The 55,531-nt window shown below is 69.9% G+C and carries 48 protein-coding genes (1 of these 48 cut by a window edge); 16 read left to right on the top strand and 32 right to left on the bottom strand.

Annotation, left to right across the window (positions count from 1 at the left end):
- The 6 genes from mqnB to infC form a co-directional block, all read right to left on the bottom strand.
- Positions 1–426 carry the 5' portion of a futalosine hydrolase gene (mqnB, locus tag B128_RS0110245; protein ID WP_018112183.1) on the bottom strand. 240 nt of this gene lie to the left of the window's left edge, so the window shows 426 of its 666 coding nt (coding positions 1–426); its start codon is at positions 424–426; its stop codon lies off the left edge, out of view.
- Positions 426–2,087 carry a glycerol-3-phosphate acyltransferase gene (locus B128_RS0110240; RefSeq protein WP_018112182.1) on the bottom strand — a complete coding sequence of 554 codons (1,662 nt, stop codon included), beginning with the start codon at positions 2,085–2,087 and terminating at the stop codon, positions 426–428. The genes mqnB and B128_RS0110240 overlap by 1 nt, the downstream gene beginning before the upstream one ends.
- Complete coding sequence (locus B128_RS0110235) at positions 2,084–2,548, bottom strand: COG2426 family protein (protein ID WP_018112181.1); 465 nt, start codon at positions 2,546–2,548, stop codon at positions 2,084–2,086. Before B128_RS0110235 ends, B128_RS0110240 begins: the two co-directional genes overlap by 4 nt.
- A 59-nt stretch (positions 2,549–2,607) precedes the next feature.
- Positions 2,608–2,964: a 50S ribosomal protein L20 gene (gene rplT, locus B128_RS0110230; RefSeq protein ID WP_018112180.1), complete on the bottom strand. Its 357-nt coding sequence runs from the start codon at positions 2,962–2,964 to the stop codon at positions 2,608–2,610.
- An 11-nt stretch (positions 2,965–2,975) separates the two neighbouring features.
- Positions 2,976–3,173: a 50S ribosomal protein L35 gene (rpmI, locus tag B128_RS0110225; protein ID WP_026175187.1), complete on the bottom strand. Its 198-nt coding sequence runs from the start codon at positions 3,171–3,173 to the stop codon at positions 2,976–2,978.
- Positions 3,174–3,262: 89 nt separating this feature from the next.
- Complete coding sequence (gene infC, locus B128_RS0110220) at positions 3,263–3,778, bottom strand: translation initiation factor IF-3 (RefSeq protein ID WP_083922113.1); 516 nt, start codon at positions 3,776–3,778, stop codon at positions 3,263–3,265.
- Between the two features lie 91 nt (positions 3,779–3,869).
- On the opposite strand from infC, the gene B128_RS0110215 reads away from it, so the two are divergent.
- Positions 3,870–4,631 carry an enoyl-CoA hydratase/isomerase family protein gene (locus B128_RS0110215; RefSeq protein WP_018112177.1) on the top strand — a complete coding sequence of 254 codons (762 nt, stop codon included), beginning with the start codon at positions 3,870–3,872 and terminating at the stop codon, positions 4,629–4,631.
- A gap of 28 nt (positions 4,632–4,659) precedes the next feature.
- Positions 4,660–6,306 (top strand): glutamine--tRNA ligase/YqeY domain fusion protein, encoded by a 1,647-nt coding sequence (locus tag B128_RS0110210; protein WP_018112176.1) that lies wholly within the window; start codon positions 4,660–4,662, stop codon positions 6,304–6,306.
- On the opposite strand, the gene B128_RS0110205 is transcribed toward B128_RS0110210, so the two are convergent.
- Both B128_RS0110205 and B128_RS0110200 read right to left on the bottom strand, forming a co-directional pair.
- Positions 6,303–6,719 carry a hypothetical protein gene (locus tag B128_RS0110205; RefSeq protein WP_425425106.1) on the bottom strand — a complete coding sequence of 139 codons (417 nt, stop codon included), beginning with the start codon at positions 6,717–6,719 and terminating at the stop codon, positions 6,303–6,305. The genes B128_RS0110210 and B128_RS0110205 overlap by 4 nt on opposite strands.
- Before the next feature lie 4 nt (positions 6,720–6,723).
- On the bottom strand, positions 6,724–7,035 hold the full coding sequence (locus B128_RS0110200) for a DUF3234 domain-containing protein (RefSeq protein ID WP_026175186.1): 312 nt from the start codon (positions 7,033–7,035) through the stop codon (positions 6,724–6,726).
- An 18-nt stretch (positions 7,036–7,053) separates the two neighbouring features.
- On the opposite strand from B128_RS0110200, the gene B128_RS0110195 reads away from it, so the two are divergent.
- A complete protein-coding gene (locus tag B128_RS0110195) occupies positions 7,054–7,761 on the top strand; it encodes a TlyA family RNA methyltransferase (protein ID WP_018112173.1) in 708 nt (235 codons plus the stop codon).
- Here B128_RS0110195 and B128_RS0110190 read toward each other — a convergent pair.
- Both B128_RS0110190 and B128_RS0110185 read right to left on the bottom strand, forming a co-directional pair.
- Positions 7,748–8,743, bottom strand: coding sequence for an aspartate-semialdehyde dehydrogenase (locus B128_RS0110190; protein WP_018112172.1), 996 nt, complete (start codon positions 8,741–8,743; stop codon positions 7,748–7,750). The genes B128_RS0110195 and B128_RS0110190 overlap by 14 nt on opposite strands.
- A gap of 76 nt (positions 8,744–8,819) precedes the next feature.
- Positions 8,820–10,340, bottom strand: coding sequence for a glycine--tRNA ligase (locus tag B128_RS0110185; RefSeq protein ID WP_018112171.1), 1,521 nt, complete (start codon positions 10,338–10,340; stop codon positions 8,820–8,822).
- Between the two features lie 147 nt (positions 10,341–10,487).
- On the opposite strand from B128_RS0110185, the gene B128_RS0110180 reads away from it, so the two are divergent.
- From B128_RS0110180 to B128_RS0110170, 3 genes are read left to right on the top strand one after another with little or no spacing between them, the layout of a single operon-like run.
- On the top strand, positions 10,488–12,692 hold the full coding sequence (locus tag B128_RS0110180; RefSeq protein WP_018112170.1) for an ATP-dependent Clp protease ATP-binding subunit: 2,205 nt from the start codon (positions 10,488–10,490) through the stop codon (positions 12,690–12,692).
- Between the two features lie 10 nt (positions 12,693–12,702).
- Positions 12,703–13,971 carry a DNA repair protein RadA gene (gene radA, locus B128_RS0110175; RefSeq protein ID WP_018112169.1) on the top strand — a complete coding sequence of 423 codons (1,269 nt, stop codon included), beginning with the start codon at positions 12,703–12,705 and terminating at the stop codon, positions 13,969–13,971.
- Positions 13,968–14,975: a PIN/TRAM domain-containing protein gene (locus B128_RS0110170; RefSeq protein WP_018112168.1), complete on the top strand. Its 1,008-nt coding sequence runs from the start codon at positions 13,968–13,970 to the stop codon at positions 14,973–14,975. The genes radA and B128_RS0110170 overlap by 4 nt, the downstream gene beginning before the upstream one ends.
- Here the strand turns inward: B128_RS0110170 and B128_RS0110165 are convergent.
- Positions 14,972–15,580, bottom strand: coding sequence for a hypothetical protein (locus tag B128_RS0110165; RefSeq protein WP_018112167.1), 609 nt, complete (start codon positions 15,578–15,580; stop codon positions 14,972–14,974). The two genes, B128_RS0110170 and B128_RS0110165, sit on opposite strands and share 4 nt — an antisense overlap.
- 92 nt (positions 15,581–15,672) lie before the next feature.
- Here B128_RS0110165 and sucC point away from each other — a divergent pair, with 92 nt between their 5' ends.
- Together sucC and sucD are read left to right on the top strand one after the other, a co-directional pair.
- On the top strand, positions 15,673–16,809 hold the full coding sequence (gene sucC, locus B128_RS0110160) for an ADP-forming succinate--CoA ligase subunit beta (protein ID WP_026175185.1): 1,137 nt from the start codon (positions 15,673–15,675) through the stop codon (positions 16,807–16,809).
- Positions 16,806–17,672, top strand: coding sequence for a succinate--CoA ligase subunit alpha (gene sucD, locus B128_RS0110155; RefSeq protein ID WP_018112165.1), 867 nt, complete (start codon positions 16,806–16,808; stop codon positions 17,670–17,672). The genes sucC and sucD overlap by 4 nt, the downstream gene beginning before the upstream one ends.
- A 42-nt stretch (positions 17,673–17,714) precedes the next feature.
- Here sucD and malQ read toward each other — a convergent pair whose 3' ends face one another.
- From malQ to B128_RS0110130, 5 genes are all read right to left on the bottom strand, one after another.
- A complete protein-coding gene (gene malQ, locus B128_RS0110150) occupies positions 17,715–19,217 on the bottom strand; it encodes a 4-alpha-glucanotransferase (RefSeq protein WP_018112164.1) in 1,503 nt (500 codons plus the stop codon).
- 83 nt (positions 19,218–19,300) lie between these two features.
- A complete protein-coding gene (locus tag B128_RS0110145; RefSeq protein WP_018112163.1) occupies positions 19,301–20,173 on the bottom strand; it encodes a 3-hydroxybutyryl-CoA dehydrogenase in 873 nt (290 codons plus the stop codon).
- 14 nt (positions 20,174–20,187) lie between these two features.
- Complete coding sequence (locus B128_RS0110140; protein WP_018112162.1) at positions 20,188–21,048, bottom strand: DMT family transporter; 861 nt, start codon at positions 21,046–21,048, stop codon at positions 20,188–20,190.
- Complete coding sequence (locus tag B128_RS0110135; RefSeq protein ID WP_026175184.1) at positions 21,038–22,258, bottom strand: M16 family metallopeptidase; 1,221 nt, start codon at positions 22,256–22,258, stop codon at positions 21,038–21,040. The genes B128_RS0110140 and B128_RS0110135 overlap by 11 nt, the downstream gene beginning before the upstream one ends.
- Complete coding sequence (locus B128_RS0110130) at positions 22,248–23,462, bottom strand: M16 family metallopeptidase (RefSeq protein WP_026175183.1); 1,215 nt, start codon at positions 23,460–23,462, stop codon at positions 22,248–22,250. Before B128_RS0110130 ends, B128_RS0110135 begins: the two co-directional genes overlap by 11 nt.
- 15 nt (positions 23,463–23,477) lie before the next feature.
- Here B128_RS0110130 and recG point away from each other — a divergent pair, with 15 nt between their 5' ends.
- Together recG and B128_RS0110120 are read left to right on the top strand one after the other, a co-directional pair.
- The gene (gene recG / locus B128_RS0110125; RefSeq protein WP_018112159.1) at positions 23,478–25,790 is read left to right on the top strand and encodes an ATP-dependent DNA helicase RecG; all 2,313 of its coding nucleotides are present in this window, start codon (positions 23,478–23,480) and stop codon (positions 25,788–25,790) included.
- 7 nt (positions 25,791–25,797) lie between these two features.
- Entirely contained in the window at positions 25,798–26,580 is a 783-nt protein-coding gene (locus tag B128_RS0110120; RefSeq protein WP_018112158.1) for a hypothetical protein, read from the top strand.
- Here B128_RS0110120 and B128_RS0110115 read toward each other — a convergent pair.
- From B128_RS0110115 to B128_RS0110095, 5 genes are all read right to left on the bottom strand, one after another.
- Positions 26,534–27,523 carry a pectin acetylesterase-family hydrolase gene (locus B128_RS0110115; protein WP_026175182.1) on the bottom strand — a complete coding sequence of 330 codons (990 nt, stop codon included), beginning with the start codon at positions 27,521–27,523 and terminating at the stop codon, positions 26,534–26,536. The genes B128_RS0110120 and B128_RS0110115 overlap by 47 nt on opposite strands.
- An 89-nt stretch (positions 27,524–27,612) precedes the next feature.
- Entirely contained in the window at positions 27,613–27,990 is a 378-nt protein-coding gene (locus B128_RS12390) for a CBS domain-containing protein (RefSeq protein WP_018112156.1), read from the bottom strand.
- 99 nt (positions 27,991–28,089) lie between these two features.
- Positions 28,090–30,969: an AAA family ATPase gene (locus tag B128_RS13395; RefSeq protein WP_026175181.1), complete on the bottom strand. Its 2,880-nt coding sequence runs from the start codon at positions 30,967–30,969 to the stop codon at positions 28,090–28,092.
- On the bottom strand, positions 30,944–32,068 hold the full coding sequence (locus B128_RS0110100) for a metallophosphoesterase family protein (protein WP_026175180.1): 1,125 nt from the start codon (positions 32,066–32,068) through the stop codon (positions 30,944–30,946). The genes B128_RS13395 and B128_RS0110100 overlap by 26 nt, the downstream gene beginning before the upstream one ends.
- Positions 32,069–32,087: 19 nt before the next feature.
- The gene (locus tag B128_RS0110095) at positions 32,088–33,101 is read right to left on the bottom strand and encodes a YibE/F family protein (RefSeq protein WP_026175179.1); all 1,014 of its coding nucleotides are present in this window, start codon (positions 33,099–33,101) and stop codon (positions 32,088–32,090) included.
- 57 nt (positions 33,102–33,158) lie between these two features.
- Between B128_RS0110095 and B128_RS0110090 the strand changes: the two genes are divergently transcribed.
- Positions 33,159–33,545 carry a zinc uptake transcriptional regulator gene (locus tag B128_RS0110090; protein ID WP_018112152.1) on the top strand — a complete coding sequence of 129 codons (387 nt, stop codon included), beginning with the start codon at positions 33,159–33,161 and terminating at the stop codon, positions 33,543–33,545.
- Here the strand turns inward: B128_RS0110090 and B128_RS0110085 are convergent.
- The 6 genes from B128_RS0110085 to B128_RS0110060 form a co-directional block, all read right to left on the bottom strand.
- A complete protein-coding gene (locus B128_RS0110085; protein WP_018112151.1) occupies positions 33,527–33,925 on the bottom strand; it encodes a DUF4258 domain-containing protein in 399 nt (132 codons plus the stop codon). The two genes, B128_RS0110090 and B128_RS0110085, sit on opposite strands and share 19 nt — an antisense overlap.
- Before the next feature lie 56 nt (positions 33,926–33,981).
- Entirely contained in the window at positions 33,982–34,596 is a 615-nt protein-coding gene (locus tag B128_RS0110080; RefSeq protein WP_026175178.1) for a ComF family protein, read from the bottom strand.
- Positions 34,577–35,569, bottom strand: coding sequence for an S-methyl-5-thioribose-1-phosphate isomerase (gene mtnA, locus B128_RS0110075; RefSeq protein WP_018112149.1), 993 nt, complete (start codon positions 35,567–35,569; stop codon positions 34,577–34,579). Before mtnA ends, B128_RS0110080 begins: the two co-directional genes overlap by 20 nt.
- 9 nt (positions 35,570–35,578) lie before the next feature.
- Positions 35,579–36,640 carry a PQQ-dependent sugar dehydrogenase gene (locus tag B128_RS0110070; RefSeq protein ID WP_018112148.1) on the bottom strand — a complete coding sequence of 354 codons (1,062 nt, stop codon included), beginning with the start codon at positions 36,638–36,640 and terminating at the stop codon, positions 35,579–35,581.
- 73 nt (positions 36,641–36,713) lie between these two features.
- A complete protein-coding gene (gene tdh, locus B128_RS0110065; protein WP_018112147.1) occupies positions 36,714–37,745 on the bottom strand; it encodes an L-threonine 3-dehydrogenase in 1,032 nt (343 codons plus the stop codon).
- A gap of 12 nt (positions 37,746–37,757) precedes the next feature.
- The gene (locus tag B128_RS0110060; RefSeq protein WP_018112146.1) at positions 37,758–45,815 is read right to left on the bottom strand and encodes a translocation/assembly module TamB domain-containing protein; all 8,058 of its coding nucleotides are present in this window, start codon (positions 45,813–45,815) and stop codon (positions 37,758–37,760) included.
- A gap of 59 nt (positions 45,816–45,874) precedes the next feature.
- Here B128_RS0110060 and B128_RS0110055 point away from each other — a divergent pair, with 59 nt between their 5' ends.
- Positions 45,875–46,141 (top strand): acylphosphatase, encoded by a 267-nt coding sequence (locus B128_RS0110055; RefSeq protein ID WP_018112145.1) that lies wholly within the window; start codon positions 45,875–45,877, stop codon positions 46,139–46,141.
- Here B128_RS0110055 and hflX read toward each other — a convergent pair.
- On the bottom strand, positions 46,129–47,778 hold the full coding sequence (hflX, locus tag B128_RS0110050; protein WP_018112144.1) for a GTPase HflX: 1,650 nt from the start codon (positions 47,776–47,778) through the stop codon (positions 46,129–46,131). The two genes, B128_RS0110055 and hflX, sit on opposite strands and share 13 nt — an antisense overlap.
- A 49-nt stretch (positions 47,779–47,827) precedes the next feature.
- Between hflX and B128_RS0110045 the strand changes: the two genes are divergently transcribed.
- A complete protein-coding gene (locus B128_RS0110045; RefSeq protein ID WP_018112143.1) occupies positions 47,828–48,397 on the top strand; it encodes a YdcF family protein in 570 nt (189 codons plus the stop codon).
- Here B128_RS0110045 and B128_RS0110040 read toward each other — a convergent pair.
- The 3 genes from B128_RS0110040 to B128_RS0110030 are packed head-to-tail and all read right to left on the bottom strand — an operon-like array spanning position 48,339 to position 50,265.
- Entirely contained in the window at positions 48,339–48,791 is a 453-nt protein-coding gene (locus B128_RS0110040) for a DivIVA domain-containing protein (RefSeq protein WP_018112142.1), read from the bottom strand. The genes B128_RS0110045 and B128_RS0110040 overlap by 59 nt on opposite strands.
- A gap of 7 nt (positions 48,792–48,798) precedes the next feature.
- Positions 48,799–49,434: a YggS family pyridoxal phosphate-dependent enzyme gene (locus B128_RS0110035; protein WP_018112141.1), complete on the bottom strand. Its 636-nt coding sequence runs from the start codon at positions 49,432–49,434 to the stop codon at positions 48,799–48,801.
- A gap of 3 nt (positions 49,435–49,437) precedes the next feature.
- Positions 49,438–50,265 (bottom strand): purine-nucleoside phosphorylase, encoded by an 828-nt coding sequence (locus B128_RS0110030; protein WP_018112140.1) that lies wholly within the window; start codon positions 50,263–50,265, stop codon positions 49,438–49,440.
- Between the two features lie 45 nt (positions 50,266–50,310).
- Between B128_RS0110030 and B128_RS0110025 the strand changes: the two genes are divergently transcribed.
- Both B128_RS0110025 and B128_RS0110020 read left to right on the top strand, forming a co-directional pair.
- Positions 50,311–52,776 carry a BamA/OMP85 family outer membrane protein gene (locus B128_RS0110025; RefSeq protein ID WP_018112139.1) on the top strand — a complete coding sequence of 822 codons (2,466 nt, stop codon included), beginning with the start codon at positions 50,311–50,313 and terminating at the stop codon, positions 52,774–52,776.
- A 118-nt stretch (positions 52,777–52,894) separates the two neighbouring features.
- On the top strand, positions 52,895–53,203 hold the full coding sequence (locus B128_RS0110020; protein WP_018112138.1) for a DUF503 domain-containing protein: 309 nt from the start codon (positions 52,895–52,897) through the stop codon (positions 53,201–53,203).
- Here B128_RS0110020 and B128_RS0110015 read toward each other — a convergent pair.
- Positions 53,200–54,390 carry a thiolase family protein gene (locus B128_RS0110015; RefSeq protein ID WP_018112137.1) on the bottom strand — a complete coding sequence of 397 codons (1,191 nt, stop codon included), beginning with the start codon at positions 54,388–54,390 and terminating at the stop codon, positions 53,200–53,202. The two genes, B128_RS0110020 and B128_RS0110015, sit on opposite strands and share 4 nt — an antisense overlap.
- Positions 54,391–54,454: 64 nt before the next feature.
- Here B128_RS0110015 and B128_RS12730 point away from each other — a divergent pair, with 64 nt between their 5' ends.
- A complete protein-coding gene (locus tag B128_RS12730) occupies positions 54,455–55,465 on the top strand; it encodes a hypothetical protein (RefSeq protein WP_211207081.1) in 1,011 nt (336 codons plus the stop codon).
- The last annotated feature ends 66 nt before the right edge of the window (positions 55,466–55,531 follow it).

Raw genomic sequence — 55,531 nt, 5'->3', positions numbered from 1 at the left:
CAGGTCCCGGGTGAGGCCCACCACCTGGGGAAGGTCCAGGGCCCGGGAAAGGGCTCCGGTGAGCCCGGGGTCCAGGGGGAAGCGGTTGTAGTAGGCCACCCCCCCCAGGGTCAGGGCAGGAAACCCCAGGGGCTCCAGGCCCTCCCGAAGCCCCAGGTCGGCCTCCACCTCCTCGGCCACCAGGACCGCCCCCCCCAGGGGGACCTCCAGGCCCGGGTAGGCCCCGGCGATGCCGAAGAGGAGGGCCCGCTCCACGGGGTGCTGGGCCGCCCAAAGGGCCAGGGTGAGGGCGGCGTTCACCTTGCCCACCCCCGTCTCCAGGTAGACGAAGCCCCTGCCCCGAAGCCCCCTGCGGCCCAGGAAGGTGAAGGGCTCACCGCGGAGGAAGGGGGCCTCGAGGGCCGTGGGGGAAAGGAGGAGCCACACTACTCCACCACCCTAAACCCCAGGGCCTCCGCCCGCTCCACGAAGAACTGGATGTTCTCCCCCTTCACCTCTCCCCCCAGGCTCTTGCGGTCAAAGGCCTCCTCCGCGGCCAGGATCATGGTCTCCGCCAGGCAGGCGGGCACCTGGTTGGGGGCGCCGAAGTGCAGGTCCAGGGTGGCCCGGGCCTCCCCGGGAAGGCGCACCACCCCCCCGGGGATGACCCGCACCCCGGGCACCGCGCCCACCGAGGGGTGGACGTCCGGGGGCACCCCCTCATCGTAGATCCAGGCCCCGGGCTTCACGTGCTCGGGATAGATGACGGGATTGGGGTCGCTGGTGGCGGTGAAGACCAGGTCGGCCTCCCGGATGGCCCCCACCTCGGTGGTGACCACCACCTCGGGGGCCTGGCCCTTGCGCTCCAGGTTCTTCCGCAGGCTCTCCGCCGCCCGTTCCAGCCGGGCCAGGTCCCGCCCCACCAGGATGAGGCGGCCCACATAGGGGGCAATCTGCCGGGCAATCCCGAAGGCCACCACCCCGTTGGCCCCCACCACCGCCGCGGTGGTCTGGCGCAGGTCCTTGCCCCCTTGGGCGAAGTGGGCCAGGATGGCGGGAATGGCCGCCTTCACCGTGCCCGCGGTGTAGGCCCCCCCGTTGGTCACCTCTATGTCCGGCACCGCCTCCTGCACCGCCCGGCCCTTGTCCCCCACCACGCTCCAGAAGGCCCCCAGGCCCACCACCGTGGCCCCCAGCTCCCGGGCCAGCCTGGCCCCCTGGATGGCCCGCCGCACCGCCAGCTCGGGCTTTCCCTTGATCTGGTGGGGCAGAAGGGGAGCGGAGATGAGGTGGCAGAGGATTTCCCGCCCGTCCGCTGTCCTCACCCCCCGCACCTCCCCCACCTTCATGGGGCGGAAGAACTCTGCCAGGCGCTCTATCCAGGCCTCCTTCAGAAGGCCCAGGCGCACCAGGGGCCTGGCCCAGCGGAAACGGGGGCTCTGCCAGAAGTCCTCCACGGTGAGGGGGTGGATGAGGAAGGCGCAGACCACCTGCCTGGCCGAGGGAAGGGGCAGGGGGCTTCCCAGCCTGGGCTCCGTGCCCTCCAGGATGCGCCCCAGGTTCTCCTTGTACCGCCAAAGAGCCAGGGCGAAGAGGAGAAAGGCCCAAGGAAGCGCGGCCGGGGCCAGCCCCCCCCAAAGGGCCACCCCCAAAAGCCCCAGGGGAATCCCCAAGGCCCCCAAGGAGGCGTAGCCGGTAAGGGCGTAAAGGGCCAGGCCCAGGGCCAGGGGCACCATGCCCAGGGCCGGGGGCAGGGGAAGCCCCGCCAGAACCCCCAGCAAGACCCCAGCCCCCTTGGCCCTGAGGGGCCAGGGGTCGCGGAAGAAGAGGGGGTAGAGGTGGCCCAGGTAGACCGCCACCCCCAGGGCCCAAAGCTCGGGCAGGCCAAGCCCCAGGGCCCGGCCCAGGAGGAGGGGGAGGTAGCCCTTGAGGAAGTCCAGGAGGAAGGCCAGGAGGGTGAGGCCCAGGCCCAGACGCTTCAGGGCGCTTTCCAGCCCCAGGGTATAGGGGCTGGCCGTGCGCAGGTCCACCCCCTTGCGCCGTGCCAGCCAGTAGCCCAGGGGCAGGGCCCCCAAGAGGTAGGCCAGGGGAAGGAGCAAGGCCGTCATCGCAGGTAGTTTAGCCCGGCCACCGCCCCCCCGGTGAGGAGGAGGACGATGAACCCGGCGGCCAGAACCCCCAGGGAGATGGCCAAGAGGGCATAGCGCCGCCTAAGGCCCAGGACCACCGCCAGCACCGCCCCGCTCCAGGCCCCAGTGCCCGGCAGGGGGACGGCCACGAAGAGGAAAAGGCCCAGGGCGCCCAGGCGTTGCACCTGCTCCTCCCCCCTGAGGCGCACCCGGGCCTCGAGGGCCTCCCAGGCCCGGGCCAGGAGGGGAAAACGGGTGAGCGCCCTCACCGCCCAGGGCAGCAGGGCTAGGGCCAGGGGGGCCACCAGGAGGTTCCCCAGGAGGGAGAGGAGAAAGGCCTTCCACGGGGCCAGGCCCAGGGCAACCCCCAGGGGGATGGCCCCCCGGAGCTCCACCACGGGCAGGGCGGCCACCAGGACCACGTAGAGCTCGGCCAGCATGGGGTAGGCAAAACCAGGCGCCCCTCGGGTTCTTCCCGGGCCGGGCGCCTGGTCTTGGGTTAGGCTCGGGCCGCCTTGGCCTTCTCCACCAGCAGGGCAAAGGCCTGGGGCTCCCGCACCGCCAGGTCCGCCAGGACCTTGCGGTCCAGCGCCACCCCCGCCTTCTTCAGCCCGTCCATGAAGGAGGAGTAATTGATCCCGTGCTGGCGGCAGGCGGCGTTGATGCGCACGATCCAGAGCTTGCGGAAGTCCCGCTTCTTGCGCTTGCGGTGGGCGTAGGCGTAGTTGCCGGCGGCAAAGAGGGTCTCCCGGGCCTTGCGCACGCTCTTGGAGCGCAGGCCCCAGTACCCCTTGGCCAGCTTGAGGATCTTCTTGTGCTTCCTGCGGCGGACGACACCGGTCTTGGCGCGCGGCATCCTCTACCTCCTCAGGCGTAGGGCAGGAGGAGCTTGATGCGCTCCGCCTCAGGCTCGGCCAGGGTGAACTTCCGCCCCTTCTGGCGGATCTCCGCCCCCGACTTGTGCCAGTTCAGGTGCCGCTTGCCGGTCTTCATGGCCACCACCTTGCCCGAAGCGGTCACCTTCACCCGCTTCTTGGCGCCCTTGTGGGTCTTCATCTTCGGCATGGTCTTTCCTCCCTTTGGGAAGCGCCCCGCCAGGGGGTCTTGGGAGCTCCCCAAAGCCCTCCCACTATACCAAAGGGGGTACAAAAGGTCTAGGCGGAAACCTTGGCCGGGGCCAGGAGCATGTTCATGTCCCGGCCCAAAAGCTCGGGCTTCATCTCCACCACCGCCAGGCCCTTCAGGTCCTCGGCCACCCGCTCCAGGAGCTTTTCCCCCAGCTCAGGGTGGCTCATCTCCCGCCCCCGGAACATGATGGTGACCTTGACCTTGTGACCCTCCTCCAGGAAGCGTTTGATATGGTTCAGCTTGGTCTGATAGTCGTGGTGGTCAATCTTGACCCGGAACTTGATGGACTTTACCTCGGTGCGCTTGGCCTTCTTCCGGGCCTCCTTCTCCGCCACCTGCTGCTCGTAGCGCCACTTGGAGTAGTCCATGATGCGGGCCACAGGGGGGTCGGCGGTGGGGCCCACCAGCACCAGGTCCAGGTCCTGCTCCTGGGCCAGGCGCAAGGCCTCCCGGGTGTCCATGATGCCAAGCTGCTGCCCATCGGAACCGATAACCCTCACCTGCCGCGCACGGATCCGCTCGTTAACCAGGTACTCCTTTATCTACACCACCTCCTAGCCCGCAGGCCTTGAACCTCCGGTTTGCGGGCTAAGGGCAGTCTAGCAGGAAAAATCCCCCAGGTACAATGGGAGCATGGTCCAGGTGGAACGAGGCCGCATCTACAGGGTCTTCCTGAGCGACCCCGAGCGCCGTAACCCCCTCTCCCCGGAGATGGTGGCCGGGCTGCTTTCTGCCCTGGAGGAGGCGGAGAAGGACCCCGAGGCCCGGGCCGTGGTGCTCACCGGCCGGGGCAAGGCCTTCAGCGCCGGGGCAGACCTGGCCTTCTTGGAAAGGGTTACGGAACAGGGGGCGGAGGAAAACTACCGCCATTCCCTTTCCCTCATGGGCCTCTTCCACCGCCTCTACACCTTTCCCAAGCCCACGGTGGCGGCGGTGAACGGCCCCGCGGTGGCCGGAGGGGCCGGCCTGGCCACCGCCTGCGACCTGGTGGTGATGGACCCCGAGGCCAAACTGGGCTACACCGAGGTCAAGATCGGCTTCGTGGCCGCCTTGGTCTCGGTAATCCTGGTGCGGGCCGTGGGGGAGAAGGTGGCCAAGGACCTCCTCCTCACCGGGAGGCTCCTGGGGGCGGAGGAGGCCAAGGCTCTGGGCCTGGTCAACCGGGTTTCCGCACCGGGCAAGGCCCTGGAGGAGGCCCTGGCCCTGGCGGAGGAGGTGGCAAAGAATGCCCCCACCTCCTTGCGCCTCACCAAGGAACTCCTCCTGAGCCTGCCGGGGATGGGCCTGGAGGACGGCTTCCGCCTGGCTGCCTTGGCCAACGCCTGGGTGCGGGAGACGGGGGACCTGAAGGAGGGGATCCGGGCCTTCTTTGAGAAGCGCCCGCCCAGGTTCTAGACCCCTGCCCTTGCCCTAGACTCTTCTTATGGGCCTCGTCCCCGAGTGTTTCATCACCGAGATTGTGGAGAAGGACCTGCGGGAAGGGAAGTACCCCAAGCTCCTCACCCGCTTTCCCCCCGAGCCCAACGGCTACCTGCACATCGGCCACGCCCGGAGCATCGTGCTGAACTTCGGCCTGGCCCTGGACTACGGCGGGGAGTGCAACCTGCGCTACGACGACACCAACCCGGAAACAGAAAAGGAGGAGTACGCCCGGGCCATTGAGGAGGACGTGCGCTGGCTGGGCTTTACCCCGGACCGGGTCCTCTACAGCTCGGACTACTTTGAAAGGATGTACCAGTGCGCCCTGGTCCTCATCCAGGAGGGCAAGGCCTACGTGGACGACCTCTCCGAGGAGGAGATGAGCGCCTTGAGGGCCGAGGGCAAGCCAAGCCCCTACCGGGAGCGGAGCGTGGAGGAAAACCTGGAGCTCTTTGAGAGGATGCGCCGGGGGGAGTTCCCCACGGGAAGCCGGGTGCTCAGGGCCAAGATTGACCCGGCCCACCCCAACTTCAAGCTGCGGGACCCGGTGCTGTACCGCATCGTGCACGCTCCCCACTACCACGTGGGCGACCGGTGGGTCATCTACCCCATGTACGACTACGCCCACCCCCTGGAGGACTTCATCGAGGGGGTATCCCACAGCCTCTGCACCCTGGAGTTTGAGAACAACCGGGCCATCTACGACTGGGTAATTGAGAACCTGAAGGGGAAGTGCGGCTTCCCGGAGGGCCCCAGGCCCTACCAGTACGAGTTCGCCCGGCTGGACCTGAGCCACACCGTCCTCTCCAAGCGCAAGCTCATCCGCCTGGTGGAAGGGGGGTACGTGTGGGGTTGGGACGACCCCAGGCTGCCCACCCTAAGGGCCCTAAGGCGGCGGGGGGTGCGGCCCGAGGCCATCCGGGAGTTCGTGCGGCGCACGGGGATTTCCCGCAACGAGGCCCTCATAGAGATGGACCTCTTTGAGGAGGTGGTGCGGGACGACCTGAACCCCATCGCCCCCCGGGTCTTGGGGGTGCTGGACCCCCTGAAGGTGGTCCTCACCAACTACCAGGGGGAGGAGTGGCTTGAGGCCCCCTACTGGCCCCGGGACATCGGCAAGGAGGGGACCAGGTCCCTTCCCTTCTCCGGGGAGCTCTACATTGAGCGGGAGGACTTCCGCCTAGACCCCCCCAAGGGCTGGAAGCGCCTGGCCCCCGGGCAGAGGGTGCGGCTACGGCACGCCTACGTGATGGAGCTGGAGGACGTGGTGGTGGAGGGGGGGGAGGTGAAGCTCCTCAAGGCCCGCATCATCCCCGGGACCCTGGGGGCCAACCCGGAAGATGGCATCAAGCCCAAGGGGGTCATCCACTGGGTCTCCGCCCGGCACGCCCTGCCCGTGGAGTACCGGCTATACAACCGCCTCCTCCTCACCAAGGACCCCGAGGAGGGCGGGGACTTCCTGAAGAACCTGAACCCGAAGGCCCTCGAGGTCAAACGGGGCTTCGTTGAGCCCAGCGTGGCCCAGGACCCCAAGGAGACCCGCTACCAGCTGGAGAGGCTCGGCTACTTCTGGCAGGACCCCGTGGACTCCCGGCCCGGGGCCCTGGTGATGAACCGCATCGTCCCCCTCAAGGAGGGGTACCACCCCTAAAGCCCCAGGCTCACCCCCAGGGCCGCCCCCATCCCGAGGCTGGGGGTGGGGCGCAGGTAGTAGGTGGGGTAAACCTCCAGGTAGGCCCCGAGGAGGGGCAGGGGGAGGTTGAGCCAGGTGCCCAGGACCCCCCGCACGCCCCCCTGCCCCCGGGCGTCCTGGGGCAGGCTCAGGGCGGGGCCGGTGCCGTAGAAGGCCCCCAGGCCCAGGTAGAGGTCGGTGAGGGGGACCCTGAGGAGGAGGTCGGCCCCTGCTCCCAGGGCCTCGAGGCCCACCCCCCCGTAGACCCGGGCGTCCACCAGGAAGGGCACCAGGGCCAGGCGGACCCCGCCCTGCACCCCGAAGGGACTTCCCCCGCTCACCTCCAGCCGCTGGGCCAGACCAAGGGCCAAAACCACCGCCAAGAACGCCATGGCCTTACGCACGCCGCACCTCCTCTAGCAGATCCTCCACCTTGGCCATGGGGGCCTGGTGGACCCCCGGCTGGTAGTCCACCAGCACCGCCTCCACCCCAAGCAAGGAGAGGGCCCGCAAAAAGGCCTCCTTGAGGGCCCGGCTCTCCAGGCGGGCCACCCGCATCCCCAGGTCCGGGTGGCGGGCCAAAAAGGCCTGGGCCAGGGCCTCCTGGGTCCAGAGGCCGGAAAGCCGCCGCCCCAGGGCCTCCATCACCAGGTGTTCCCCCGGCTCCCCCTCCAGGATGTACCAGTCCCCCGAAAGGTCGGGCTCCACGAGAGGCATAATACCCTCGTGCGGCTGGACCGGTACCTGGTGGAAAGGGGCCTGGCGGAAAGCCGGGAAAAGGCCCAGCGCCTCATCCGCCAGGGCCTGGTGCGGGTGGAGGGCCAGGTGGTGCAGAAGCCCGCCTTCCCCGTACCCGAGGGGGCAACGGTGGAGCTTCTGGCCCAGGAGCGCTACGTGGGCCGCGGGGCCTACAAGCTCCTGGGGGCCCTCGAGGCCTTTCCCCTGGAGGTGGCGGGCAGGGTGTGCGCGGACATCGGGGCCAGCACCGGGGGCTTCACCCAGGTGCTCCTGGAGCGGGGCGCCCGGCGGGTCTACGCGGTGGACGTGGGCAAGGACCAGCTCCACCCCTCCTTGCGCCAGGACCCCCGGGTGGTCTCCTTAGAGGAGCAGGACGCCCGCACCCTGGTCCTGCCCGAGCCCGTGGACCTCTGGGTGATGGACGTCGCCTTCATCTCCTCCACCCTCCTCCTGCCCAAGGCCCGCGAGCTCCTGAGGCCGGGGGGAGAGGCCCTGGTGCTGGTCAAGCCGCAGTTTGAGCTCTGGCCTGGGGCCCACAAGGGGGTGGTGCGGGACGAGACCCTGAGGCAGGAAGCCCTGAGGCGGGTTAAGGAGAAGGCCCTGGCGCTTGGCTTCCAGGTGCTGGGCGAGAAGGAAAGCCCCCTCCCGGGCAAGGAGGGCAACCGGGAGTACTGGCTCTGGCTCAGGGTCCCTTAAGCCATTCCTCGGCGATCTGCACCGCGTTGAGGGCCGCCCCCTTGAGGAGCTGGTCCCCCACCACGAAGAAGTCCAGGCCGTTCTCAAAGGCCAGGCTCTGACGGATGCGGCCCACCTCCACCGCCCACTTGCCGCTGGCGGTGAGGGGCATGGGGTAGCGCCTGGCCTGGGGTTCGTCCACCACCTCCACCCCCGGGGCCTGGGCCAGGACCTCCCGGGCGGCCTCCGGGGTGACGGGACGCGCAAACTCCACGCTCACCGCCTCCGCGTGGGCCCTGAGGGTGGGCACCCGCACCGCGGTGGCGCTGATCTTGAGGGAGGAGTCCCCGAAGATCTTGTGGGTCTCCCACACCACCTTCATCTCCTCCCGGGTGTAGCCGTTTTCCTGGAAAGCATCTATGTGGGGTACCACGTTGAAGGGGAGGGGGTGGGCGAAGACCTCCGCCCTGGGGGTCTCCCCGTGGAGGAAGCGGTGGGTCTCGTGCAAAAGCTCCTCCATGCCCTTGGCCCCGGCTCCGGAGGCGGCCTGGTAGGTGGCCACGATCACCCGCTTGGCCCCGAAGGCCCGGTGCAGGGGCCAGAGGGCCATGGCCAGGATGGCGGTGGTGCAGTTGGGGTTGGCGATGAGGCCCTGGTGGCGGAAGATGGCCTCCCGGTTCACCTCGGGCACCACCAGGGGCACGTGGGGCTCGTAGCGCCAGGCGCTGGAGTTGTCCACCACCAGGGCCCCCCCGGCCACCCAGACCGGAGCCAGGGCCTTGGAGAGGCTCCCCCCGGCGCTGGCCAGGACCAGGTCCGCGGGCAGGGGCCCCTCGGGCAGGGGCTCCACCGGAAGCTCCTCCCCCCTAAAGGGAAGCCGGACCCCCGCGGAACGAGGGGAAGCGTAAAGCCTAAGCTGGGAAAGGGGAAAGTTCCGGGCCTCGAGGACCTTCAGGATTTCCCGCCCCACGGCCCCCGTGGCCCCAACCACCGCAACCCTCATCTCTCCTCCTTGGAAAAGCCTCACCCTTAGATGCCCTAGGACCTAGGGCCCCTTCAGGGCCTGGGTAGGCTTCATCCTACCACCTCAGCTTCTCCCGCAAAAACCCCTCCAGCTCGTCCACGTGGAGCCGGATCTGCTCCATGGTGTCCCGGTCCCGCACGGTGACCGTGTCCTTGAGCCGGGTGGTGCCGTCCTTGCTCTGGCCGATGGTGTCGTAGTCCACGGTGATGGCGAAGGGGGTGCCCACCTCGTCGTGGCGGCGGTAGGCCTTGCCAATGTTGCCCGTGTCCTCGTAGAGGATGCGCCCCAGGCCCAGGGCCTGCAGACGGGCCTTGAGGGCCTTGGCGTAGCCGGTGATCTCCGGGCGGTTCTTGGCCAGGGGGATTACCGCCACCTTGATGGGGGCCAGCTGGGGCTTGAGCTTTAGCACGATGCGCTCTTCCCCACTCGGGAGCTCCTCCCGGGTAAAGGCCTCCGCCAAAAGGGCCAAGACCCCCCGGTCCACCCCGGCCGAGGGCTCAATCACGTAGGGGACGAACCACTTGCCGGTGTCGGGGTCGCGGTAGGCCAGGCGCTGGGTGGAGTGCTCGTTGGGAAGCACCCGGGCGCTGATGCCCAGCTCGGCCTGGTCCTTGGTGTGGCTTCCCAGGTCAAAGTCCGTGCGGTTGGCGATGCCCTCCAGCTCCTCCAGGCCGTGGGGGAAGCGGTAGAGGATGTCCACGGTGGCCTTGGCGTAGTGGGCCAGCTCCTCAGGGGGTTGCTGGTAGGGCACCAGGTTCTCCCGGCTCAAGCCCATCTCCTGCCACCACCTAAGCCGTTCCTCCACCCAATAGCGGTGCCAGTACTCGTCCTCCCCCGGGCGGACAAAGTACTCAATCTCCATCTGCTCAAACTCCCGCACCCGGAAGATGAAGTTCCTGGGGGTGATCTCGTTGCGGAAAGCCTTGCCGATCTGGGCAATGCCGAAGGGAAGCTTACGGCTGGTGGCGTCCAGGACGTTCTTGAAGTTGATGAAGATGCCCTGGGCGGTCTCGGGGCGGAGGTAGGCCAGGGCGGCCTCCTCCTCCACGGGGCCCACGTAGGTCTTGAACATCATGTTGAAGTAGCGGGGCGGGGTCCAGTCCCCGGGCTCCCCCGTGGCCGGGTCCAGCACCCCGGCCGCGGTCATGGCCCCCCCGGCCCGCTCGGGGCTGTGCATCATGGCCTGGACCAGGGCGTGGAGGTTGCCCTCCTCCACCTCCAGGGCCCGGTAGACCCGCCTCAGGACCTCTTCCGGCTGGTCCTTGAGGAGGTGGTCCAGGCGGTAGCGCTTCTTGCTCAGGCGGTTATCCACCATGGGGTCAGCGAAGGTGGCCTCGTGGCCCGAGTAGTGGAGGACCAGGCGGTGGGTGAGGATGCTGGCGTCTAGGCCCTCCATATCGTCCCGCTCGTACACGTTTCTGCGCCACCAGGCCTGCTTGAGGTTGTTCTTGAGCTCTACCCCCAAGGGCCCGTAGTCGTAGGTACCCTGCAGGCCCCCATAAATCTCCGAGCCCTGAAAGATAAACCCACGCCGCTTGCAAAGCGCCACCAGTTCGTCAAGGGTGCTTGCCGGCATCGTTCCTCCCCAGGGGGGCCGAGGCCCCCGGTTAAAGGGCATATTACAGGACAGGGGAAGCGCCACGCCCAAAGCCCTTTAAGGTGAGCGGGGGCGCAAATCCCCCAAGGGGCGGGGCTTAGGCTAGAATGTGAGGTAGAGGGGAGCATGAACAGGTACGACGATCGCGCCAGGCTGGTCTTTCACTACGCAAGGGAGGAGGGGAGCCGCTTAGGCCACTCCATGATCGGCCCAGAGCACCTCCTCCTGGGCCTGATGCGCGAGGGGGGCACGGCGGCCCGCATCCTCCAGGAGTACGGGGCGAGCCTCGAGGCCATGCGCCGCATGGTGGAGGAGCTGGTGGGCCGGGGCGAGGGGAGCCGCACCGGCGAGCCCCCCGCCATCACCCCCAGGGCCCGGCGGGTCATGGAGCTGGCCAGCGCCGAGGCCCGCAACATGGGCGCGCCCGTCATCGGTACCGAACACATCCTCCTGGGCATCATCCGCGAGGGGGACGGCATCGCCTACCGCATCCTCACCCACTTCGCCAAGGATGTGGACGCCATCCGCTGGCGCATCCTGGCCATGGCCGAGGGGCGGGAGCGGGAGAAGCCGGTGAATACCCCCTTCCTGGACGAGTACGGCCGCGACCTCACCAAGGAGGCCCGGGAGGGCAAGCTGGACCCGGTAATCGGCCGCCAGGAGGAGATCAACCGGGTCATCCAGATTCTGGCCCGGCGCACCAAGAACAACCCCGTGCTCATCGGCGACCCCGGGGTGGGCAAGACCGCCATCGTGGAGGGGCTGGCCCAGGCCATCGTGGAGGGTCGGGTGCCCCCCATCCTGCGGGGGGCCCGGGTGGTGGCCATTGACCTGGCGGGGGTGGTGGCGGGCACCAAGTACCGGGGGGAGTTTGAGGAACGCCTGCGCCAGATCATTGAGGAGCTTAAAAACGCCAAGGTCATCGCCTTCATAGACGAGCTCCACACCCTGATTGGGGCCGGGGGGGCCGAGGGTACCCTGGACGCCGCCAACATCCTCAAGCCCGCCCTGGCCAGGGGGGAGATCCAGGTGATCGGGGCCACCACCACCGGGGAGTACCACCGCTACATTGAGAAGGACGCCGCCTTGGAGCGCCGCTTCCAGCCGGTGATCGTCCTGGAACCTTCCCCGGAGGAAACCCTGGAGATCCTCAAGGGCCTCCGTCCCCGCTACGAGGCCCACCACGGGGTCATCATCCCCGACGAAATCCTGGAGCTTTCGGTGAAGATCGGCATCCGCTCCCTCCCTGGGCGCAACTTCCCCGACAAGGCCATTGACCTCATTGACGAGGCGGCGAGCCGGGTGCGCCTCAACGCCTCCTTGGGCCTGCCCGTGGCCGAGGAGGAGGATGGCACCCCCATGGTGACCCGGGAAGACATTGAGGCGGTGGTGGACTCCTGGGGTGGGGTCTACGTGGACGACAAGGACGACGAGAAGCTCATGCACCTGGAGGAGGAGCTCAAAAAGCGGGTGGTGGGCCAGGAGGAGGCCATCCGCGCCCTGGCCAACGCCCTCCGGCGGGCCCGGGTGGGCCTGGGAGGCCGGACCCGGGTGGCGGCCAGCTTCCTCTTCGTGGGCCAAAGCGGGGTGGGCAAGACCCAGCTGGCCAAGGCCCTGGCCGAGGTCCTCTTCGGTTCGGAACGGGCCCTCATCCGCTTTGACATGTCGGAGTTCCAGGAGCCCCACTCCATCTCCAAGCTGATTGGGGCCCCTCCGGGTTACGTGGGCTACGAGCAAGGAGGCCGCCTCACGGAGGCCGTGCGGCGCCAGCCCTTCAGCGTGGTCCTCCTGGACGAGATTGAGAAGGCCCACCCCGACGTCTACAACACCTTCCTCCAGGTCCTGGACGAGGGCCGCCTCACCGACGGCATGGGGCGCACCGTGGACTTCCGCCGGGTGATCCTGATCATGACCTCCAACACCGGCTACAACGTGGGGCCGGCCATCGGCTTCACCAGCCGGGAGGTGGACACGGAAAGCCCCCTGAAGGCCCTCTTCACCCCGGAGTTCCTGGACCGGCTGGACGAGGTCATCCGCTTCCGGCCCCTCACGGAGGAGGAGCTGGTGCAGGTGGCCCGGCTCATGCTGGAGGAAATCCAGAAAGAGCTCAAGGGGCGGGACATCACGGTAACCTTCGCCCCGGAGGTGGCCCGCTTCGTGGTGGACCAGGCCCCCAAGACGGGGAGCGCCCGGGCCATCCGTGGGGTCATCCGGGAGCGCATCGAAGACCCCCTCTCCCTGGCCCTTCTGAAAAAGCCCACGGGGCAGCTTTACGTGAGCGTGGAGGACGGGCGCCTGGCCTTCCACGAGGTGGAGGAGTTCTTGGTGTAGGCCAGCGCCCATGCCCAAGGCCAGCTACCGCTGCGTGGAGTGCGGCTACCGCACCCCCAAGTTCCTAGGACGGTGCCCCGGGTGCGGAGCCTGGGGCAGCTTCCAGGAGGTAGCCCCCGACCCCCCCAAGCCTCAGGCCCAGCCTAGGCCGGCGGCCCTCCTCTCCCTGGCCCAAGTGGACGAAAGGGAGGAACGGCGCCTTTCCTCAGGGCTTGCCGAAGTAGACCGGGTGCTGGGGGGCGGGTTTGTGCCCGGGGAGGTGGTTCTCCTCGGGGGGGAGCCCGGAGTGGGCAAGAGCACCCTCCTCCTGGAAATGGCCAAGCGCATGCCCGGGGTTTACTACGTGGCCGGGGAGGAGTCCCCCGCCCAGATCAAGCTAAGGGCCCGGCGCCTGGGGGTGAAGGACCTCCTCCTGGTGCGGGAGACCCGCCTCGAGGCCCTCCTTTCCCTCCTGGAGGGATCCCCCCCCGAGGTGCTCTTCGTGGACTCCGTGCAGTCCCTGGAGGCCGGGGCCACCCCGGGGAGCCTGGTGGCGGTGCGGGAGGCCACCGCCGCCTTAGTGCGCTTGGCCAAGGAAACGGGCACCGCGGTGGTCCTGGTAGGGCACGTGACCAAGGAGGGGGTGGTGGCCGGCCCCAAGAGCGTGGAGCACGCGGTGGACGCCACCCTCTACCTGGAGACCGCCGGGGTCTACCGGGTCCTGAGGAGCGCCAAGAACCGCTTCGGCCCCGTGGGGGAGCTGGGGGTCTTCCGCATGGAGGAGGCGGGGCTTTTGGAGGTGAAAAACCCCTCGGAGGCCTTTCTCCTGGAAAGGCCCTTGGGGGTGCCGGGAAGCGCCATCGCCCTGGCCCTGGCCGGGGAGCGGGCCCTGGCCCTAGAGGTCCAGGCCCTGGCGGCCAAGACCCCCTTCCCCGCCCCCCGGCGGGTGGTGCAGGGGCTGGACGGGCGGCGGGTGGACATGGTGCTGGCGGTGCTGGAGAGGCGGCTTGGGCTTTCCCTGGCCACCTTGGACGTCTACGTGAACCTGGCGGGGGGGCTGAGGGTGCTGGACCCCGGGCTGGACCTGGCCGTGGCCCTGGCGGTGTATTCTGCGGTGGTGGGCCGCCCCCTTCCCCCCGACCTGGCCGTGGTGGGGGAGGTGGGCCTCCTGGGCGAGGTGCGGAGCGTGGCCGGGTTGGAGCGCAGGCTTAGGGAGGGGGAGCGGGCAGGGTTTGGCCGCTTCCTGCACCCCGGGAACACCCGGGGGCTTTCCGAGGCGGTGGAGCGGTACCTGGGATGAACGGGCGCTTCCTCCTCTACCTCCTCTTCGCCTTCCTGGGCTACCAGCTGGCGGTGGTCCTGGAGGGATGGGGCCTGCTTCCCCAGTCCGCCGGCCTCCTCTCCCTAAACCGCCTCTACCTGGTGCTGGCGGGCTTCCTCTCCGGGGTCCTCCTGGCCCCCAGGCTGGAGGCCCTCCTGGCCAAAGAGCTACGCCGCCTGCGGGAGCTTCCCCCCGAGGTGCCGGTGGCCCTCACCCTGGGCACCACCTTGGGCCTCCTCCTCACCGTGCTGCTCACCAGCCTGCTGGCCCAGATCCCGGGGTTTGCTCCCTACCACAGCCTCCTCCTGGCCCTCTTCCTGGTGGCCCTCTTCTCCTACCTGGCCCTGGGCTACAAGGAGTACCTGCGCCTGCCCCGGGAGAGCAGGCGGCCCGAGGGGGGCAAGGTGCTGGACACCAGCGTCCTGGTGGACGGCCGCCTGGCCGAGGTGGCGGCCACGGGCTTCCTGGAAGGCCCCCTCTACGTGCCCCACTTCGTGCTCAAGGAACTCCAGCACTTTGCCGACAGCCAAGACCCCCTGAAGCGGGCCAAGGGGAGGCGGGGCCTCGAGGCCCTGGAACGGCTGAAGGAGCTTCTGGACCTCCAGGTCCTGGAGGAGACCCCCAAGGGGGAGAGCGTGGACGAAAAGCTCCTCTTCCTGGCCCGGGAACTGGGGGCGGCCCTCGTCACCAACGACCTCGCCCTCCTGCAGATGGCCCGCATCTACGGGGTCAAGGCCCTTTCCGTCCAGGCCCTGGCCCAGGCCCTCCGCCCCCAGCTCCAGGTGGGGGACACCCTTAAGCTTTTGGTGATGAAGGAAGGCAAGGAGCCCCACCAGGGGGTGGGGTACCTGGAGGACGGCTCCATGGTGGTGGTGGACGGGGGCATCCGCTACCGTGGCCAGGAGATCGAAGTGGTCATCACCCAGGCCATCCAGACCCAGGTGGGCCGCCTCTTCTTCGCCCGGCCCGCGGTGGAAGCCTAGGTCCGGCCCTTACCCGGCACCAGCCCCCGCCAGAGCAGGTACCCTCCCACCAGGATCAAGGCCAGGGGAAAGCCGTAGGCCAGAACCCCCCGCAGGGGCTCGGCGGCCAAGGCCAGGAGCACCAGCACCCCCAGGACAGGCCAAAGGGCCCAGCGCTGCCCCAAAAGGTAGAGGAGGCCAAAGGTGAGGGCCAGGCCCAGGAAGAGAAGCCACCCGGCCTGTAGCCCAAAGACACCCTCCACCAGGGCCACCAGGGCCAGGGAGAGGAGAACCCCTCCGGGGATCAGGGCCCACCAGTGCTCCCGCCTGACCAGAAAGACCCCCAAAAAGCCTGCTCCCAGCCCCAGGAGGAAGAAGGCCCCACTCCCCGGTCCCTCCCCCACGAGGAGGGCTACCCCAAGCCCCGCGAGGCCCAGCCCAGGGATCAAGGCCCACCAGAGAGCCCGATCCTGCAGGAAGGCCGCCACAAAGCCCCCCCCGCCCCCCAGGAAGACTAGGCCCAGAAGGAGCCGCCCCACGGCCACCCCCAGGTTCTGCAAAAGGAGTAGCCCCCCCAGGAGGAGGAGGGCCAGCCCCAGGGCCCACCCGCTTTTCCCCTCGGCCATACGGGCCTCCTTTCCCCCCCAGCCTACTCCCCTGAGCCTCCGGGGAGAAGGGTATAATGCCCCTCGGCCTTGGCCGGCCAAGGAGGTGGAGCTTGAACCTGCACGAGTATCAAGCCAAGGAGATCCTGGCCCGCTACGGGGTGCCGGTGCCGCCCGGCAAGGTGGCCTACACCCCGGACGAGGCGAAGCGGATCGCCGAGGAGTTCGGTAAGCGGGTGGTCATCAAGGCCCAGGTGCACGTGGGCGGCAGAGGCAAGGCGGGCGGGGTGAAGCTGGCGGACAGCCCCCAGGAGGCCTACGAGAAGGCCCAGGCCATCCTGGGCATGAACATCAAGGGCCTCACGGTGAAGAAGGTCCTGGTGGCCGAGGCGGTGGACATCGCCAAGGAGTACTACGCTGGCCTGATCCTGGACCGGGCCCAGAAGCGGGTGGTCCTCATGCTCTCCAAGGAGGGGGGCGTGGACATTGAGGAGGTGGCCGCCGAGCGCCCCGAGGCCATCCACAAGTTCTGGATTGACCCCCACAAGGGCCTCCGGCCCTTTGAGGCCCGGGAGATGGTGAAGCGGGCAGGGCTGGAGGGCAACCTCAACAAGCTGGCCCAGGTGCTGGTGGCCCTCTACCGGGCCTACGAGGGGGTGGACGCCTCCATCGCCGAGATCAACCCCCTGGTGGTGACCGCGGAGGGGAACATCGTGGCCGCCGACGCCAAGATCGTCCTGGACGACAACGCCCTTTTCCGCCACCCTGACCTGGCCGAGCTCAGGGAGATTGAGGCCGAGCACCCCCTGGAGGTGGAGGCCAGCAACTACGGCTTCGCCTACGTGAAGCTCCAGGGCAACATCGGCATCATCGGCAACGGGGCGGGCCTCGTCATGTACACCCTGGACCTGGTGAACCGGGTGGGGGGTAAGCCCGCCAACTTCCTGGACATCGGGGGGGGCGCCAAGGCCGACGTGGTCTACAACGCCCTCAAGGTGGTCCTCAAGGACCCCGACGTCAAGGGGGTCTTCATCAACATCTTCGGCGGCATCACCCGGGCGGACGAGGTGGCCAAGGGGGTGATCCGGGCCCTGGAGGAGGGGCTCCTCACCAAGCCGGTGGTCATGCGGGTGGCGGGCACCGCCGAGGAGGAGGCCAAGAAGCTCCTGGAGGGGAAGCCCATCTACATGTACCCCACGTCCATTGAGGCGGCCAAGGCCATCGTGGCCATGGTGGGAGGTGCGGCGTGATCCTGGTGAACCGCGAGACCCGGGTCCTGGTCCAGGGCATCACCGGCCGGGAGGGACAGTTCCACACCAAGCAGATGCTGGACTACGGCACCAAGGTGGTGGCGGGGGTGACCCCGGGCAAGGGAGGCACGGAGGTCCTGGGCCTGCCCGTGTACGACACGGTGAAGGAGGCGGTGAAGCACCACCCCATTGACGCCTCCATCATCTTCGTGCCCGCCCCCATGGCGGCGGATGCCGCTTTGGAGGCCGCCCACGCCGGCATCCCCCTCATCGTCCTCATCACCGAGGGCATCCCCACCCTGGACATGGTGCGGGCGGTGGAGGAGATCAAGGCCCTGGGAAGCCGCCTCATCGGGGGGAACTGCCCCGGCATCATCAGCGCCGGCGAGGCCAAGATCGGCATCATGCCGGGCCACGTGTTCCAGCGGGGCCGGGTAGGCCTCGTGAGCCGCTCGGGCACCCTCACCTACGAGGCGGCGGCAGCCCTCTCCGCCGCGGGCCTGGGCATCACCACCACCGTGGGCATCGGCGGCGACCCGGTGATCGGCACCACCTTCAAGGACCTCCTCCCCCTCTTCAACGAGGACCCTGAGACCGAGGCTGTGGTCCTCATCGGCGAGATCGGGGGCTCGGACGAGGAGGAGGCCGCGGCCTGGGTGAAAGCCCACATGAAGAAGCCGGTGGTGGGCTTCATCGGCGGCCGCTCCGCTCCCAAGGGCAAACGCATGGGCCACGCGGGAGCCATCATCATGGGCAACGTGGGCACCCCGGAGTCCAAGCTGAAGGCCTTCGCCGAGGCGGGCATCCCCGTGGCCGACACCATTGACGAGATCGTGGACCTGGTGAAAAAGGCCCTGGGCTAACCGCCCAGGAGCCTGGAAGGCCCCGGAAAACCGGGGCTTTTTTTAAAGCCTTCCCGTGGCCTCGGCCATGGCCCGAAGCCTCTTTCCGTGCTCCTCCTGCAACTCCCCGGGCCGAAGCCGCCAGGTCCAGTTCCCGGAGGGCCTTCCAGGGTAGTTCATCCGGGCCTCGGAGCCCAGGGCCAGCACGTCCTGCACGGGGAAAACCGCAAGCCGGGCCACCGAGCGCATTCCCAGGGCCATGAGGGCCCAGGGAACCTCCTCCTCCCGGGCGAAGCCAATCCCCCACTCCGCCAGGTAGCGCCCCAGGAAGGCCCGCTCATGGGGGGTGGCGGTGCGGTACCAGCCCAGGGTGGTGTCGTTGTCGTGGGTGCCGGTGTAAACCACCACCCGGCCGTGGGCGGGGTAGTTGTGGGGCAGGAAGGGGTTTTCCATCCCGCCATCAAAGGCGAACTGGAGAACCTTCATCCCAGGTAGCGCAAAGCGGTCCCGCAGGGCCTCCACCTCCGGGGTGATGACCCCCAGATCCTCAGCCAGGATGGGTATCCGGCCGAAGACCTCCTGGATCCGCTGGAAAAGCCGCTCTCCCGGGGCCTTCACCCAGCGCCCCTCCACCGCGGTGGGACAGGTGGCGGGGATCTCCCAGTAGGCCTCAAACCCCCGGAAGTGGTCTATGCGCACCAGGTGGAAGAGCTCCAGGGCCTTCCCCAGGCGCTCCACCCAGAAGGAAAACCCCTCCCTCTCCAGGACCTCCCAGCGGTAGAGGGGGTTTCCCCAGCGCTGCCCCGTCTCCGAGAAGTAGTCCGGGGGTACCCCGGCCACCACCGTGGGCCGCCCTTCCCCGTCCAGGTGGAACCACTCCGGGTGGGCCCAGACCTCGGCGGAGTCCTCGGCCACGAAGATGGGCATGTCCCCGATCACCTGCAGGCCCAAGGCCTCGGCCTCGGCCTTCAGGGCCCCCCACTGCCGGAAGAAGAGCCACTGGGTCCAGGCGTGGAAGGCCACCTCCTCGGCCAAGGCGGCCTCGGCCTGCCTGAGGGCCTTTGCTTCCCGCAGGCGCAGGGGCAGGGGCCACTGGTTCCAGGGAAGCCCGCCGTGATGGGCCTTGAGGGCCATGAAGAGGGCATAGTCCCCAAGCCAGCGGGCCTCCTCCTCCTGGAAGCGGGCGAAGGCCTCCCGCTCCTCCTTGGGGGCCTTGGCCATAAAGCCCCGGAAGGCCTCCCGGAGGGCCGGCCACTTCCAGGCGTAGAGCCAGCCGTAATCCACCCGGCCCTCGGGGAAGCCGGGGTCCTGCAGGGCGAGGTAGCCGGCCTGGGCCAGGGGCCTCAGGTCCAGGAGGTAGGGGTTGCCGGCGAAGGCGCTGAAGGACTGGTACGGGGAGTCCCCGTAGCCCGTGGGGCCCAGGGGAAGCACCTGCCAGTACCGCCCCCCTGCCTCCTTCAGGAGGTGCAGGAAGGCCCGGGCCTCCTCCCCCAGGACCCCCACCCCGTAGGGGCCGGGAAGGCTGGTGGGGTGGAGCAGGAGGCCGTATGCGCGGGGAAGCTCCATGACCCCAGTATACCCCCGGGGTGGAAGGGCTTCCAGGGAGAAACGCCCCCGGCCCCTGGCCAGGCCCGCAGAGCGGGGTCTTTTCAGCCCACCTTGTTCCCCTTCTCGTCGTAGGTGTAGAACCCCCGTCCCGTCTTGCGGCCAAGAAGCCCCGCCTGGACCATGCGCCGCAGGAGGGGGGAGGGGCGGTACTTGTCGTCCCCAAACCCCCGGTGGAGGACCTCCATGATGGCCAGGCAGGTGTCCAGGCCGATGAAGTCCGCCAGCTCCAGGGGGCCCATGGGGTGGTTCATCCCCAGGCGCATGACCCCGTCAATGGCCTCCTTGGTGGCCACACCCTCCCGCAGGGCCTCAATGGCCTCGTTGATCATGGGCATGAGGAGCCGGTTGGAAACGAAGCCGGGATAGTCCTGGACCTCGAGGGGGGTCTTCCCCATCCGCTTGGCCACCGCCACCACCACCTCCCGGGTGGTCTCCGCGGTGAGCTCCCCCCGGATCACCTCCACCAGGGCCATGAGGGGGACGGGGTTGAAGAAGTGCATGCCGATGAAGCGCTCGGGCCGGCCTGAGTAGCGGGCCAGGGCGGTGATGGGGATGGAGGAGGTGTTGGAGGCCAGGATGGCCTCCGGCTTGACCAGGGCTCCCAGCCGCTCAAACAGGCGGCGCTTCTCCCCTTCGTCCTCCACGATGGCCTCCACCACCAGGTCGGTATCCTTGAGGGCCTCGAGGTCCAGGCTGGTGCGGATGCGGGCCAGGGCGGCATCGTGGTCCTCCTGGGATATCCGCCCCTTCTCCAGGAACTTCCCCAAAGAGCGGCGGATGGTACCGAGGCCCCTTTCTAAGAAGGCCTCGGCCACGTCCACCAAGACCACCTGGTACCCTGCCTGGGCCGCCACCTGGGCGATGCCCGAACCCATCTGCCCCGCGCCCACCACGCCGATGGTCTTCACTTCCATAAGGCACCCCGGGGCTATTTTACGCCCCGCAGGTTCACAAGCCCCACGCCCAAGAGGGCCAGGCCGCCCCCGGCCAGGGAGAGGGGCGAAGGCACCTCCCCCAGCCACAGGTAGGCCAGGAGGATGGCCAGGACCGGGGAAAGGTAGAGGAAGGAGGCCAGGCGGGCGGTGGGGGTGCGGGAAAGGGCGTAGGTCCAGGTGAGGTAGGCCAAGGCCCCGGGGAAGACCCCCAGGTAGAGGGTGGCCAAAAGTGCCGGCCTGGGCGCCTCCCGCACCGCCTCCCCCAGGCCCGGCAGGAAGAAGAGGAGGGGCAGGGTGCCCAGGACTAAGGTGTAGACCGTCATCTCCTCGCTGCGGTAGCGGGCGAAAAAGGGCTTCTGCAAGACGAAGTAAAAGGAGGTGGAAAGGGCGGAAAGCAGGACCAAAAAAGCCCCCGGGGTCAGGGCCACCCCGCCCCCCTCCCCAAAGGCGATGAGGAGGGAACCCCCAAGGGCCAGGGCAAAGCCCAAGACCCCCAGGGGCCGAAGCCGCTCCCCCAGAAGGAGGTAGGAGAGGAGGGCGGTGAACACCGGCCCCGTGGCGATGAGGAGGCTGGCCGCCCCCGCGCTCACCGTGAGCTCCCCATAGGCTAGGGCCAGGTGGTAGACGGTGATGCCCAAAAACCCCAGGAGGAAAAGCCCGGGCAAATCCCGAACCCTAGGCAGCCGCAGACCCTTGCGCCAAGCGTAGAGGAGGAGGATACCCCCCGCCACCAAAAAGCGCAGGAGGACCAGGTGGCCTGGGGAAAACCCCTGGAGGCCCGCGCGAATCCCCGCGAAGGCGCTGGCCCAGAAGAGGATGGTGAGGAGGGCAGCCCCTAAGGCCCTAGGCTCCATGGGGCAGCACCAGGTAGAAAAGCCCCTGCTCCAGAAGCCCCCGTTCCAAAAGGGCGTTCACCTCCCGGGCGGAAACCCGCTGCACCCGCTCCTTCACCTCGGCCAGGGAGCGGTAGGCCCCAGTGTAGAGGTACTCCATGCCCAGGTGGAAGAGCCGGCCCATGGGGGTTTCCCCCGCGAAGACCAGGCCGGTGGCCAAGGGGGTCTTGACCCGCTCCACCTCCTCCTCCCCCACCCCCTCCCGCACCAGGCGGGCCAGCTCCTCTTGGAGGGTGGAAAGCACCGCCTCCTGGTGCCTAGGGTCGGCTTGGGCGTAGGCGTGGAAGAAGCCGAGGCCGTCTGCCTCCTCGTGGCCGAAGGAGGCCACCTCGGCCAGGCCCTTGTCCACCAGGGCGAAGTGGAGCCTCCCGGACCCCTCCTCCCCCAGGAGGTGGGCCAGGACCTGGGCGGCGTAGCGCTCCTCCGCCTGGTAGGGAACCCCGGGGAAAAGGCCCACCAGGTAGAGGGCCCGGGCCTTCTCGTAGGGGTGCACCTCCACCCCCACCTGGGGGCGGAAAGGCGGATAGTCTCGGGAGGCCTCCCCCTGGGGCCAGGCCGCGGTGAGCCGCTCCGCCTCCGCCACCAGGCGGTCAAAGTCCACCTGGCCCGTGGCGGCCAGGACCATGTTCTTGGGCAGGTAGCGCCGCCCGTGGTAGGCGGCCATGTCCTCCCGCTTTAGGGCGCGGATGCTCTCCACCGTGCCCAGGACGCTGTTCCCCAAGGGGTGGTCCTGGAAGAAGCGCTCCCGGGCCCAATCGTAGGCCATGTAGGCGGGACGGTCCTGGTAGCGAGCAATCTCCTCCAGGATGACCAGCTTCTCGGTGTCAAAGTCCTCCGGGCGTAAGGCGGGCCGCATGAGCCGGGAAAAGAGCTCCAGCAGGGGCAGGGTGAACTCCGGGAGGACCGCCCCGTAGTAGACCGTGGCCTCCTCGGAGGTGAAGGCGTTGTACTGGGCCCCCATGCGGTCAAAGGCCAGGTTCACCGAGAGGGCGTCCATCCCCTCGGGGCCCTTGAAGACCATGTGCTCCAGGAAGTGGCTGACCCCGCTTTCCCCCGCCCCCTCGTCCCGGGCCCCGGTGCGCACGAAGTAGCCCAGGGCCACGCTCCGAGCCCCGGGCAGGACCTCGGCGATCACCCGCAGGCCATTTTGCAGTACTGCCTCACGAAACATGGTCCACCTCCCCCAAAAGCCCCACCCAGGGGTTCTGGTAAGGGTGGGTGCGCAAGAAGGCGTTCACCGCCTCCAGGCTGGTCTCCTCTATGGCCTTCTCAATCTCCCAAAGGGGGCGAACCCGGCCCAAAACGAAGAGGTCGCGGGCCATGGAGGCCGCCCGGCTCCTTATGGACTCATCGGCCATCACCAGGGCGGTCTTTAAGCCCACCTTGGCCCGGGCGAGCTCGTCCTCCGTGACCCCCTCGGAAAGCCTTTCCATCTCGGAGCGCATCACCTCCAGGGTCTCCTGGGCCCGCTCCTTGGTGGTGCCCGCGTAGGCCATGAGGAGGCCCTGGCCCCGCACCCCCGCGGGGAAGGCGGAGACGGCGTAGACCAGGCCCCGCTTCTCCCGCACCTCGGTGAAAAGCCGGCTGGACATGCCCCCGGAGAGGACCTCGAGGGCCAGCCGGGCGGCATAAAACCCAGGGTCCTCGGGGCCCACGTCAGGGTAGGCCAGGCCGATCTGCACCTGGGCGGTGGGCCTTTCCAGGTGGAAGCGGTGGGGCTCGGAAAGGAGAGGGGGTGGGTAGGTGGGCGCCTCCCCCTCCCAGGCCAGGAGGGGCTCTAGGGCCCGCTGCAGGGCCTCCCAGGAAACCCCCCCCGCCACCGCCAAAATGGCCCCCCTGGGGGTGTAGCGCCGGAAGAAGTCCGCCCGCACCGCCTCGGGGGTGGCCCGCCTCAGGTCCTCCTCCTCTCCCAGGGGGTCCCGCCCGTGGGGGGAGCGGAAGACCCGCCGCCTCAGCTCGGAAAAGAGCTTGCGCGCGGGCTGGTCCTCCAGGGAGAGGAGGCTTTGCAGGGCCACCGAGCGCACCGCCTCAAACCCCTCCTCGGGGAGGGCAGGCCGGGTGAGGAGGAGGGCGTAGAGGCGGAAAACCTCCTCCAGGACCTCGGGCAAAAAGGCCGCGGCAAAGAGGGAGTACTCCAGGCCGGCTCCGCTCTGCCGCCGGACCCCCAGGGCGTCCAGGGCCTCCGCCAGACCCCTGGCGTCCAGCTCCCCGGCCCCCTTCCAGAGCCAGCCTTCCTCCAGGGTGCTGGCCCCCAGAAGCCCTTCGGGCTCGTTCACCGCCCCAGCGGGCACCAGGAGGTGGAAGGCTACCCCGGGGTAGTCCCGCTCCTCCAGGGCCACCAGGAGGCCATTTGGCAATCGCTCCACGCGGCTCACAGGCCTAAGGGTATCATGGGGAGCGTGAGGGAAGGGGAACTCCGGGAAAGGCTCCTCAGGCCCCTTTTGCGGGAACTCCAGGACGGGGCCCAGGACCGGGTGGTGGTGGGGGGCCTCGAGGCCCTGGTGGCCAACCTGGCCCGCCCCTTCCCCCAGGTGCGGGCCCTCTTCCAGGGGTACCGGGAAAAGCCCCCCGAGGAGCGGAAGCGCCTTCTGGAGGAGGCCATCCGCTTCCTGCAGGACGGCGCCCCATCCCCTTCCCCCGCCCCCAGCCCCCCCAAGGGGCGGCTGGCCCTCCAGGACCCCGCCCACCTCCTGGCCCCCGCGCAAAGCCGCAAGCGGCTCACCGAACTCAGCCTGCACACGGTGCGGGACGTGCTCCACCACTACCCCCGCCGCTACGAGGACCGCCGGGCCCTTCCGGGGGTGCGCTTCCTGGAGGACGGCAAGAAGGCCACCCTGCTGGTCAAGGTCCTGGCCAAGGAGCTTCTGCGCACCCCCAAGAAGGGGATGCAGCTGGTCCAGGTCAAGGCCCAGGACACCTGGGGATGGCGGCTCACCCTGGTCTGGTTCAACCAGCCCTGGGTCCTCTCCCAGATCCAGGAGGGGGCCACCCTGATCGTCACGGGACGGGTGCAGCGGCGGAACGGGGTGCAGCTTTTCGTGGAGCACTTTGAGGACGAGGGCACGGAGTCCCTCTCCACCGGCCGCATCGTCCCCATCTACCCCGCCAAGGAGGGGGTGGGCCAGGCCTTCCTGCGGCGCACGGTGCACCGGGCCCTGGAGCTCACCCTCCCCCTCCCCGACCCCCTGGCCCCCTACCGGGAGGCGGAGGGGCTTTTGGAGTACGGGGAGGCCCTGCGGCAGATCCACTTCCCCGAGGACGAGGAAGCGCTGAAGCAGGCCCTTTTGCGCCTCAAGTTTGACGAGTACCTCCTCCTGGAGCTCAAGGCCCTCCTGGAGGCGGGGGGGCTGGTCCTGGGCCGAAGCTTCCGGGTGGAGGCGGCCTGGGTGGAGGCCTTCCGCAAGGCCCTCCCCTTCCCCCTCACCCGGGCCCAGGAGCGGGTGATGGCGGAGATCGCCAAGGACATGCAAAGCCCGCGGCAGATGGCCCGCCTCCTCCAGGGGGATGTGGGCTCGGGGAAGACGGTGGTGGCCGCCTTTGCCCTCTACCTAGCGGCCCAAAACGGGGCCCAGGGCGCCCTCATGGCCCCCACGGAGATCCTGGCCAAGCAGCACTTCCAAAACCTCACCCGCTACCTCTTCCCCCTGGGGGTGCGGGTGGAGCTCCTTTTGGGCTCCATGTCCGCCAAGGAGAAGGAAGAGGCCTTGGCCCGCCTCCGCCACGGCGAGGCCCAGGTGGCCGTGGGCACCCACGCCCTCATCCAGGAGGGGGTGGGCTTTAAGGACCTGGGCCTGGCGGTGGTGGACGAGGAGCACCGCTTCGGCGTCCTGCAGCGGCGGGCCCTCCTGAAGCTGGCCTCCTCACCTCCAGACGTGCTGGTGATGTCCGCCACCCCCATCCCCCGCTCCCTGGCCCTTACCCTCTACGGGGACCTGGAGGTGAGCGTCCTGGACGAGATGCCCCCGGGGCGCATCCCCGTGCAGACCAAGGTCCTCCCCCACCGCCTCCGCCTCCAGGCCTACGCCTTCGCCCGGGAGGAGGTGCGCAAAGGGCACCAGGTCTTCGTGGTGGCCCCGGCCATTGAGGAGGCGGAGGAGCTGGACCTCAAGGCGGCCACCGCCCTCTATGAGGAGCTTAAGGGCCTCCTCCCCGGGGTGCGCATGGCCCTCCTCCACGGCAGGATGCCTGCCCGGGAAAAGGACCAGGTGATGGAGGCCTTCCGCCAGGGGGCCTTTGACCTCCTGGTCTCCACCACGGTGATTGAGGTGGGAGTGGACATCCCCAAGGCCACCCTCATCATCGTGGAAAACGCGGAGCGCTTTGGCCTGGCCCAGCTCCACCAGCTAAGGGGCCGGGTGGGGCGGGGCGGGCTTCCGGGCTACGCCCTCTTTATCGCCGGGGAGGCCAGCCAGAAGACCCTGAGGCGGCTTAAGGTCCTCGAGGCCTCCACCGACGGCTTCTACATCGCCGAGATGGACCTTAAGCTTCGGGGCCCCGGGGAGCTGAGGGGGACCCGGCAGTCGGGCTACCCGGAGCTTAGGCTTGGAGACCTGGCGGAGGACACCCCCATCATTGAACGGGCCCGGGCCCTGGCCAAGCGGATTTTGGAGCTGGACCCCGACCTCTCCCTGCCCCAGCACCAGGCCCTCAGGGAGGAGCTCCGGGCCCGGGCGGAGCGCATCGGGTTCCGGGAGGTGATCTGAAGGCGGGATGCCCCTCAAGGCCCTCCCCCACCCTCACCTGCCCGCCTTCGCCTCCGAGGGGAGTGTGCGCCGGGCCCTGGCCCTGCAGGGCTACCTCCTGGCCCTGCGGGAGGCCTACACCGCCTACGCCCCCGTGCCCCCGGTCACCCTTTACGTCCTGTCGGAAAGGGACTGGCGGGCCCGCCTCCCCTACCCCTATGGCCTCCCCTTCCAGCGCACGGGACCCGAGGGGCTTTCCCTCTTTGCCCCCCTTACCTACCCGGAAAGGCTCCTCCACCGCCTGCGGGAGGCCCTCATTCCCCTGGGGCCTCCCCCGGGGGAGCTTCCCGCCTTCCTGGACCTCAACCTGGGCCACGAGTACGCCCACGCCCTGCAGGTGGCCTGGCGGCTCCGCACAGGGGCCAGGTGGCTGGACGAGTTTTTCGCCAACTACCTCTTCCTCCTGGGCCTGAAGCGGGCCCATCCTGACCTGGCAGAGGTCCTCCTGGCCTGGAGCCGGTACCTGGCCCGCCTAGACCCCGAGCGGAAGAGCCTCTCCGCTTACGAGAGGCGGCGGGGAGACCTGAAGGGGGCCCTTTGGTTCCAGGCCCAGTTCACCCTCAAGGGGGAAGAGATTCTGGAAGAAGGGGGGGACCGCCTCCTCCGGGCCTTCCTGGAGGCGGCCCCCCTGGACCGCCGGAAGGGGCACCGGCTCCTCTTGGAGCTCTACCCCGGGCTCAAGGAGTGGTTCGCCGCCTTCGGCCTCAGGGGCGCACCCTGGGGGGTGTCTTCCCCTCGGCCAGGGCCCTGAGCCAGTCCAGGAAGCTGGTCTCCCCCACCCTCAGGGTGTAGAGCTCGGGCCGGGGCAGGATGCAGTGCTGGCCCCCCGGGGCCAAGTAGAAGGTGTAGTTCTCCGCCTGGGCCGGGGCGGAAACAGCCCTAAAGGCCCCTTCCGCCCACTCCCGGGCCGTGGCCTCGGAAGGGGAGCGCTCCCCCTTCATGAGGGCGTAGAAGAAGACCTGGGTGCCGTCCAGGACCGTGGTGTACTGGGCAAAGCGCCCTGAGGGGAAGGCCCTGGCTAGGGCCAGGTAGATCTCGGCCACCTGGGGGTTGGAGGAGAGGCCCGGGAGTTCGGGGAGCCTGGGGTTCCAGCGGGCAAAGCCGGGGAAGCCCTCGGTGCGCACCCCCACCCCGGCGTCCCCGCACACGGCCACCTGGGCGTTCTTGTAGGTGGAGAGGACCTTGTCCGCCCAGAACACCGCCCCGTAGGCCCCGGCGCTACACCCGGTGACGAAGACCCGCTCGGGGTTCGTGTGGTTGCGGAACACGTACTCCAAGGCGGCCAGGGCGTTGCGGGCCCCCTGGTGGTGCACCCGGAAGCCCCCGTAGTCCACGGTGGCCCGGCCCACGTGCAGGTCCCCGGTGCAGTAGGGGATGAAGACGTGGGTCCAGCCGTAGAAGGGGTTGGCCACGCTCAGGCGGTTGTAGATGCCCTGGGCCAGCAACAGCTCCTGCACGTCCACCCGCTTGCGGTAGGTCTGGCTCTGGGGGGCGCAGGTGGCCGCGTCCCAGCAGGCCCCACCCCCCTGAAAGTCCAGGACCACCTTCCTGGGGTCCCCGGGGCTCACATAGAAGCGGTAGGGGGAACCATCGGCGCAGACCCCCCCCGGCACCTCCACCGCCTTCCAGAAGGCCTCGAGGCCCTGGGCCAGGGCCAAGCCCAAAAGCAAAAGCAACGCCAAAACCCGCGGCATTGTTCACCTCCGCCCCCAGTCTAGAAGGCTTCCTGTACCCAGTCAAGAAAGGGCGGCCCAAAGGCCGCCCTTAAGCCAGAGCCTGGACCCTAGAACACGGCTTTGTGGAGGATATCCGTCACGGAGACGATGCCCATCACCTCCCCCTGGATGACGGGGGCGCGGCGGATGCCGGTGTTGGCGAAGAGGCGGGCCACGTACTCCACCCCCAGGTCGGGGTTAACGGGGATGACGGGTTTGGTCATGATCTCGTGCACCTGGACGGTGGTGGGGTCCTTGCCGTAGGCAATGACCTTGTAGACGATGTCCGTCTCGGTAACGATGCCGTAGGCGTCGTCCTCATTGCGCCGGTCCACGATTAAGGCCCTCAGGCCCGTCTCCTTCATGAGGTTGATGGCCTCCTTCACCGTGGCCGAGCCCTGGATCATCACCACCTCGGTGGACATGATGTCCTTGGCCTTCTTCACGGCACACCTCCTTGCCCAAAGGCGCGAAGGATTCTCCTTCCGGGCCCCTTCAACATACCCCAAGGGGTATGGGGGGCTCCAGGGACAAACGCCCCCAGGCTAGGCCCACTCCACCCGGCTCCCCGTGGGGTGCTTGCGCACCACCAGGCGGGCGGGAAGCCTCTCCGCCAGGACCTCCACGTGGGTGACGATGCCCACCAGGCGGCCCCGGGTGGGGAGGGCTTCCAGGACCCCCGCCACCAGCTCCAGGGTCTCGGGGTCCAGGGTGCCGAAGCCCTCGTCCAGGAAAAGCGCCCCCAGCCGCCCCCGGGAGAGCTCCTCGGAAAGGGCCAGGGCCAGGGAGAGGCTGGCCAGGAAGCCCTCCCCTCCGGAGAGGGTTTTGACCGGGCGGGCCTCCCCCGCGTGCCACAGGTCGTGGACCTGGTACTCGTCCCCCAGGGCCCTCAGGCGGTACCGGCCCCCAGAGAGGGTGTTCAGAAGCTCGTTGGCCCGCTCCACCAGGTTCCGTTGCCTGAGGCCCAGCAAGTAGGCGGGGAAGTTGTGGGCCTGCAGGTCCTGGGCCAGCTTTTCCCAAAGGCCCACCTCCTTGGCCACCTCTGCCAGGCGGCCCTCCAGCTCCCGCCGCCGCTTTAGGCCCTCCCGAAGCCGCTCCCTTTCCGCCTCCAGGACCGCCCGGCGGCCCTCCAGGGCCCGAAGCGCCTCTTGGGCCTTCCCCAAGGCCTCCCGCTCCTTGCGCGCCCGGGCCTCCGCCTCCTCCAGGGAGAGGGGGGGGAGGGGAGGAAGGGCCTGGAGGCGGGCCTCCACCTCCGCCATCTCCTTCTCGTGGGCCTGTAGGCGTTCCTCCAGGGCCCGCTTTTCCTCGGGGGCCAGGTGGGAAGCTCGGGCCTCGGCCTCGGGAAGGAGGCCCCCCACCCGCTCCCTGGCCTCGGCCAGGGCCTTGGCCTGCTCCTCCTGGCGGGCGGCCAGGGCGGAAAGCGCCCGCTGGGCCTCCTCCAGCTCCCGGGAAAGGCGCTTCTCCTGGGCCTCCTTGTTCTCCATCTCCCGGAGGGCGGCCTGGAGGCGCCCTAGGTGCTCGGCCAAGCCCAGCCCCCCCGTGCGCTCCATGAGGTGGCGGAAAAGCCCCGCCCCCAGGGCCCCCTTCTCCTCCCGCAGGACTGCCAGCCGGGCCCTCACCCCCTGGAGGAGGGCCTCGGGCGCTCCCGAGCGCCCTGCGGCCAGCCTTTTCGCCTTGGCCTCCAGCTCCCCCACCTCCCGCTCCAGGGCCTTATGCCGGCCCGAGGCCTCGCGGTAGCGGCCACGAAGCTCCTCCAGCAGGGCTTTCTTCTCCTCCAAGATGGCCTTTAGGGCCTCCGGGTCCCCAGGGGAAGGCTCGGCCCCCAAGGCGGCCTCCTCCCTCAGGAGGGCCTCCCGCCGCTCGCGGAGTTTTCCCAGCCGCAGGAGAAGGTCCCGATCCTTCCCCTCCAGAGCCGCCACCCGCTCCCGCAGGTCCTCCCCCTTGGGCTTGGGGGGCAGGGCGTGGACCAGGCCCCCACACAAGGGGCAGGGCTTTCCGGGCTCCAGGAGGTCGTGGAAGGCCAGGAGGCCAAGCCGCCTTTCCTCCTGGCGCAAGGCCTTTAGCTCCCCCAGAAGCCGGGCCCGCTCCCCTTCCAGGGCCTCAGCCTCAGCCTCGAGGGCGCGAAGCTCCTCCCGGAGGCGGAAGGCGGTGGCCCCCTTGAGGGCCCGCTCCAGGGCCTCCGTCTCCTCCCGGACCCGCCTCCCCTCCTCCTGCAGCTGGGCGAGTTCCGCCTGGAGGGCGGCAAGCTCCCCTTGGCGTGCCCGCAGGTGGGCCAGGGCCTCCGCCCAGGCGGCCAGGCTGGCCTCCTCCTCCCTAAGGCGCCCCTCCTCCTCCAAAAGGGCCTCCAGGGCCTCCAGGTCCAGCCTGGGCGCCGGGTGGTCCTTCACCCCCACCCGCCGCCAAAGGGCCTCCAGGGCCTTAAGCCCCTGGGCCTCCAGGAGGGCCTGGCGCAGGGCCTCCAGGGCCTTGGGGTCAAAGGCCAGGGCGCGGCGCTTTTCCTCCAGCTCGCGCACCTTGGCCTCCAGGCGGGCCGCCTCTTCCCGGGTGGCGGCCAGGGCCTTCTCCTTGGTCCGCAGGTCCTCCCAAAGGGGCAGGGCGCGCTCCGCCTCCTGGGCCTTGGCCAGCCGCTCCCGCAGGGCCGCCATCCTCGAGGCCTCCCCCAGGAGGCGGGCCCTTTGGGCCTCCAGGAGGTGCCGCTCCTCCAGGCGCTTCAGGAGGTCCTCCGCCTCCTTTAGGCCCTTCTCCAGCCGCCTTACCTCTTCCTCCAAGCGGGCCACCCCCTGGGCCACCTCCTCCAGCGCCTTCTCCCGGGCCTCCAGGGCCTCGAGGGTCACCTCCTTAAGCCCAAGGAGCTCCCCTTCAAGCCGCCCCTTCTCCTCTAAAAGCCTAGCCCGCTCCCCCGCCGCCCGCTCCCGGGCCCGCTCCAGCCGGGAAAGCTCAAATAGGTCCAGGAGGATGCGCCGCCGCTCCTTGGCCTCCCCTTTGAGGAAGCGGTCAAACTCCCCCTGGGGCAGGAGGAGGGCCCGGGTGAAGGCCTCGTAGGAAAGGCCCAGAAGGTCCTCCAGAAAGCCGTTCAGGGCCTCCAGGGTCTCCGAGGGGACCAGGCGCTCCCCCGCGGGGGAAAGCTCAAAGAGCCGCCCTTCGCTCCGCCGGCCCCGCACCCGCTCCACCCGGTATACCTTCTGCCCCACCTGGAAGGTGAGGGCCACCCGGGCCTCGCTGGCGGCGGGGTGCTTCAGGGTGGCCACGCTCCGCCCTACCCGGGGCACCAGGCCATACAGGGCAAAGGCCACGGCGTCCAGGAGGGTGCTCTTGCCCGAGCCCGTGGGGCCGGTAATGGCAAAGAGCTCCACGTCGCTGAAGTCCACCGCCTGCCTCTCCCGGTAGGGGCCAAAGCCCTCAAGTTCCAGGCGCAAGGGTCTCAAGCTCCACCTCCCGCAACACCGCCTCAAGCCGCTCCAAAAGGGCCTCCTCCTCCCGTCCCCGCTCCTTCAGGTAGCGGCCGTAGGCCTCCAGGAGGGAAAGCTCCGGCCCCCTTTCCCCCGCTTCCACCACCGGCAGAGCCCCCGCGGCCTCCACGGCCAGGAGGTGGGGCAGGTGCCGGAAAAGCCGATCCTTTTGCTCTGGGCTCAGCCTCCCCTCCACCACCAGGCGCAAATAACCGGGAAAGCGCTCCAGCTCACCAAGCCGCCCGTCCAGCTCCTCCAGGGCCAGGCGGTAGGTCCTGAGGGGCTTTCCCCAGCGCTCCCGGATGGGATGGACCTGGGCAGGGCCCGAAGGGGGAAGCTCCACCAGAAGCGCCCCCCGCTCGGCCTCCTCCCCCTCGCCGAAGTCCAGCTGGACCAGGCTTCCCGGGTACCAGGCCACGGGAGCCTCGGAGACCTGCTGCTGCCGGTGGATGTGCCCCAGGGCCAGGTAGCGGGCGGCAAGGGGCAGGGCCGAGGCGGGCACCGCGTAGCTCCCCGTGAGGTGGAAGGCGAACTCCCCCGCCCCCGGCCTTGCCCCCTCCACGGCGAAGTGGCCCAGCATCAGGGGGCTTTGCAGGTTCCCCAGGATGCGCCGCATGGCCTCCGCGTAGGAGCGGTGGCGGTCTTCGGCCTCCTGGAAGGTCTTCTTCACCAGGACCCGCTCGGAGACGAAGGGCAACAGGGCGGCCTCCAGCCCCCCCACCCGCACCACCCCGCCCTCCTCCCGAAACAGGGGCCGGCCCCGCACCTCTACCCCCACCAGGGCGAAGAGGGGGGCGAGGGCCTCGAGGCGCTCCTTGGGGTCGTGGTTGCCGGCGATGACCAAGGCCGGCACCCCCAGGGCCTTCAGCTCCAGGAAAAACTCCACCGCCAGGGCCTCCGCCTCGGCGGAGGGCTGGGGACGGTCAAAGAGGTCCCCGGAGACCAGGACCAGGTCCACCCCCTCCCTCCTCACGATCTCCAGCAAGGCCTTCAGGGCCTCCCCGATCTCCGGGGTACGGTCCACCCCCTTCAGCACCTTGCCCAGGTGCCAGTCCGCGGTGTGGAGTAGGCGCACGGACCCCATTATGCCACCCTCAGTGGGCATGCCCGTGCTCCGGGGGCCCCCCCTTCCCCCCCCGGAAGGCCCAGGCGGCCACCAGGGTGGTGAGGGGCACCGCCAGGAGGAGGCCCAAGGAGCCCAGCACCATGGCGGCCACCTCCGCGGCAAAGGGCTCGGTGTTGAGGAGGAAACGCAAGGGGGTGGGGTCCCTGGTGAGGAGGAGGAAAAGGGGCAAGGAACCCGCGGCGTAGGCCAGGACCAGGGTGTTCACCAGGCTGCCGATGTGGTCGTAGCCCACCTCCATCCCCCGGCGGTAGAGCTCCCAAAGGCCCAAGCGGGGGTTGGCATGGGCCAGGGCCTGCACCACCGCCGCCTGGGTGACGGTGACGTCGGTGAGGGCCCCCAGGGCCCCCACCACCACCCCGGCCAGGAACAGGGAGACCAGGTCCACCCCGCCCCACTGCCCGAGGAGCATGGCCTCCTCCGAGGCCATGCCGGTAAAGCCCATGGCCCCCACGAAGAGGACAGAAAGGCCCAGCACGAAGGCCACGGAGAGGAGGGTTCCCAGGAGGGCCGCCGTGGTCTTGCGGTTCACCCCGTGCACCAAGTAGAGGGTGAGGAAGAGCACGCCCAGGCTCCCCAAAAAAGCGTAGAGGAGGGGGTTCCCCCCCGCCGCCACCCGGGGTACCACGAAGTAGACCACCACCAGGAGGCTGAGGAAAGTGCCCAGAAGCCCCCTCACCCCTTTCCCCCGGCCCAGAAGGGCGGCCAGGAGGGCGAAGAGGCCGAGGAGGGAGAGCAACCAGGGCATGCGGTCGGGCTCGGTGATGTAGAGCCTCCCCCCTTCCCGGTAAAGGACCACCCGCTCCCCTGGGCGGAACCCCCCTCCTCCGGTGGGCAACAGGGCCTCCTGCCGCCCGCCTTCCACCTCCACCTGGGCCAGGCCCCGTGCGGGGTCCAGGGCCAGGATCCGCCCGAGCAGGTAGCGCCCCTCCCCCTGGGCCAGGGCGGGAAGGAGGGCGAGGCAAAGCCACATCAGCCAGCGCATGGCCCCACTCTATCCCCTCAGGATGAAAACTGCTTCTCAGGTTGCTATCCTAGGGGCATGGAACGCTCCACCCGGCAGCGGCGGGCCATCCGGGAGGCCTTTTTGGAGGCGGGCCGCCCCCTTTCCCCCCAGGAGGTCCTGGACCTGGCCAGGAGGAAGGTGCCCTCCCTGGGCCTGGCCACCGTGTACCGCACCCTGAAGGGGCTGGTGGAGGAGGGCTTCCTCGCCCCCGTGGCCCTGCCCGGGGAGCCTCCCCGCTACGAGCCCGCGGGGCGGGACCACCACCACCACTTCCTCTGCCGTCGCTGCGGACGGGTTTACGAGCTTCTGGGTTGCGACCTCTCCCCCCAGCACCTCCCCCCCGGCTTCCAGGCCGAGGGGCATGAGGTGACGGTGTACGGCCGCTGCCCGGAGTGCGCCCCTCCCTATTCCCAGGCGGGGTAAAGGCTTAGGGGTTTGGTCCAGCGCACCTCCTCCAGAGCCCCATCGTAGCGCAAAAGGGCCGCCAGCCGGGCCCGGGAGTAGACCCGGTAGGGCTCCTTGGGGATGAAGGCGGTGACGATGTCCACCTGGCGCGGGGTGGCGTACTCCAGGACCACGTGGAGGGGAAGCTTGAGCCGCGGGGGGAAGACCATATAGCCCAGGACCAGCATGCGCTGGTCCTCGGGGTAGATGGCCAGCTCCCGCCCCCATTCCAAGGCCCGGAGGACGTCCAGTTCGGTGAAGCCCTCCTGGAGCATGTGCTTGGCCACGTGGGGGCCCAGGCGGTAGCGGCCTTCCCGCAGGTGGGGCAGGAGGTCGGGAAGGCGGCGCAGCTTTTTCACGGGAACCCACCCCCTTGGCCCCAGTGTAGGGGTTCAGCCGGGGAAGAGTGTGCCCCCTACCCGTAAGGCCCTAGGGCCCCCGGGTCCCGCACCGCCAGGAAGGCGCCGTAGACCCGGCTGGCCCCTGCCCGCAGCAGGGCCTCCCTGGCCCTTAGGAAGGTGGCCCCGCTGGTGAGGACATCGTCCACCAGAAGCCAGGCCCCTTCCACCCGGGCTACGGGAAGGAAGAGGTCGGCAGGAAGCCTGCCCCGGGCCCGGCCCCGGGTGGGCTGGCTGGGGGTGTAGCGCCCCCGGCGGAGCAAGGGGCGGTAGGGAAGCCCCAGGGCGCGGGCCAGCTCCCGGGCCAGGACCTCCGGGGGGTTATAGCCCCTCCGGAGGAGGCGGGGAAGGAGGGTGGGCACGCTGGTCACCCCCTGGAGGGCCCACCCCGCCTCCCGCACCCCTTGCGCCAGGGGAGGGGCCAGAAGGCGGGCAAGCCCCAGCCGGCCCCGGTACTTGAGGGCCCGGGCCAGGCCTCCCACCCGGCCATAAAGCCCCAGGTAGACCATCTCCTTCCCCCTAAAAGCCCGCAAACTCCGGCGGCAAGGGGTACAGAGGAGGGGCTGGTCCAAACGCCCCCCGCACCCCGGGCAGGCGTGGCCCAGAAGCCCCTCAAGCAAGCCCCAGGGCATGGCGCAGGGCCTCGTCAAAGGGGGGGTAGAGCACCCCCTTCTCCGTCACGATCCCCGTGAGGAAGCGGTGGGGGGTCACGTCAAAGGCCGGGTGGTAGGCGGGAAAGCCCTCGGGGGCCAGGCGCACCCCCTTGAGGAGCACCACCTCCTCCGCCGGGCGCTCCTCTATGGGGATGCCCTCCCCGCTTTCCAGGCGGGGGTCCACGGAGGAAAGCGGCAGGGCGGCGTAGAAGGGGATGCCGTGGTGGTGGGCCAGCACTGCCAGGCTGTAGGTGCCGATCTTGTTGGCGAAGTCACCGTTCAAGGCCATGCGGTCCACCCCCACGATCACCGCGTCCACCTGCCCCCTGGCCATGAGGAAGCCCGCCATGTTGTCGGCGATGAGGGTGGCCGGGACCCCCGCCTTCATGAGCTCGTAGGCGGTGAGCCGGGCCCCCTGGAGGTAGGGCCGGGTCTCGTCCACCCACACGTGGCGCACCCGCCCCTGGCGGTGGCCTTCCAGGATGGCCCCCAAGGCCGTGCCGTACCCCCCCGTGGCCAGGGGGCCGGTGTTGCAGTGGGTGAGGACCTGGCCCCTCAGGACCCGGGCCCCGTGGCGGCTGATGGCCCTTTCCGTCTCCTCCACCTCCCGCCACAGGGCCTCGGCCTCCCGCAGGCTCCCCTCCAGGTCCCCCCAGTGGGGGCGCATGCGATCCAGGGCGTGGAAGAGGTTCACCGCCGTGGGACGGCTCATCCTCAGGTGCCGGTCGGCCTCCTCAGGGGACTCCCCGGCCAGGTGGGCCAGGACCATGCCGTAGGCGGCGGAGACCCCGATGGCCGGAGCCCCCCGCACCACCATGGCCCGGATGGCCTCCGCCATCTCCCGGGCGGTGCGCACCGGCACCCAGACCTCTTCCAGAGGCAGCCGCCGCTGGTCCAAAAGCCAGAAGATCCCTTCCTCCAGAGCCAGGCGAAAGGGCAGAAGGCGCTCCACGCCCCAAGCTTAGCGGAGCCTCAGGACCTTGTCGTCCCCCGGGCGCACCTGGCCCCGCCCGTCCCGGTTGGAGGTGGTCACATAAAGGGCCCCATCGGGCCCCACCTGCACCTCCCGCAGGCGGCCAAGGCCGGAAAGCACCGTCTCCACCCGCCCCACCCGCCAGTTCCCCCGCCCTCCCAGAAGCTCCAGGCGCAGGAGGGCCTGGCCCCGGAGGCCGGCCACGTAGAGGGCCCCCCGGAAGAAGGCCAGGTTCCCCGGGGGGAAGCCCTGGGGCCAGAAGTAGAGGGGGTCCAGGTAGCGCGGGTCCTCTCCCCGGCCCACCACCTTTGGCCAGCCGTAGTTCCCCCCGGGCACGATGAGGTTCACCTCATCGTGGCCGAAGCCCTGCTCCCCGCTGGGCCCGTGCTCGCTGGCGAAAAGCTCCCCCGTCTCCGGGTGCCAGGCCAGGCCCTGGGGGTTGCGGTGGCCCAGGCTGTAGACCTCGGGCCTGGCCCCCGGACGGCCCAGGAAGGGGTTGCCGGGGGCAGGGGCCCCTTCTGGGGTGAGGCGGAGGATCTTGCCCCCCAGGGAGGCCAGGTCCTGGGCCAGCTCCCGCTCGTAGACCTCCCCCGTGGTCACGTAGAGCATGCCGTCAGGGCCGAAGGCGATCCGCCCCCCAGAGTGCAGGCCGTGGGCCCGGGCGGGGATACCGTCCAGCACCACCCGGTCCAGGACCCCGCGGCTCCCCTCGTGCCGCAGGCGCACCACCTGGTTGCGAAGCCCCCCCTCCTCCACCGTGCGGTAGGCGTAGAGGTAGGGCTCCCGGGGAAAACGGGGGTGGAGGGCCAGGCCCAATAGCCCCGACTCCCCCCGGGCGTACACGGTTAGCTCGGCGTAGGTGGCAACCCGCCCCTCCCGCACCAGGCGGATGCGCCCGGGGCGCTCCGCCACCAGAAAACCCCCCTCGGGCAAAAAGGCCAGGGCCCAGGGCACCTCGAGGCCCCCCACCACCTCCTCCACCCTTAAGCCCTGGGCCCGCCCCAGGGCCACGCCTAGAAGGCCCCCAAGGACCTGCCTACGGGATGGCATGCTTCCCTCCTTGGGCCAAGGCTAGCAAAGGAAAGGCCCTGGCGGGAAGGCCAGGGCACATTTCCCCGGAGGCCTAGGCCCTAGGGTCCAGGATGACCTTCACCCCCTGGCCCGAGGCCAGGAGGCTGAAGGCCTCCCGGTAGCGGCTCATGGGGAGGCGGTGGGTGATGAGGGGGGTGAGGTCCACCCGGCCCGAGTAGACCAGGGCGGTGCCCTGCATCCAGGTCTGCCATAGCCGCCGGCCGGCGATGCCATAGGCGGTGATCCCCCGCATCACCAGCTCCCCCGCCAGGTCAAAGCGGATGGGATCCGAGGGGATGCCCAGGATGCGGGCCTCCCCCCCGGGGATGAGGGCCTTAAGCCCCTGGTGGATGGCGCTCTCGTTCCCGGAAAACTCCAGGAGCACCTCCACCCCGCTCCCCGTCACCTCGCGCACCCCCTGGAGGAGGTCCTCCTCCAGGGGGTTGATGAGGCGGTCGGCGTAGGGCTTGGCGAAGGCCAGGCGGTAGGGGTTGGGGTCGGAGACCAGGATGGGCCCGGCCCCGCTGGCCCGGGCCACCATGGCCGCCATGAGGCCGATGGGCCCCGCCCCGGTGATGAGGACACTTTTGCCGGAGACCCCGCTTCCCGCGTACACCGTGTGCACCGCGTTGCCGAAGGGTTCCAGGATGGCCGCCACCTCAAAGGGCAGGTCCTTAGGGTTGACCCAAGCGTTTTCCGCCGGCACCACCACGTACTCGGCGAAGCCCCCGTCCCGGTCCACCCCCAGGATCTCGGTGTGGAGGCAGACATGGTAGTTGCCCGTGCGGCAGGCGGGGCAGGTATGGCAGACGATGTGGCTTTCCAGGCTCACGTGGTCCCCCACCTGGGGCCGCTTTACCCCGGGCCCCACCCGCTCCACCACCCCACTGAACTCGTGGCCGGTGACGAGGGGGGGGCGGATCCGCCCCTGGGCCCAGGCGTCCCACTTCCAGATGTGCAGGTCGGTGCCGCAGATGCTGGCGGCTTCCACCCGCACCAGAATCTCTCCCGGGCCCGGCTCGGGCAGGGGACGTTCCACCAGGGTTAGGCCTTCTTCGGGACTCAGCTTGGCCAGTGCGCGCATACCTGGGCCATGCTACCACCGGTAGAGGGCGCCCACGCTGAACCGGGCGGTGTCGGCCCCCTCGAGGCTCAGGGTAAGGCCTAAGTCTTCCGTGAGGTCGTAGCCCAGGGCGAAGGCCAGGCGGGAAAGCCGGCCGTCCCCCGGCTGGAAGGTGGAGAACAGGGTGAAGGTGAGCCCGTCCCGGCGGTACTGGGCGGATAGGGTCTGCTCCCCCCTCAGGTCCACCTGGTAGCCCAAGAAGAGCTCCGGGCTCAGGTACTTGCCGATGGAAAAGCGGATGTCCTCCAGCTGACCTCCCTGGAGGAGGGGAACCTGCACCTGGAAGCGGTCCAGCCCGAAGGCCCGGGAAAGCTCCCGTTCCAGCTGGCCCAAAACCAGGTTCTCCAGGGCCGCCCCCAGGGCCGCCTGGGGCAGGGTCTCGCCCAACTTGGCCAGGTCGGGGGTACCTAGGGTGAGGAGGGCGTAGATCTCGGGCTCGCTTAGGGGGGGTTCCGAGGCGAACTGGGGGGTGAGGCGCACCTTCACCCGGCCGTTCTCCCGCACGAACTCCCCGGTGGCCTGGAGGGTGATCTTGTACCCCCGGCTCTCCGCCTGGGCCTTCAGGAGGAACTCGGGAAGGATGCCCCGGTCGGGGCGGAAGCGCAGGAGGCTTCCCCCGGGGTCCAGGGAAAACACCGAGTCCCAAAGGCGGAAGTTGCCCCAAAGGGCCCCCACCTCCCCCGCCAGGAAGGGGTCCTGGTAGGTGCCCCCCAGGAAGGCCTCCCCCTTAAGCTCCCCCTGGACCAGGCTCTCCTGGACCAGCACCCCCCGCTCGGCGTAGACCCGCACCCCCTCGAAGACCAGGGGGACGGTGGACCTGGCGGCCGGGGAGGCTTCCCCAAGCTCCACTCCCTGGCGGGTGAGGTCCCGGGCGCGGGCCTCAGGCAGGGCCAGCCGAGCCCGGAGGACCTCGGCGTTGCCCGTGAGGTGGTAGGTGCCCTTCTCCTCGTAGAGGAAGAAGCTCTTCACGTCCAGAAGCCCATCCTGCAGGTAGTACTGGGGGTAGTAGAGGGGGAGGCGGCCGTACCCGGCAAGGCGCAAGGGGAAGAGGGTTCCCTGGGCCTGGGCCTCCCCCAGGTGGATCTCCACCCCGTAGCCCGGGTAGCGGAAGGCCACCTCCGCCGGGGTCTCCTCCTTCAGGCCGGGGAGGGAAACCGCCCCCTTGGCCGTGACCCGGAAGTCCTCCAGGCGGCCCTCGAGGCCCAGCCGAGCCCGGCCCGGGAAGGGAGCCAGGAGGGTGAGCTCCCCCTCAGCCCGCGCCCCCCCGTTCAGGGAAAGAAGCCCCTCGGGCAGGTACCCCGCCACCGGACCCAGGCGGAAACGGAAGTCCTGGAAGGCTGCCTGGAACCCCTCGCCCAGGAGGCGCAGGGTGAGACTCCCCGAGCCCTCGGGCCGGTAGGGCTTGAGGGCGGGCACCACCTGGAGGACCGGGGTGAAAACCGTGTCCTTGAGGGTGAGGTAGAGGTCGCTCCCCTCCCGGCCCCAGTACCCGCCCCCCTCCCAGCTCCCCCGCCCACTGAGGCGCAGGTGGTCCACGTAAAGCCGCCCCTCCCCATAGCGGAAGGCCGCCCGCCCCCGAAGCTCGTCCCCCGCACCGCGGAAGAGGAGGCTTTCCCCCACCAACACCCCTTCCCCCTGCCAGGGGTCGGCCAGGGGCAGGCGGAGGCGCACCGCCCCCGTCCAGTAAGCCTCCCCCTCCAGGGGGCCGGCCACCGCGGCCAGGAGGAGGTGCAGGGGGAAGGCCCGGGGCGCGGCGGAGAAGTCCAGGCGCCCCTCCCTGAGGCCCAGCCGGAAGGAGCTTTCCCCCACCCGGCCCTCCCCCTGCAACCCCTCTGGCCCCAGGGTGGCGGTAAAGCTCAGGGGCAAGGTGGTGCCGGCCACCTCTACCCTACCTTCTAGGGCCCCCTGCGCCCGGTTCCCCTCCAGGGAAAGCCGCCCGGAAACCCGGCCCCTTAGGTAAGGGGCATAGCGCCCCAGGAAGTCCTCCAGAACCGCCTGGTCCAGGGTGAGCTCCCCCGAAAGGGGAAGGAGACGGCCCTTGACCGCCATCCGGCCCACCCCGCCCTCCAGCACCCCCTCCACTCCATACCCCTCTCCGTGGATCCGGCCCTGGAAGCGGCTCTCCAGGGGCGGTAGGGGCAGGTCCAGACGAAGCTCCCCCTTGGGAGGATAGGCAAGCTCCCCAAGGAGGTAAGGCCCTTCCGCCCGGAGCCGGGCCTCCAGGAGCTTCCCCGAAAGCTCCAGGGCCTGTTCCCCCGCCCGGTAGCCCACCCGGTAGCTCCCCGCCAGGTCCACCCACCCTTCCAAACGCCCCGCCCCCGCCGCCCACCAGGGGAAGGCAGGGTGCTCTCCCAGAAGGCGCACCCCGTCTCCCTCCCCCACAAGGCGCAGGGCGAGGCTGCCCAGGCCGAGGGCCAGGCTCCCTTCCACCCTTCCCCCGGCATAGCGGAGGGCCCCTTCCCCTTGCGGGCTGGTGAGGGTGAGGGCCGGGGCCTTGAGAAGGAGCTCCCCCTGAAGGGGAAGGCCTACTCCAGGCAGGGTATAGGCCAGGGCCAGCCCCTCCCCTTCCCCCCGCACCGCCACCCCCCCGGGGAGAAGGGCCTCCAGCAACTGCCCCTCCCCCTCGGCCCGCCGCGTGAGGAGGTCCAGCCGTACCCCTCCCACCTCCAGAAGGGGCCAGGCCAGGCGCACGGCCTCCCCCAGGACCTCCCCCGACACCTCGGGCACCCCAGGGCCCGAAAGGCGCAACCGCCCCTCCCGGAAGGCGAGCTCCCCAGCCCACCCCTCCCGCCAGGCCACCTCTCCTTGGAGGTCCCCCGAAAAGACCAGGCGCAGGCCCTCCCTTCCGTAGGTCCCCCGGGCCTCCGCTTCCCGGCCAAGGGCCTTAAGGCGCAGGACCAGGCCCACCTCCTGCCAGGGGCCCGCAAGCCGGCCAAAGAGGGCGAGGGGCCCAAGGGCCAAGCCCTCCAGGGACACCTCCAGTCCCTCCGGGCCCACCTCCCCCCGAAGCCCCCTTCCCGCCAGGGCCAGCCGGAAGCCGGGAAGGCCCTGGAGGTCCACCTCCACCTCCCCATAGCGGTAGCGGCCCCGAAGCCACTCCCCGGGGTAGCTCCCCTCGGCAAAAAGCTCTCCAAGGCCTTGGGGAAGCGCCCCCGCATAGCGGTAGCCGAGGCGGAAGGGGTTTAGGTCCAGCCGCCCATCCAGGGGAAGCCCCTCCCCCAGGAGGTCCAGCCCCGGGCCCTCTCCCCGGAGAAGAAGAGCCCCGTAGGGGGTGGTAAGCCGCCCCTCCCCCTCGATGGCCCCCAGGTACCCCTTGGGGGCCCGGTAGCGGTAGCCCCCCTGGAAGGCCACCTCCCCATAGGCCAGGCCCCCGGCCACCTGGGCGGTAAGGCCCTCGCAAGGACCTAGGGGCGCAGGCAGGCAGAAGCGGCCCGCCAGCCCTCCCTGCCAGGCCCCTTCCCCAAAGAGGCGCAGGGTGCCGGCCCTCAGGTCCGCTTCCCCCGCCACCCCCCCTCCGGGCAAGGGGTAGCGCAGGGCCAGGCTCCCGGAAAGCTCCTTCCCGTACCGGGCCTCCCCGGAAAGCCGGGGGCCTAGGAAGCGCAAGGTAGCCTCCCCTTCCCCGTAGCGGAGGGAAAGCCCCTCCCCCAGGACCTCCCCCTGAAGCTCGGCCCTGGGCGGCCAGATCCAGGCCCGGCCGGCAAGCCGACCCTCCGGGCGCTCCAGGGTAAGGGCCACCCCCTCTTCCCAGGGGCCTTCTGCCTGGGCCTTAAGGCGCAGGGGAAGGCCGAAAGGGGTGAGGTCGCGGTCCAGAACCAGGCGGAGGTTTCCCCCCTGGAGGCGCAGGTCCAGCCCCTTGGCCTCCGCCTCCAGGAGGAGGGTCTTGGGGTCCAGCCCCCCTCCCTCGTGGCGGTAGGCGAAGCGGAAGGGCAAAGCCTCTCCTTCCCCCTGGAGGGCTCCCTCCCCCTGGAGCCCAAGCCGAGGAAGCGTCCCCTGGAAGGCGGCCTCCAGGGCAAGCCGGGCCTCCCCCAGGCCCAGGGTGTAACGGGCCTTCCCCGACAAGGCAAGCCCTTCCAGGACCCCCTCGGCCATCCCTTCCCCGGGAAGCCCCTCCCCCACCAGACGCAAGCGCAAGGGCCCCTCCCCCACCGCCTCGAGGCGCAGGCCCCGGCCCTGGGCCTCGAGGGCCCCCTGGTACCCCCCAGGCCCCCACCCCAGGTCCGCCCGCACCCCAAACCCCAGCACCTCCCCCGCACCCCGCACCCCAAGCCGCAAACCCCCATCGTAGGCCGCCCAAAAGGCCAAAGGCGCCCCCCACTCCGCCTCCGCCCTGGCCCCCTCCCCCGCAAGCCGCAAGGGCCCCGCCTGCTCCAGGTACCTAAGCCCCTTAAGCCACCCCTCCCCCCAGTACCGGCTCCCCTCCCACCCCAAGGAAAGCTCCCCCTCCGCCCAAGAGGAAGCGTGCCGCACCTCCCCCTCCCCCTTGAGCCCCAAAAGGTCCAGGCGACCCCGGAGCACCGTCTCCCCAAAGGCCCCCTCCCGGTACCAGGCCTCCAGGGCCAGAGCCTCCAAGGGCCCAGAGAACCCCACCTCCACCCCCTGGTAGCGGAAGGCCCCCGCCAACTCCCCCTTCCCCCCAGGCCCCAGGCGCACCCGCCCCGACCCAGAAAGCCCCCCAAGCCCCTCCAGCTCCCCCTCCCTCACCCCCACCGCCAGGCCCAGCCCCCGCCCCGGAAGCCAAAGCCGCAGGGTCCCCTCCCGGTAGGCCGCCTCCAGGGCCTCCTTCCCGTACCAGAAGGCCGCCTTGGCCTCCCCCTCCCCCTTCAGGGAAACCCGCCCCTCCGCCTGGCCCCGCAAGGGCAGGCCCAAAACCCCTGCCAAGGGCGCCACCTCCCCCCGGAAGGCCACCGCCTCACCCTGAAGCTTCACCTCGCCCCCCGGGTAGGCCAGGGCCAGGGAGGCTTCTCCCCCATACCCACCCCGGAAGGCAAAGGGAAGCCCGCCCCAGACCCCCTCTCCCTCCCCCTCCAGCCGAAGGCCCTCCCCCCGGAAGCTCCCCTCCAGCCTCCCCTCCTTCCCCAAAAGGGCAAAGGGCAGGGCGAACCGCCCCCGGTAGGTAAGCCCCCTCCCCTCCAGGACCAAGGGCCCCTCCAGCCGGTAGCGCACCCCCTCCTCCGCCCACACCCGCCCCCGGAAGGGCAAGGGCTCCAGGTAGGGCAGCCGGGCCTCCCCCGCCACATAGAGGGCAGGAGCGTCCCAAGGGCCCTCCCCATGGGCCTCAGCCACCACCTCCACCCCCCCCTGGCGGTAGGCCCCCTGGAGGCGGAGGGTATACCCCTCCGGGGATACCCTCCCCTCCCCCCGGAAGTAGGGCCCCGAAACCCCTACCCGCGCGGCCAGGAGCTCCGTCCCCTGCAAAACCGCCTCCCCGTAAGGGCTCTCCAGCCGGAGCCTGCCCCCCCCAGTCCCCCAGGTCCCCGTAGCCCTGAGGGGCAAGCCCAAGGAAGAAAGGTCATACCCCTCCGCCTGCACCCGCAGGGAAAGACCCTCCTCATAACCCCCCAGCACCCTCAGGCCCGGAGCCTGGCCCGAAAACCGCACCGAAGCCCCCTTCCCCCTAAACCCCAGCCGCAGGCCCAGCCCCTCCAGGAAGACCTCACCCCCGTAGGCCTGGGCCAAAAGGTCCAGCCGCCCCGAAACCCGCCCCGGACCCACCCGGGGAAGGGCCACCTCCCCCTCCACCCCAAGCCCCCCCCAGGGACCCCGGGCCACAACCTCCCCATAGGGGGTGGCAAGCCGCACCTCGCCCCCCTCCGCGTCCCCCCGCGCCCAAAGCCGCCCCTCCACCCCCCGGTAGCGGAAGGGCAAGGAAAGGGCAAAGGGAAAGCCCCCGCCCAGGGCCACCCGCCCCACCCCCAAGACCTCCAGGGCCTCCCGGTCCAGCCGGAAGGCCAAAGAGGGCACCTCCAGCCCCTCGGGCAAAGGCGGCCGGAGGTATCCCGCCAGGGAAAGCCCAGGGTACACCTCCCCCTCCCCCTCCAGGGGCCCAGAAACCCTGAGAAGCGCCCGCTCCCCAGCCCCCTCCAGCCGGCCCCTGAGCCCGTAAGGACCCCCTACCTCCGCCCAACCCCAGAACCCAGGCCCCCACCCCAGGTCCGCCCGCAAGGCCCAGGGGCCCAAGGCGGCCTCCCCCTGGAGGCGGAGGGCCTTTTGGTAGGTGAGGGAAAGCCCCTGGGCGCGGAGGACCAGGCCCGGCTCCGGGTCGTAGCTCCCCTGCAAGGGAAGGGTTCCCAGGGGGGTCCTGAGGCTTCCGGAAAGGTCGGCCCCCAGCCGGCGCAGCCGGGCCTCGGCCTCCAGGTAGCGCCCCCGCAGGAGGAGGCTCCCCGAGAGGCCCCCCTCCCGGTAGAGGGCCTGGCCATAGAGGCGCACCTCGTCCAAGGCCCGGACAGGAAGGCCCCAGAGCGTGAGGCTGAAGGCCCCGCCGCGGTAGCGCCCCTCCCCGTGGGGGCTCAGGAGGCGAAACCCCCCGGCCTCCTGCCAAACCTGCAGGGGAAAGGCGGCGTAAGGGGAGGTGTAGCGGAGTTCCGCCTGAAGCCTCCCCGCAAGTAGCCGCCCCTCCCCCTCCAGGGCCCCCACCACCAGGGGGGTGGGGGCCAGGCCCAGGCGGAGGTCCCCCCAGGTACCCCTAAGGGCCAGGGGGCCGAGCCGCCCCGCCACCCGCTCCCCCTCTCCCTGGACCTCTCCCGAGAGGTCCAGGGGACGAAACAAGGGAAGGCCCACCCCAGGGCTTCGCACCCGGGCCCGCCAGCGGCTTCCCTGGGCCTGGAAGGCCACCTCGGCCAGACCGGAAAGGGGCCTGGGCCAGGCCGCCACCCCCTCGCCCGCCATCTGGCTCCCCATCCCCCTCAAGGCCAGCCGGCTTCCCAGGCTGTCCTCCAGGGCCACCCGGTACGAGGAACCGGTAAGCTCCGCCCCCAGGCGGTAGGTACGGTCAAAAAGCCGCCCTTCGGCCACCGCCTGCAGGCGGAAGACCCGGTCAAAGGCAAGCTCCCCCCGGTGGCGGAAGGGCTCGCCCAGGAGACGCCCCTCCCCCTGGAAACGCCCCCCTAACCGGACCTCCGCCCACCCCTCCCCCTCCAGGAAGAGCGCCCCGTCCCCCTCCACGGGAAGGTTTAGGCGGAAGTGGCGGGCCAGGGCGGGAAGCTTCGGGCGCCCCTCCAAGCGGAAGCGGTAGCGCTCGGCCTTGAGGTCCACCTCCCCCGTGGCCCAGAGGGGCCCCTCGAGGCCCAGACCCTGGAGCCTGGCCTCCACCCGGTCCTCGCGGAAGGCCACCTCCCCCCTCACGCCCTGGAGGAGGAAGCCCACCAGCTCCACCACCCCGCCCTCCACCCGGTTCTCCCCCTCCAGTCCTCCGGGCCCAAGGCGCCAGCTCCCCCAGAGCCTGCCCCCCTTCAGGCCCCCGTAGAAGAAGGAAAGCCCCCGCACCTCCCCCTGGTAGCCCACCTCCCAGGCGGAGAGGTCCGGGGCCAGGGCCCTGGCCTCCCCCTGGAAGCTCCCCCCGGGGAGCCGGGCCAGGAAGCGGTAGGGGTTCTCCCCCACCAGGCTCAGGCGCAAGGGGGGGAGGAAGAGCCTCTTCCCCCGGGGAAGCTCCACGGCCACCTCCTCCAGCCGGAGCTGGCGGAAGACCACGCGGAAGGCCGGAGGCGGGCCGGGCTTCTCGGGGATGAGGCCCTCCCAGGTAGGCCTGATGCGGGCCCGCTTGAGGCTCAGGGCAAGGGGGAGTTCCCGGCGCAGGAGGCCAAGGGGCTCATAGGCCAGGTCCAGGGCCTCCGCCTCCAGGGCAAGCCCGGGGCCCTTCAGGACCACCTCCCGGAGGCGCAGACCCCAGAGGAGGTGGCCCCGCACCTCCCCCACCTGGCCCTGGAAGCCCGCCAGGGCCAGCCCCCACTCCAGAGCAGCCCGGAGGAGGGGCGGCCAGGCCAGGAGGAGGAAAAAGGCCCCAAGAAGGCCCAGCAGGAAGAGCCCCCGCCGCATCTCCTTAAGCATAGGCAGGGGAGATGAAAGGCGCGTGGCAAGACCCGTAAAATGCCCCCATGCGGCGCCTGGTGGCCTTGGTCAGGGGAAGGGTGCAAGGGGTGGGGTACCGGGCCTTCGTCCAGAAAAAGGCCCTGGAGCTGGGGCTATCCGGCTACGCGGAAAACCTCCCCGACGGCCGGGTGGAGGTGGTGGCCGAGGGCCCCGAGGAGGACCTAAAGGCCTTCCTGCACCACCTCAAGCAGGGGCCCCGCCTGAGCAGGGTGGAGGAGGTGGAGGTGCAGTGGGCCGAGGCCACGGGCCTCAAGGGGTTTTACGTGTACTGAGCCCAGGCCTGGGGCTGCACCCCCGTCTCCAGGAGCGCCCTGGCCAGGGCCTCCCTCAGCTCGGAAAGCCCCGTGCCCTTCACCGCCGAGACCGCCACCCCGCCAAGCCGCTCCCGCAGGTACTGGAGGTCAAAGGGAGCGGCCCGGTCCGCCTTGGAGAGGGCCAACACCCGCGGGGCCTCCACGCCCAGCTCCCGGAGGAGGTCCTCCACCACCCGGTAGCGCTCCAGGGCCCCCTCCTGGGAGGCGTCCAGCACGTGGACCAGGAGGTCCGCCTCCCGGACCTCTTCCAGGGTGGCCCGGAAGGCGGTGAGGAGTTCCTCGGGCATGTGACGGATGAAGCCCACGGTGTCCGTGAAGAGCACCTCCCCCACCCCCGGGAGAAAGCCCCGGCGGGTAAGCGGGCGCAGGGTGGCGAAGAGCTTGTCCTCCCCCGGCTCTCCGCCCCGGGCCAGGGCCTGGAGCAGGGTGGTTTTGCCGGCGTTGGTGTAGCCCACCACGGCGATGAGGGGCGTTCCCCGGCGCTTCCTTTGCCGCCTGGCCTCCTCCCGCCTTCTGGCGTACTCCTCCAGCTTGCGGGAGAGGTGGGCGATGCGGGCCTGCAGGCGGCGGCGGTCCACCTCCAGCTTGGTCTCCCCGGGGCCCCGGGTGCCAATCCCACCCCCCAGGCGGGAGAGCTCCTTCCCCTTCCCCACCAGGCGGGGGAGGAGGTACTTGAGCTGGGCCAGCTCCACCTGGGCCTGGGCCTCGGGGGTCTTGGCGTGAAGGGCAAAGATGTCCAGGATGAGCTGGGTCCGGTCCAGGACCTTAAGCCCCGTGGCCCGCTCAATCTCCCGGGCTTGGGCGGGGGTGAGCTCCAGGCCAAAGATGAGGGTGGCGGCGTTCTCGTGGTAGGCAAGGCTCTTCAGCTCCTCCAGCTTGCCCAAGCCCACCAGGTACCGGGGGTCCAGGTGCTCGCGGTAGACCAGGACCCGCTTCACCGGCACCCCCCCGGCGGTGCGGGTGAGCTCGGCCAGCTCCCCCAAGGCGGCCTCGGCCTCCGGGCCTTCCCCGGTGTCCACCCCCACCAGAATGGCCCGCTCCCCGCTCCCGTCCAGGAGTTCCCGCACCCGGGCCTGGCGGGAAAGCTCCTCCTCCAGGGCCTCCACCTCCGCCTTGTGGTCCAGGTCCAGGTACTGGAAGTAGGGCCTGGGGGGCAGGATGCGCCAGTCCTCCTCCCGGGCCTTGGGAGGGGAGAGGAAGGCCAGGTGCAAGGTGGTGGGCTTCCCCTCCGCCACCTCCAGGGCCGCCAGGCTGTCCAGTCGGTTCAGGAAGAGCACGGAGAGGTCGGGGCGGGAAAGCCCCCCGGGGGAGAGGTGGGTGTGGAGGAGGCGGAAGCCGGAAAGCCGCCACTCCCCCCTGGCCCCCTCGGGGATGGGGAGCTCCTTGGCGTCCCCCACCCCTACCCGCACCACCCGGCCCTCCCGGTCCAAAAGGAGGGCCACCGGCCGCTTGATCTCCTGGGAAAGCCCCGCCAGGACCTGGGCCAGCTCGGGGGTGAGCACCCGCTCCGCCGGCACCCGCCTCCGGTACAGGTTGGAAAGCTTCTTCAGTTCGCTCTTCTTGAGCCCCTCGGTACGGCCAAAGATCTTCTCCAATGCCCCTTCAGTATACCAGAAAGGGGCGCTTTGGCGTAGATTGGGGGGCGTGCGCCGCCTTCTGGCCCTCCTCCTGGCCCTCCTGGCCGCCCAGGCCCAGGGGGGGTACGCCTGGATCGTGGTCCTGGGGGCGGCCCAGTACGGAGGCCGGCCCTCCCCGGCCCTGGAACGGCGCCTGGAGGCCGCCTTAGCCCTTTACCGCCAGGGCCTCGCCCCCAGGGTGGCGGTGGCCGGGGGCCGGGCCCCGGGGGACCGCCACAGCGAGGGCGAGGTGGGATGCCGCTACCTGGCCCAAAGGGGCGTGCCCCCCTCTGCCCTCCTCTGCGAGGGGGAAAGCCAGAACACCTACGAGAACCTCCTCTTCCTCCGGCCCCACCTAGAGGGGCGCATCCTCCTGGTCACCGACGCCCCCCACCTCCCCCGGGCCCTCTTCCTGGCCAGGACCCTGGGGCTACGGGCGGAGGGGCACCCGGTACCCGGGGCCTACCCCCTCGGGTACTGGGCGCGGGAGGCCCTCTACCGCCTCTGGCTCTACCTGGGCTTTAGGCCCCCCCACGGCCTCAAGGTCCCGCCTCCAGGCGCCTTAGGGCCTCCAGGTACCCCTCCAGAAGGGCCCTGAGCTGGCCCAGGAACAGGGCCTTCTCCTGCTTGGCCCGCTCAACCTCCCCCCGGAGGCGCTTGAGCTCCTCGGCGGCCTCCCGCAACACCTGCTCCTTGGCGGCCAGGGCCTCGCGCCGGATGAGCTCGGCCTCCCGCTCCGCCTGGGCCTTGAGCTCGCGGGCGATCTTCTCCGCAGCCACCACCGCCCGCTTCAGCTCCCCCTCGGCCTCCTTGAGGCGGGCATTCTCCTCCTCCAGGGCCTTAAGCCGTTCCCGCAGGCCCTCGTTCTCCCGGATGAGGCCCTCCATCACCTCGGCCACCTGGGCCAGGTAGGTGCGCACCGCTTCCTTCTGGTAGCCGCGAAGCCCGGTGGGGAACTCCTGGTAGCGCACGTCTAGGGGGGTCAGGTCCATGGACACCTCAGTCTACAAAAAGGGCCCGCCCCACCCGCACCAGGGTGGCCCCCTCCTCCACCGCCCAGGGGAAGTCCTCGGACATGCCCATGGAACGCTCGGGCAGGCCGTAGCGGTCGGCCAGCTGGGAAAGCCTGCGGAAGATGGGGCGCACCACCGCCTCGGGGCCCATGGGGGGCACGGTCATGAGGCCTAAGACCTCGAGGTGGGGCATCTCCCGCACCCGCTCCAGGGCCTCGGGAAGCTCCTCCTCCAGGAAGCCGTGCTTCTGGGGCTCCCGGCCCAGGTTCACCTCCAAGAGGACCCTCAGCCGCACCCCCTCCCGCTCCCCCACCCGCTCCAGGGCCTCGGCCAGGCGCAGGGAGTCCAGGGAGTGGATGAGGGCGAAGCGGGGGGCGAACTTGGCCTTGTTGCGTTGCAGAGGCCCCACCAGGTGCCACTCGGCCTGGAGCACCTCCATCTTCTTCAGGGCCTCCTGGACCCGGCTTTCCCCCAGGGGAAAGGGGCCGTAGGCCAGCACCTTCTCCCGGATCTCCTCCGGGGTGCGCCCCTTGGTGACGGCCACCAGGCGCACCTCCTCCGGCCGGCGCCCGGCCCGGCGGCAGGCCGCGGCAATGCCTTCCAGGACCTGGGGCAGGCCCATGGCTTAGAGCTCGGCCAGGATGCCCCGCACCAGGCGGCGGAAGAGGGGGCCGGTCTTGGCGGCCACCTCCAGCACCTCGGCCTCGGTGGCGTGGTGCTCCCTCTCGGGCACCGCCATGTCCGTGATGGTGGAAAGCCCCAGCACCCTGGCCCCCAGGTGGCGCAGGGCGATGACCTCGGGCACGGTGGACATGCCGATGGCGTCCGCCCCCAGCTCCCGGAGCATCCTGAGCTCCGCCCGGCTGGCGAAGGCCGGCCCCATGAACCAGGCGTAGACCCCCTCAAAGAGGTGGAGGTCCTGCCGGCGGGCCACCCTGCGGGCCAGGGCGATGAGCTCCGGGTCGTAGGCCTCAAACATCACCGGGAAGCGGGGGCCGAGGCGCTCGTCGTTGGGGCCCCGCAGGGGGTTGGCCCCGGCGAAGTTCAGGTAGTCCAGGTGGAGCATGATGCCCCCCGCGTGGAAGCGGGGGTTGAGGCCCCCGGCGGCCGAGGTGAGCACGAAGGTCTTGGCCCCCAGGAAAAAGCCCACCCGCACGGGGAAGGCCACCTCCTCGGCGCTGTAGCCCTCGTAGTAGTGGACCCGGCCCTGGTAGACCAGGACCCGCTTGCCCTCGAGGCGGCCCAGCACCAGCCGCCCCGCGTGCCCGGGGGCGGTGGAGCGGGGGAAGTGGGGAATCTCCGCGTAGGGGATCTCCGCCTCCTTCTCCACCTCCTCGGCCAAAGGCCCAAGCCCCGAGCCCAGGACCACGGCCACCTCCGGAACAAAGGCGGTCTTGGAGCGGATGTAGGCCACGGCCTCTTGGATCTTCTCGTAGAGCTCCATGGCCGCCATTTTACTCTCACCGCCCCTTCACGCCTTTCCCTTATGCTCTTCGCCATGAAGCGCCTGGTGGGTTTCCTGTTCCTGGGCCTCCTGGCCCTGGCCGCTCCCCTGCGGGAGGTGGTGGTGGAGGGGGCAGACCCCGTTTTGCAGGCCCTGGCCCGGGCGGCCCTGCCCTTCGGCGTGGGGGACGAGCCCAAGGACCTGGAGGAGGCCCGGCGGGCCATCCTGGCCACGGGCTACTTCCGGCAGGTGGAGGTGCGGCTGGTGGGGGATGTGCTCCGGGTGGTCCTCACCCCCTACCCGGCCATCGCCGAGGTGCGGGTGGAGGCCAAGGCCTTTCCCCAAGAGGTTCTCCTGCGCTTCCTGGAGCAAAACTTCGCCATCGGCAAGGAGGCCACCTACAACCCCCTAAGAGCCCAGGAGGCCGCCTCGGCCCTGGCCCAGGCCTACCGGGAAAACGGCTTCCCCTTCGCCCCCAAGGTGGAGGTGGAGGCCAAGGAGCAGGGGGGCCGGATGCTCCTCACCTTCCGGGTGGAGGAGGCCCTGGAGGTCAAGGAGGTGCGCCTCCAGGGGGTAAGCCTCCTCCCCGAGGCCGAGCTCCTGAGGCTCCTGGAGCCCCTCAAGGGGGCCTTTGACTTCGGCAAGTACCAGGAGGCCCTGAGGGCCATGGCCCAGCGCTACGAGGGCGCAGGCTACCGCTTTAGCGGCCCCGACCCCGCCGCCAGCACCCTGGAAGGCGGGGTCCTCACGGTGCGGGTGCGGGAGCTCAGGGTGGCTCGCCTCGAGGCCCCCGGCCTGGACCTCACGGACTTCCCCCTGCGCCCCGGGGACTACCTGCGCTACGACCGCCTCCTGGAGGGCGTCCAGGCCCTTTCCCGCCGGCTCTCCCGGGTGGTGAACTTTAGCCTCACCCCCGAGGGGGAAGGGGTCCTGGTGCGCCTGGAGGTGGGCCCTGAAGGGGGGAGGATTGAGCGGGTGGAACTGCTGGGCAACACCGCCTTCCCCAGGGAGACCCTCTTAGGCCTCCTCCGCCTCAAGCCCGGGGAGGTCTACACCCCCCTTCTGGCCCAGGAGGACGCCCGCAGGGTGGCCAGCTTCTACCAGGAGAAGGGGTACGAGGTGGCCGACGTGCGCTACGCCTTCCAGGCGGGGGTCTTCCGCCTGGAGGTGGTGGAGCTCAAGATCGGGGGCTACCGCCTGGAGTGGCAGGGGAGCCACCGCACCCAGGAGGAGGTGATCCTCCGGGAGTTGCCCAAGCCGGGAAGCCTCTTCAGCGTGGGCGCCCTGCGCCAGGGCCTCTCCCGCCTCCTGGCCACCGGCCTCCTGGCCGAGCCCCCCCGGGTGGGCCTCCTCCCCGGGGAGAAGGAGGACCAGGTGGTGGTGGCCCTCTCCCTCAAGGAGGCCCGCACCGGCCTCTTCCAGCCCGCCCTGGGCTGGAGCTCCCTGGAGGGCTGGTCGGGCACCCTCTCCTTCAAGGAGACCAACCTCTTCGGCCTGGCCCACCAGGCGGGGGTGGACCTGGCCTTCGTGCAGAACGAGGCCCGGGAAAACCTCTCCCTCTCCCTGAGCTACGCCATCCCCTGGCTCTACTTGGACGCCCTGGACCTCAAGGAGGTGCGCACGGGTCTCGCCTTCAGCCTCTTCTCCACCCCCATTGGCAACAACAAGCTCTTTGACGGCACCACCGACACCGGCTGGGAGTACACGGAAAGGCGCACCGGGGGCGCCCTCAGCCTCTCCCGGCCCCTCTCCAAGGACCTGGAGAACCTGCGGCTTTCCCTGGGCCTTTCCGTGCGCCGCTCCGCCTACGCCCTGGAACCCCTGGACCCCAACGCCCCCTGCGACGCCGGCATCACCAACCCGGCCGACCCCCGCTACTGCGACGGCACCGGCTACAAGAGCGTGGGCACGGCCCAGGGCCTCCTCCCCACCCCGGGCTGGACCCTGCGCCTGGACACCGGGGCCAGCTACCTGGAGGTGGACGACCCCCGCTTCCGCACCCGGGGCTATGAGGCAGGCCTCACCACCGGCCTTGGCCTCTCCCTCCCCGACACGGGGGGGCGGAGCTTCTTCGTGCCCCTGGTGGCCACGGGCAAGGCCTACTTCCCCCTGGACGGCGAAAGGCGCCAGGCCCTGGCCTTCAGGCTTTCCGCCGGTACCCTCCTGGGCTTCCCCCCGGAAAGCGAGCGCTTCTTCCTCTCCGGGGGCGGGGCCGAGGCCTTCCTCCTCCGGGGCTACGAGGACCGCAAGTACGGGGGGCTTTCCTTCGCCACCTCCAGCCTGGAGTACCGCTACAACTTCAACCTCTCCCCCGCGGGGGGCACCAACCTCTACGGCATCCTCTTCGCCGACCTGGGCCTGGCGGACAACACCGGGGGGTTCAAGTGGGGAGCGGGCATCGGCTTCCAGCTGGACCTGGACGTCTTCGGCGCCCTCCTGCCCTCCCTGCGCCTGGACTACGCCTTCAGCCCGGAAAGCCCCACGGGAAGGCTCCACTTCCGCATCGGCCCCATGTTCTAGCCCCCTTTTTAAGGCCCGGGGGAGGGTCCATCCCTCCCCCGAGGTTTTTCAGGCCCGGGCTTGCCGAATCTCCCCCCGGCCGGCAGACTGGTCTTGACGCCCGGGGCGTCCTTGGAAGATGAAAGCCTACCTCGGCCTCTACACCGCCCGGCTGGAGACCCCCGCCCGGAGCCTCAAGGAGAAGCGGGCCCTCATCAAGCCGGCCCTGGAGCGGGTAAAGGCCCGCTTTCCCGTCTCCGCCGCCCGGCTTTACGGCCTGGACGCCTGGGGGTTTGAGGTGGTGGGCCTGAGCCTCCTGGGCAACGACCCCGCCTGGGTGGAGGAGACCCTCCGGGAGGCCGCCCGCTTCCTGGCCCACCAGGGGGCCTTCCGGGTGGCCCTGGAGGAGTTCCGCCTCGAGGCCTTCGAGCTGGACGGCCTGGTCTAGACCAGCTCCACCGCGAAGGCCGTGGAGCCCCCGGTCCCGTGGCAGATGGCCGCCAGGCCCCGCTCCTCCCCCTTCTGCCTAAGGGCGTTCAGGAGGGTGACCAGGATCCGCGCCCCGCTGGCCCCGATGGGGTGGCCCAGGGCCACCGCCCCCCCGAAGACGTTCAGGCGCTCGTAGGGCACCCCCAGAAGGCGGCTGAAGAGGACGTTGTTGAGGGCGAAGGCCTCGTTGTTCTCAAAGAGGCCGAATTCGGAAAGGCGCATGCCCAGCCGGTCCAGAAGCCGCTTGGCCGCGGGGATGGGGGCCTCGGGGAAGCGCCAGGGCTCCCCGGCGGCCCAGGCCCCGCCCAGCACCCGGGCCAGGGGCCTCAGGCCAAAGCGGCGCACCGCCTCCTCCGAGGCCAGGAGGAGGGCCGCCGCCCCGTCGGAGATCTGGCTGGCGTTCCCCGCGGTGAGCACCCCGTCCTTCTTGAAGGCGGGCCTGAGGGCTGCAAGGGACTCCAAGGTGGTCTCCGGCCGGATCCCCTCGTCCCGGTCCACCACCACAGGCCCCCTCTTCCCAGGGAGCTCCATGGGGGCGATCTCCTGGGCGAAGTGGCCCTTCTCCGTGGCCTCCCAGGCCCGCCGGTGGGAGAGGAAGGCGGCCTCGTCCACCTCCTGGCGGCTCACCCCGTAGTCCTGGGCCAGCCTCTCTGCCTGCTCCCCCATGGCCTCCCCGGTGAAGGGGTCGGAAAGCCCGTCCCGCAGGAGGATGTCCTGGAGGCCCTCCGGGGCGCCCATGAGGAACTTGTACCCCCACCTGGCCCGGTGGGAGAGGTAGAAGCCCGCCTGGCTCATGGACTCCATCCCCCCCGCCAGGACCAGATGGGCCTCCCCCGTGCGCAGGAACTGGAAGGCGTTTAAGACCGCCATCATCCCCGAGGCGCAGACCATGTCCACCTGGTACCCGTCCACCTCCTTGGGGATGCCCGCCTTCAGGGCCGCCTGCCGGGGTAGGAGCTGGCCGTGCCCTGCCCGGAGCACGTTGCCGAAGACGTACAGGTCCAGGTCCTTCCCCTCCACCCCGGCCCGCTCCAGGGCCGCCCGCATGGCGTGGGCCCCGAGCTCCACGGGGCTTACGTCCTTCAGGGCCCCCCCGAACTTGCCGATGGGGGTCCTGGCCGCGGAAACGATGTAGACCTCCTTCATGGGCCCATCATATCCCCCATTTGGGGGATGCGGGAGCGCCTCCCTCCTGCCAGAATGGGGACCGATGAGAAAGGGTATCGCCACACCCATAACGTTGGTGGTCCTGATGGTGGTCTTCACGAGCCTTCTTGCGGCCACCAGCTACATGGCGCTGGGAACCCTCAAGGGCGGAGCGGTGGAGCGGGGTTCGTACCAGGCCTTCGTGGTAGCCGAAAGCGCCTTAGATGTTTTCCCGAGGCTGGTCCAGTGCGGTCAAAACCCGCCACCTAGCTACTCCCTTCGCATCTCGGATGGGACCGCCTTTACCGCCACCTACACCTACCCAGGAAGGGCTTCCTCGGCACCCATCTCTGCAGGGGACATCACCGTTCAGGCCACTGCCGAGGTTGGAGGGGCGAAGGCCCGGGTGCAGCAGACCTTCTCCGTGGGTTGCGGCATCGCCGGGGCCATCCCTGCGGCGCTCACCTCCAGGCCCCGCATAGAGGTCAGGGGAAATGCCCAAGTCATTGGTCAGGACTTCGCCAGCGCAACCGGCCTTCTTGAGGTCACTACGGTGAGCTTAACTGCAGGCTTATCTGTGCCCCAAAGCGATAGCTTTACCCTCAACGTTCAGGACGCCACCCTGATCACCCCTGGAAGCTATGTGCAGATCCCCACCGGAAGTACTCCGAGGACCTACAGGGTGGAAAGCAAGAATGGGAATGCCCTCCGCCTCACACCCACTTTTACGCCAAGCTTGACCGATGTAATTCTACCGGGAGCTAAAGTTAACTTGGTGCAGTTTGGCGTGAAGTCCTACGACAGCAATACCAATACCCTTATTCTCAACGACGCTCGAGGTGTGGTTCCAGGGCAAACCATCAAGGTAAACAACGTTCAGGCAACCGTTCGGAACGTGGATCTAGCCACAGGAGCAGTAACCGTAACCTGGAGCGGGACTCCCCCTTCCTCCATTCAAGAGGGTACTCCCCTGATCCCCCGGATACTGGGTGCAGCCAGCAACTTAGAGGCTGTCGTAAAAGTCCTCCACGGCCAGCTACGCGGCCCTAGCCAGCCGCTTCACCAACAAGCGTAGCATGCCCAGATACACCCAGGCCTCGCTCACCCGAGGGTTAGCTTCGTAGTCCTTGGCAAGCCGCCG

Source organism: Thermus igniterrae ATCC 700962 (genome assembly GCF_000376265.1).
In the GTDB taxonomy this organism is placed as follows: domain Bacteria; phylum Deinococcota; class Deinococci; order Deinococcales; family Thermaceae; genus Thermus; species Thermus igniterrae.
The sequence above is the reverse complement of the archived record's forward strand: the minus strand, read 5'-3'. Positions and strand labels throughout refer to the sequence as shown.

Excerpts from the sequence above, each read along its gene's own strand:
- B128_RS0110060 (WP_018112146.1), bottom strand. The coding sequence starts at position 45,815 with ATGCGGCGGGGGCTCTTCCTGCTGGGCCTTCTTGGGGCCTTTTTCCTC.
- B128_RS0110035 (WP_018112141.1), bottom strand. The coding sequence starts at position 49,434 with ATGGGCCTGCCCCAGGTCCTGGAAGGCATTGCCGCGGCCTGCCGCCGG.
- B128_RS0110030 (WP_018112140.1), bottom strand. The coding sequence starts at position 50,265 with ATGGCGGCCATGGAGCTCTACGAGAAGATCCAAGAGGCCGTGGCCTAC.
- tdh (WP_018112147.1), bottom strand. The coding sequence starts at position 37,745 with ATGCGCGCACTGGCCAAGCTGAGTCCCGAAGAAGGCCTAACCCTGGTG.
- radA (WP_018112169.1), top strand. The coding sequence starts at position 12,703 with ATGCCCAAGGCCAGCTACCGCTGCGTGGAGTGCGGCTACCGCACCCCC.
- B128_RS0110205 (WP_425425106.1), bottom strand. The coding sequence starts at position 6,719 with ATGGCGTTCTTGGCGGTGGTTTTGGCCCTTGGTCTGGCCCAGCGGCTG.
- B128_RS0110170 (WP_018112168.1), top strand. The coding sequence starts at position 13,968 with ATGAACGGGCGCTTCCTCCTCTACCTCCTCTTCGCCTTCCTGGGCTAC.
- B128_RS0110080 (WP_026175178.1), bottom strand. The coding sequence starts at position 34,596 with ATGCCCTGGGGCTTGCTTGAGGGGCTTCTGGGCCACGCCTGCCCGGGG.
- B128_RS0110070 (WP_018112148.1), bottom strand. The coding sequence starts at position 36,640 with ATGCCATCCCGTAGGCAGGTCCTTGGGGGCCTTCTAGGCGTGGCCCTG.
- B128_RS0110040 (WP_018112142.1), bottom strand. The coding sequence starts at position 48,791 with ATGGACCTGACCCCCCTAGACGTGCGCTACCAGGAGTTCCCCACCGGG.
- B128_RS0110235 (WP_018112181.1), bottom strand. The coding sequence starts at position 2,548 with ATGCTGGCCGAGCTCTACGTGGTCCTGGTGGCCGCCCTGCCCGTGGTG.
- B128_RS12730 (WP_211207081.1), top strand. The coding sequence starts at position 54,455 with ATGAGAAAGGGTATCGCCACACCCATAACGTTGGTGGTCCTGATGGTG.
- B128_RS0110190 (WP_018112172.1), bottom strand. The coding sequence starts at position 8,743 with ATGAGGGTTGCGGTGGTTGGGGCCACGGGGGCCGTGGGGCGGGAAATC.
- malQ (WP_018112164.1), bottom strand. The coding sequence starts at position 19,217 with ATGGAGCTTCCCCGCGCATACGGCCTCCTGCTCCACCCCACCAGCCTT.
- B128_RS0110180 (WP_018112170.1), top strand. The coding sequence starts at position 10,488 with ATGAACAGGTACGACGATCGCGCCAGGCTGGTCTTTCACTACGCAAGG.
- B128_RS0110210 (WP_018112176.1), top strand. The coding sequence starts at position 4,660 with ATGGGCCTCGTCCCCGAGTGTTTCATCACCGAGATTGTGGAGAAGGAC.
- B128_RS0110135 (WP_026175184.1), bottom strand. The coding sequence starts at position 22,258 with ATGTTTCGTGAGGCAGTACTGCAAAATGGCCTGCGGGTGATCGCCGAG.
- rplT (WP_018112180.1), bottom strand. The coding sequence starts at position 2,964 with ATGCCGCGCGCCAAGACCGGTGTCGTCCGCCGCAGGAAGCACAAGAAG.
- B128_RS0110215 (WP_018112177.1), top strand. The coding sequence starts at position 3,870 with ATGGTCCAGGTGGAACGAGGCCGCATCTACAGGGTCTTCCTGAGCGAC.
- B128_RS0110145 (WP_018112163.1), bottom strand. The coding sequence starts at position 20,173 with ATGGAAGTGAAGACCATCGGCGTGGTGGGCGCGGGGCAGATGGGTTCG.
- B128_RS0110185 (WP_018112171.1), bottom strand. The coding sequence starts at position 10,340 with ATGCCGGCAAGCACCCTTGACGAACTGGTGGCGCTTTGCAAGCGGCGT.
- B128_RS0110020 (WP_018112138.1), top strand. The coding sequence starts at position 52,895 with ATGAAAGCCTACCTCGGCCTCTACACCGCCCGGCTGGAGACCCCCGCC.
- B128_RS0110095 (WP_026175179.1), bottom strand. The coding sequence starts at position 33,101 with ATGCGCTGGCTGATGTGGCTTTGCCTCGCCCTCCTTCCCGCCCTGGCC.
- B128_RS0110055 (WP_018112145.1), top strand. The coding sequence starts at position 45,875 with ATGCGGCGCCTGGTGGCCTTGGTCAGGGGAAGGGTGCAAGGGGTGGGG.
- B128_RS0110120 (WP_018112158.1), top strand. The coding sequence starts at position 25,798 with ATGCCCCTCAAGGCCCTCCCCCACCCTCACCTGCCCGCCTTCGCCTCC.
- rpmI (WP_026175187.1), bottom strand. The coding sequence starts at position 3,173 with ATGCCGAAGATGAAGACCCACAAGGGCGCCAAGAAGCGGGTGAAGGTG.
- recG (WP_018112159.1), top strand. The coding sequence starts at position 23,478 with ATGGGGAGCGTGAGGGAAGGGGAACTCCGGGAAAGGCTCCTCAGGCCC.
- B128_RS0110090 (WP_018112152.1), top strand. The coding sequence starts at position 33,159 with ATGGAACGCTCCACCCGGCAGCGGCGGGCCATCCGGGAGGCCTTTTTG.
- B128_RS0110115 (WP_026175182.1), bottom strand. The coding sequence starts at position 27,523 with ATGCCGCGGGTTTTGGCGTTGCTTTTGCTTTTGGGCTTGGCCCTGGCC.
- B128_RS0110240 (WP_018112182.1), bottom strand. The coding sequence starts at position 2,087 with ATGACGGCCTTGCTCCTTCCCCTGGCCTACCTCTTGGGGGCCCTGCCC.
- B128_RS0110025 (WP_018112139.1), top strand. The coding sequence starts at position 50,311 with ATGAAGCGCCTGGTGGGTTTCCTGTTCCTGGGCCTCCTGGCCCTGGCC.
- B128_RS0110015 (WP_018112137.1), bottom strand. The coding sequence starts at position 54,390 with ATGAAGGAGGTCTACATCGTTTCCGCGGCCAGGACCCCCATCGGCAAG.
- B128_RS0110165 (WP_018112167.1), bottom strand. The coding sequence starts at position 15,580 with ATGGCCGAGGGGAAAAGCGGGTGGGCCCTGGGGCTGGCCCTCCTCCTC.
- B128_RS0110140 (WP_018112162.1), bottom strand. The coding sequence starts at position 21,048 with ATGGAGCCTAGGGCCTTAGGGGCTGCCCTCCTCACCATCCTCTTCTGG.